This is a genomic window from Bacteroides sp. NSJ-39 (assembly GCF_014287315.1).
Lineage (GTDB): Bacteria > Bacteroidota > Bacteroidia > Bacteroidales > Bacteroidaceae > Bacteroides > Bacteroides finegoldii.
The window spans coordinates 57,672-104,493 of sequence record NZ_JACOOB010000017.1 but is presented as its reverse complement, the minus strand read 5'-3'; the positions used below and the strand labels follow the sequence as shown (position 1 = coordinate 104,493).

At 42.1% G+C, this 46,822-nt stretch carries 40 protein-coding genes, 1 rRNA gene and 4 pseudogenes; 28 read left to right on the top strand and 17 right to left on the bottom strand.

Features of this window, described 5'->3' with window-relative positions; genetic code table 11:
- Positions 1 to 6: 6 nt before the first annotated feature.
- The 10 genes from rrf to H8S63_RS16360 all read left to right on the top strand — a co-directional run bounded on the left by rrf (position 7) and on the right by H8S63_RS16360 (position 12,481).
- Positions 7 to 117 (top strand): 5S ribosomal RNA (gene rrf, locus H8S63_RS16405).
- A gap of 347 nt (positions 118 to 464) precedes the next feature.
- Positions 465 to 1,055 (top strand): V-type ATP synthase subunit E family protein, encoded by a 591-nt coding sequence (locus H8S63_RS16400; RefSeq protein ID WP_007751954.1) that lies wholly within the window; start codon positions 465 to 467, stop codon positions 1,053 to 1,055.
- A gap of 11 nt (positions 1,056 to 1,066) precedes the next feature.
- The gene (locus H8S63_RS16395; RefSeq protein WP_007751958.1) at positions 1,067 to 1,909 is read left to right on the top strand and encodes a DUF2764 domain-containing protein; all 843 of its coding nucleotides are present in this window, start codon (positions 1,067 to 1,069) and stop codon (positions 1,907 to 1,909) included.
- 17 nt (positions 1,910 to 1,926) lie between these two features.
- A complete protein-coding gene (locus tag H8S63_RS16390) occupies positions 1,927 to 3,687 on the top strand; it encodes a V-type ATP synthase subunit A (RefSeq protein WP_007751965.1) in 1,761 nt (586 codons plus the stop codon).
- Positions 3,688 to 3,717: 30 nt separating this feature from the next.
- Positions 3,718 to 5,043, top strand: a complete 1,326-nt coding sequence (locus H8S63_RS16385; protein WP_007751966.1) for a V-type ATP synthase subunit B — start codon at positions 3,718 to 3,720, stop codon at positions 5,041 to 5,043.
- Positions 5,044 to 5,086: 43 nt separating this feature from the next.
- On the top strand, positions 5,087 to 5,692 hold the full coding sequence (locus tag H8S63_RS16380; RefSeq protein WP_007751971.1) for a V-type ATP synthase subunit D: 606 nt from the start codon (positions 5,087 to 5,089) through the stop codon (positions 5,690 to 5,692).
- Positions 5,689 to 7,506, top strand: coding sequence for a V-type ATP synthase subunit I (locus tag H8S63_RS16375; RefSeq protein WP_055279796.1), 1,818 nt, complete (start codon positions 5,689 to 5,691; stop codon positions 7,504 to 7,506). Before H8S63_RS16380 ends, H8S63_RS16375 begins: the two co-directional genes overlap by 4 nt.
- A 44-nt stretch (positions 7,507 to 7,550) precedes the next feature.
- Positions 7,551 to 8,012 (top strand): V-type ATP synthase subunit K, encoded by a 462-nt coding sequence (locus H8S63_RS16370; RefSeq protein ID WP_005675599.1) that lies wholly within the window; start codon positions 7,551 to 7,553, stop codon positions 8,010 to 8,012.
- Positions 8,013 to 8,216: 204 nt separating this feature from the next.
- Entirely contained in the window at positions 8,217 to 9,878 is a 1,662-nt protein-coding gene (locus tag H8S63_RS16365; RefSeq protein WP_186927394.1) for a glycogen/starch synthase, read from the top strand.
- A gap of 38 nt (positions 9,879 to 9,916) precedes the next feature.
- Complete coding sequence (locus H8S63_RS16360) at positions 9,917 to 12,481, top strand: glycosyltransferase family 1 protein (protein WP_007751977.1); 2,565 nt, start codon at positions 9,917 to 9,919, stop codon at positions 12,479 to 12,481.
- Between the two features lie 153 nt (positions 12,482 to 12,634).
- Here H8S63_RS16360 and H8S63_RS16355 read toward each other — a convergent pair whose 3' ends face one another.
- The gene (locus tag H8S63_RS16355; protein WP_186927393.1) at positions 12,635 to 13,738 is read right to left on the bottom strand and encodes a TlpA disulfide reductase family protein; all 1,104 of its coding nucleotides are present in this window, start codon (positions 13,736 to 13,738) and stop codon (positions 12,635 to 12,637) included.
- 138 nt (positions 13,739 to 13,876) lie between these two features.
- Here H8S63_RS16355 and potA point away from each other — a divergent pair, with 138 nt between their 5' ends.
- From potA to H8S63_RS16335, 4 genes are read left to right on the top strand one after another with little or no spacing between them, the layout of a single operon-like run.
- Entirely contained in the window at positions 13,877 to 15,268 is a 1,392-nt protein-coding gene (gene potA, locus H8S63_RS16350) for a polyamine ABC transporter ATP-binding protein (protein ID WP_186927392.1), read from the top strand.
- A gap of 11 nt (positions 15,269 to 15,279) precedes the next feature.
- Positions 15,280 to 16,080, top strand: coding sequence for an ABC transporter permease (locus H8S63_RS16345; RefSeq protein WP_032839504.1), 801 nt, complete (start codon positions 15,280 to 15,282; stop codon positions 16,078 to 16,080).
- Complete coding sequence (locus tag H8S63_RS16340; RefSeq protein ID WP_007752003.1) at positions 16,074 to 16,868, top strand: ABC transporter permease; 795 nt, start codon at positions 16,074 to 16,076, stop codon at positions 16,866 to 16,868. Before H8S63_RS16345 ends, H8S63_RS16340 begins: the two co-directional genes overlap by 7 nt.
- Positions 16,869 to 16,900: 32 nt before the next feature.
- Complete coding sequence (locus tag H8S63_RS16335; RefSeq protein WP_186927391.1) at positions 16,901 to 18,232, top strand: ABC transporter substrate-binding protein; 1,332 nt, start codon at positions 16,901 to 16,903, stop codon at positions 18,230 to 18,232.
- Positions 18,233 to 18,250: 18 nt separating this feature from the next.
- Here H8S63_RS16335 and H8S63_RS16330 read toward each other — a convergent pair whose 3' ends face one another.
- The 8 genes and pseudogenes from H8S63_RS16330 to H8S63_RS16295 all read right to left on the bottom strand — a co-directional run bounded on the left by H8S63_RS16330 (position 18,251) and on the right by H8S63_RS16295 (position 27,460).
- Complete coding sequence (locus H8S63_RS16330) at positions 18,251 to 18,943, bottom strand: DNA alkylation repair protein (RefSeq protein WP_186927390.1); 693 nt, start codon at positions 18,941 to 18,943, stop codon at positions 18,251 to 18,253.
- Between the two features lie 110 nt (positions 18,944 to 19,053).
- Positions 19,054 to 20,370 (bottom strand): L-fucose:H+ symporter permease, encoded by a 1,317-nt coding sequence (gene fucP / locus H8S63_RS16325; protein ID WP_186927389.1) that lies wholly within the window; start codon positions 20,368 to 20,370, stop codon positions 19,054 to 19,056.
- A 13-nt stretch (positions 20,371 to 20,383) separates the two neighbouring features.
- Complete coding sequence (locus tag H8S63_RS16320) at positions 20,384 to 21,814, bottom strand: rhamnulokinase family protein (protein WP_186927388.1); 1,431 nt, start codon at positions 21,812 to 21,814, stop codon at positions 20,384 to 20,386.
- 18 nt (positions 21,815 to 21,832) lie between these two features.
- The gene (locus H8S63_RS16315) at positions 21,833 to 22,471 is read right to left on the bottom strand and encodes a class II aldolase/adducin family protein (RefSeq protein ID WP_022275243.1); all 639 of its coding nucleotides are present in this window, start codon (positions 22,469 to 22,471) and stop codon (positions 21,833 to 21,835) included.
- A 16-nt stretch (positions 22,472 to 22,487) separates the two neighbouring features.
- A pseudogene (fucI, locus tag H8S63_RS16310) lies at positions 22,488 to 24,263 on the bottom strand (L-fucose isomerase).
- Positions 24,264 to 24,328: 65 nt separating this feature from the next.
- Positions 24,329 to 25,324, bottom strand: coding sequence for a GntR family transcriptional regulator (locus H8S63_RS16305; protein ID WP_186927387.1), 996 nt, complete (start codon positions 25,322 to 25,324; stop codon positions 24,329 to 24,331).
- 176 nt (positions 25,325 to 25,500) lie between these two features.
- Positions 25,501 to 26,052 carry a 30S ribosomal protein S16 gene (locus tag H8S63_RS16300; RefSeq protein WP_007752017.1) on the bottom strand — a complete coding sequence of 184 codons (552 nt, stop codon included), beginning with the start codon at positions 26,050 to 26,052 and terminating at the stop codon, positions 25,501 to 25,503.
- Positions 26,053 to 26,158: 106 nt separating this feature from the next.
- Complete coding sequence (locus H8S63_RS16295; protein ID WP_186927386.1) at positions 26,159 to 27,460, bottom strand: Na+/H+ antiporter NhaC family protein; 1,302 nt, start codon at positions 27,458 to 27,460, stop codon at positions 26,159 to 26,161.
- 196 nt (positions 27,461 to 27,656) lie between these two features.
- Here H8S63_RS16295 and H8S63_RS16290 point away from each other — a divergent pair, with 196 nt between their 5' ends.
- Genes H8S63_RS16290 through H8S63_RS16270 form a run of 5 tightly spaced genes read left to right on the top strand, consistent with a single transcriptional unit; the run spans position 27,657 to position 34,938 of the window.
- The gene (locus H8S63_RS16290; protein WP_186927385.1) at positions 27,657 to 28,721 is read left to right on the top strand and encodes an efflux RND transporter periplasmic adaptor subunit; all 1,065 of its coding nucleotides are present in this window, start codon (positions 27,657 to 27,659) and stop codon (positions 28,719 to 28,721) included.
- Positions 28,722 to 28,730: 9 nt separating this feature from the next.
- Positions 28,731 to 31,763, top strand: a complete 3,033-nt coding sequence (locus H8S63_RS16285; protein ID WP_186927384.1) for an efflux RND transporter permease subunit — start codon at positions 28,731 to 28,733, stop codon at positions 31,761 to 31,763.
- A 2-nt stretch (positions 31,764 to 31,765) separates the two neighbouring features.
- Positions 31,766 to 33,070 (top strand): TolC family protein, encoded by a 1,305-nt coding sequence (locus H8S63_RS16280; protein WP_032839505.1) that lies wholly within the window; start codon positions 31,766 to 31,768, stop codon positions 33,068 to 33,070.
- Positions 33,071 to 33,086: 16 nt separating this feature from the next.
- Positions 33,087 to 34,145, top strand: coding sequence for a sensor histidine kinase (locus tag H8S63_RS16275; RefSeq protein WP_186927383.1), 1,059 nt, complete (start codon positions 33,087 to 33,089; stop codon positions 34,143 to 34,145).
- Positions 34,138 to 34,938: a LytTR family DNA-binding domain-containing protein gene (locus H8S63_RS16270; protein WP_007752037.1), complete on the top strand. Its 801-nt coding sequence runs from the start codon at positions 34,138 to 34,140 to the stop codon at positions 34,936 to 34,938. Before H8S63_RS16275 ends, H8S63_RS16270 begins: the two co-directional genes overlap by 8 nt.
- A gap of 9 nt (positions 34,939 to 34,947) precedes the next feature.
- Here the strand turns inward: H8S63_RS16270 and H8S63_RS16265 are convergent.
- Positions 34,948 to 36,334 (bottom strand): annotated as a pseudogene (locus tag H8S63_RS16265) (histidine kinase dimerization/phospho-acceptor domain-containing protein); the annotation flags it as partial.
- A 77-nt stretch (positions 36,335 to 36,411) separates the two neighbouring features.
- Here H8S63_RS16265 and H8S63_RS16260 point away from each other — a divergent pair.
- From H8S63_RS16260 to H8S63_RS16245, 4 genes and pseudogenes are all read left to right on the top strand, one after another.
- Positions 36,412 to 36,728, top strand: a pseudogene (locus tag H8S63_RS16260) (Arm DNA-binding domain-containing protein); the annotation flags it as partial.
- Between the two features lie 111 nt (positions 36,729 to 36,839).
- Positions 36,840 to 37,682 (top strand): AraC family transcriptional regulator, encoded by an 843-nt coding sequence (locus H8S63_RS16255; protein WP_186927382.1) that lies wholly within the window; start codon positions 36,840 to 36,842, stop codon positions 37,680 to 37,682.
- 115 nt (positions 37,683 to 37,797) lie between these two features.
- Positions 37,798 to 38,364 (top strand): DapH/DapD/GlmU-related protein, encoded by a 567-nt coding sequence (locus H8S63_RS16250; protein ID WP_186927381.1) that lies wholly within the window; start codon positions 37,798 to 37,800, stop codon positions 38,362 to 38,364.
- A gap of 75 nt (positions 38,365 to 38,439) precedes the next feature.
- Positions 38,440 to 38,746 (top strand): annotated as a pseudogene (locus tag H8S63_RS16245) (mobilization protein); the annotation flags it as partial.
- Positions 38,747 to 38,808: 62 nt separating this feature from the next.
- Here the strand turns inward: H8S63_RS16245 and H8S63_RS16240 are convergent.
- Positions 38,809 to 39,525, bottom strand: a complete 717-nt coding sequence (locus H8S63_RS16240) for a DUF169 domain-containing protein (protein ID WP_186927380.1) — start codon at positions 39,523 to 39,525, stop codon at positions 38,809 to 38,811.
- A 73-nt stretch (positions 39,526 to 39,598) separates the two neighbouring features.
- Between H8S63_RS16240 and H8S63_RS16235 the strand changes: the two genes are divergently transcribed.
- Positions 39,599 to 40,045: a MarR family winged helix-turn-helix transcriptional regulator gene (locus H8S63_RS16235; RefSeq protein ID WP_186927379.1), complete on the top strand. Its 447-nt coding sequence runs from the start codon at positions 39,599 to 39,601 to the stop codon at positions 40,043 to 40,045.
- 572 nt (positions 40,046 to 40,617) lie between these two features.
- On the opposite strand, the gene H8S63_RS16230 is transcribed toward H8S63_RS16235, so the two are convergent.
- Complete coding sequence (locus H8S63_RS16230; protein WP_186927378.1) at positions 40,618 to 41,145, bottom strand: DJ-1/PfpI family protein; 528 nt, start codon at positions 41,143 to 41,145, stop codon at positions 40,618 to 40,620.
- A gap of 166 nt (positions 41,146 to 41,311) precedes the next feature.
- On the opposite strand from H8S63_RS16230, the gene H8S63_RS16225 reads away from it, so the two are divergent.
- Positions 41,312 to 41,662 carry a helix-turn-helix domain-containing protein gene (locus H8S63_RS16225; RefSeq protein ID WP_186927377.1) on the top strand — a complete coding sequence of 117 codons (351 nt, stop codon included), beginning with the start codon at positions 41,312 to 41,314 and terminating at the stop codon, positions 41,660 to 41,662.
- Positions 41,663 to 41,670: 8 nt separating this feature from the next.
- Here H8S63_RS16225 and H8S63_RS16220 read toward each other — a convergent pair whose 3' ends face one another.
- Both H8S63_RS16220 and H8S63_RS16215 read right to left on the bottom strand, forming a co-directional pair.
- The gene (locus H8S63_RS16220; RefSeq protein WP_007752050.1) at positions 41,671 to 42,093 is read right to left on the bottom strand and encodes a type II toxin-antitoxin system VapC family toxin; all 423 of its coding nucleotides are present in this window, start codon (positions 42,091 to 42,093) and stop codon (positions 41,671 to 41,673) included.
- Positions 42,094 to 42,240 (bottom strand): hypothetical protein, encoded by a 147-nt coding sequence (locus H8S63_RS16215; RefSeq protein WP_007752051.1) that lies wholly within the window; start codon positions 42,238 to 42,240, stop codon positions 42,094 to 42,096.
- Between the two features lie 130 nt (positions 42,241 to 42,370).
- On the opposite strand from H8S63_RS16215, the gene H8S63_RS16210 reads away from it, so the two are divergent.
- From H8S63_RS16210 to H8S63_RS16200, 3 genes are read left to right on the top strand one after another with little or no spacing between them, the layout of a single operon-like run.
- A complete protein-coding gene (locus H8S63_RS16210; protein ID WP_186927376.1) occupies positions 42,371 to 42,814 on the top strand; it encodes a GNAT family N-acetyltransferase in 444 nt (147 codons plus the stop codon).
- 9 nt (positions 42,815 to 42,823) lie between these two features.
- Entirely contained in the window at positions 42,824 to 43,504 is a 681-nt protein-coding gene (locus tag H8S63_RS16205) for an RNA polymerase sigma factor (protein WP_186927375.1), read from the top strand.
- Between the two features lie 60 nt (positions 43,505 to 43,564).
- The gene (locus H8S63_RS16200; protein WP_186927374.1) at positions 43,565 to 44,086 is read left to right on the top strand and encodes a DinB family protein; all 522 of its coding nucleotides are present in this window, start codon (positions 43,565 to 43,567) and stop codon (positions 44,084 to 44,086) included.
- A gap of 415 nt (positions 44,087 to 44,501) precedes the next feature.
- Here the strand turns inward: H8S63_RS16200 and creD are convergent, their stop codons facing one another.
- Genes creD through H8S63_RS16185 form a run of 3 tightly spaced genes read right to left on the bottom strand, consistent with a single transcriptional unit; the run spans position 44,502 to position 46,777 of the window.
- Positions 44,502 to 45,854 (bottom strand): cell envelope integrity protein CreD, encoded by a 1,353-nt coding sequence (gene creD / locus H8S63_RS16195; protein WP_186927373.1) that lies wholly within the window; start codon positions 45,852 to 45,854, stop codon positions 44,502 to 44,504.
- A 26-nt stretch (positions 45,855 to 45,880) separates the two neighbouring features.
- Positions 45,881 to 46,177: a transcriptional regulator gene (locus H8S63_RS16190; protein ID WP_004313179.1), complete on the bottom strand. Its 297-nt coding sequence runs from the start codon at positions 46,175 to 46,177 to the stop codon at positions 45,881 to 45,883.
- Positions 46,178 to 46,777 (bottom strand): hypothetical protein, encoded by a 600-nt coding sequence (locus H8S63_RS16185; RefSeq protein WP_186927372.1) that lies wholly within the window; start codon positions 46,775 to 46,777, stop codon positions 46,178 to 46,180.
- Positions 46,778 to 46,822 lie beyond the last annotated feature (45 nt).

Genomic DNA, 46,822 nt, shown 5'->3' with positions numbered 1-46,822 from the left:
ATTTATTCAGGTGGTTATAGCACGAGGGTTCCACCTCTTCCCATTCCGAACAGAGAAGTTAAGCCTCGTCACGCCGATGGTACTGCGTAACAGTGGGAGAGTAGGTAGCCGCCGTTTTTTAAGAAGCCCCTTGATTCAGCAACGAATCAAGGGGCTTTCTGTGTTTTTTAATCTTTGATATATCCGTTTGAGTGTCCCGTTTGTCCGTTTCGGTATTTGTTTGTTTTCATCTCTCTTTTAGATTCACTATATTTGCTTTCTCGTTTGAGTAATATAAATGTCATTTTGTTATACGAAAAGGGAAAAAATGGAATAAAATTGGTATATAACTGTGATTTTTTTGCAAGGTTACCTTTTTTCTTTCCATCTTTCTCTTTTTTATCAAATTGATTTTTGTAAATTTGGCGAGAATCTAAGAAAGGTACACAATTAATATAGTAATAATACTAAATACTCCTGTTGATATGGAAAACAAAATTCAAGAGTTGACCGATAAGATTTATCGTGAAGGCGTGGAAAAAGGAAACGAAGAAGCGCAGAGACTTATCGCGAATGCTCAGGAAGAAGCAAAAAAAATTATTGAGGATGCACGCAAAGAGGCAGAATCAATCGTTAATTCCTCTCGTAAATCTGCTGACGAATTGGTGGAAAATACAAAATCAGAGTTAAAACTGTTTGCCGGTCAGGCTGTAAATGCACTCAAATCTGAGGTTGCTACTATGGTAACTGACAAGTTAGTAACTGCTTCTGTGAAGGACTTCGCTCAGGATAAAGATTATCTGAATGCGTTTATCGTTGCATTGGCTTCAAAATGGAGTGTGGATGAACCCATTGTTATTTCCACTGCCGATGCGGAATCACTGAAAAAGTATTTTGCAGCTCACGCAAAAGCATTGTTGGATAAGGGAGTGACTATACAGCAGGTGAACGGTATCAAGACTTTATTCACTGTTTCTCCGGCGGACGGTTCTTATAAAGTGAACTTCGGAGAAGAAGAATTCATGAATTACTTCAAAGCTTTCTTGCGTCCCCAGTTAGTAGAAATGCTATTTTAAAAAAAGCGACTATGAGTAGTAAGTACTATTACTTAGTAGCAGGTTTGCCGGAGCTTTCGCTGGAAGACAGTAAACTGAGCTACACAGTAGCTGATTTTAAAACTGAAATCTACAACGGATTGTCTGCTTCAGACCGGAGGTTGATCGACTTGTTTTATCTGAAGTTTGATAATGCTAATGTGTTGAAACTTCTCAAAGATAAAGAAGCGGAAATAGACAAACGGGGAAACTACTCTGCCGGAGAACTTATCGAATATATTTCTATTCTAAGGGAAGGCGGAGAAATCAGTCCGAAAGATTTCCCGGCTTATCTTTCTACATTTATCGTTGATTATTTGAATACACCGGCTGAAAGTACGGTATTGCAGGAAGATTATTTGGCTGCATTGTATTACGAATATGCTATGAGATGTGGAAATAAATTTGTTTCCGCCTGGTTTGAATTCAACCTCAACATCAATAATATTCTTGTTGCATTTACCTGTCGTAAATTCAAGTGGGATATTGCCTCCAATATTGTAGGAAATACGGAGGTATGCGAGGCATTACGTACATCGAGCGCCCGTGATTTCGGACTGTCCGGTGAGGTGGATGTTTTTGAGTCGTTGGTGAAAATCAGTGAGATTACAGAATTGGTGGAACGTGAGAAGAAGCTCGACACTTTGCGGTGGAACTGGATGGAAGATGCTACCTTCTTCGATTATTTCACCATTGAACGTATTTTCGCTTTCTTGTTAAAGCTGGAAATGATTGAACGGTGGATTTCATTGGATAAGGAAAGAGGAAATCAATTGTTCAGGAGTATCATCGAATCACTAAAGAACGAAGTGCAGATTCCTGCAGAATTCAGATAATAAATTATTAAAAATATATGGCAACAAAAGGAACTGTTAGTGGCGTTATTGCCAACATGGTGACCCTCGTCGTTGACGGACCGGTAGCTCAGAATGAGATTTGTTATATCTCGACCGGCGGCGATAAGTTGATGGCGGAGGTGATTAAGGTTGTAGGTTCACATGTATATGTCCAGGTGTTTGAAAGTACACGTGGATTGAAAGTGGGTGCTGAAGCCGAATTTACAGGACACATGCTCGAAGTGACGTTAGGTCCGGGTATGTTATCGAAAAACTACGACGGTCTGCAAAATGACCTTGACAAAATGGATGGCGTTTTCCTGAAAAGAGGACAATATACATATCCATTGGATAAAGAGCGTGTATGGCACTTCGTACCGTTGGTAAATGCAGGTGATAAAGTGCAGGCTTCCGCATGGCTGGGGCAGGTGGACGAGAACTTTCAGCCGTTGAAGATGATGGCTCCGTTCACGATGAAAGGAACGGCTACCGTGAAAACAATCATGCCGGAAGGTGATTATAAGATAGAAGATACGATTGCAGTCTTGACAGATGAGGAAGGAAACGATATTCCTGTTACTATGATTCAGAGATGGCCGGTGAAACGTGCCATGACGAACTATAAGGAAAAGCCGCGTCCTTTCAAATTGTTGGAGACGGGGGTACGTGTAATCGATACATTGAATCCGATTGTGGAAGGTGGTACCGGCTTTATTCCCGGACCCTTCGGTACAGGTAAGACCGTACTTCAGCATGCCATTTCCAAACAGGCGGAAGCGGATATCGTAATTATTGCAGCTTGTGGTGAACGTGCCAATGAGGTGGTGGAAATCTTTACGGAGTTCCCGGAACTGGTTGACCCGCATACCGGACGTAAGTTGATGGAACGTACCATTATCATAGCTAATACTTCCAATATGCCGGTGGCTGCCCGCGAGGCTTCCGTATATACAGCAATGACACTGGCGGAATATTATCGTTCAATGGGACTGAAGGTTCTGTTGATGGCTGACTCAACTTCCCGTTGGGCGCAGGCTCTGCGTGAGATGTCCAACCGTATGGAGGAGTTGCCTGGTCCGGATGCTTTCCCGATGGATATTTCGGCTATCATCTCCAACTTCTACGGTCGTGCGGGATATGTGAAACTGAACAATGACGAAACAGGTTCGATTACTTTCATCGGTACGGTATCTCCTGCCGGTGGTAACTTGAAAGAGCCTGTGACTGAAAATACGAAGAAAGTAGCACGTTGTTTCTATGCTTTGGAACAGGACCGTGCCGATAAGAAACGTTATCCGGCTGTGAATCCGATCGATTCTTATTCTAAATATATCGAATATCCGGAATTTGAAGCATACATCAAAGAGCACATCAACGGTGAATGGATTGGTAAGGTCAATGAACTGAAAACACGTTTGCAGCGTGGTAAAGAAATTGCCGAGCAGATCAATATTCTTGGTGACGATGGTGTACCGGTAGAATATCACGTTATTTTCTGGAAATCGGAATTGATCGACTTTGTTATTCTGCAGCAGGATGCATTCGACGAAATTGATGCGGTAACTCCGATGGAACGTCAGGAAGATATTCTGAACATGGTAATTGACATTTGTCATACGGAGTTTGAATTTGATAACTTCAACGAAGTAATGGATTACTTCAAGAAGATGATTAATATCTGTAAGCAGATGAACTATTCTAAGTTCAAGTCTGAGCAGTATGAAGGATTCCGGCAACAACTGAAAGAACTGATTGCCGAAAGAAGTATCAATTCATAATCTTAAATTTATAATTTTTAATTATCAAAGATGGCAACAAAAGCTTTTCAAAAGATATATACCAAGATTACTCAGATTACCAAAGCTACCTGTTCGCTGAAAGCGACGGGAGTAGGGTATGACGAGCTTGCCACTGTGGATGGTAAACTGGCGCAGGTGGTTAAGATTGCCGGTGACGATGTCACTTTGCAGGTATTTGAGGGTACGGAAGGTATTCCGACCAATGCCGAAGTAGTGTTTCTCGGAAAATCACCGACATTGAAAGTAAGTGAGCAGTTGGCAGGACGTTTCTTCAATGCTTTCGGTGATCCGATCGACGGAGGTCCGGAAATTGAAGGCCAGGAAGTGGAGATTGGCGGACCTTCTGTGAATCCGGTTCGACGTAAACAGCCGTCGGAACTGATTGCAACAGGTATTGCCGGCATCGATTTGAACAATACGTTGGTGTCCGGTCAGAAGATTCCGTTCTTCGCCGACCCGGACCAGCCTTTCAACCAGGTTATGGCAAACGTGGCGTTGCGTGCCGAAACGGATAAGATTATTCTCGGCGGTATGGGTATGACGAATGATGACTACCTGTACTTTAAGAATGTGTTCTCTAATGCCGGTGCGCTCGATCGTATCGTGAGTTTTATGAATACGACCGAGAATCCTCCGGTGGAACGTCTGTTGATTCCGGATATGGCATTGACTGCAGCCGAGTATTTCGCTGTAAACAATAATGAGAAAGTCTTGGTACTGTTGACGGATATGACCAGTTACGCCGATGCGTTGGCTATCGTATCCAACCGTATGGATCAGATTCCTTCGAAAGACTCTATGCCGGGTTCGCTTTATTCGGATTTGGCAAAGATTTACGAAAAAGCGGTGCAGTTCCCTTCCGGTGGTTCAATTACTATTATCGCAGTGACTACGTTGTCCGGTGGAGATATTACACACGCTGTACCTGATAATACGGGTTACATCACCGAAGGTCAGTTGTTCTTGCGTCGTGACAGTGATATCGGTAAGGTTATTGTTGACCCGTTCCGTTCATTGTCTCGTTTGAAACAGTTGGTTACCGGAAAAAAGACGCGTAAAGACCATCCACAGGTGATGAATGCCGCTGTACGTCTGTATGCCGACGCTGCTAACGCCAAGACAAAGATGGAAAACGGTTTCGACTTGACGAACTACGACGAGCGTACGCTGGCTTTTGCAAAAGATTATTCCAATCAGTTGTTGGCTATCGATGTCAATCTGGATACTACTGAAATGCTGGATGTGGCTTGGGGCTTGTTCGGCAAGTACTTCCGTCCGGAAGAAGTAAATATCAAGAAAGACTTGGTGGATCAATACTGGCCAAAAGGCGAATAATAATAAACTTGTAATTAATAATTTATAATTAGTAATTGACAACGTGGCTATAAAGTTTCAATATAACAAGACCTCTCTTCAGCAGCTCGAAAAGCAACTGAAAGTGCGGGTGCGCACGCTTCCTATCATCAAGAATAAGGAAAGCGCCCTCCGCATGGAAGTGAAACGCTGTAAAACGGAAGCTGCCGATCTGGAGGATAGGCTCGAAGAACAGATTCAAGCCTATGAAGCCATGTTCGCCCTTTGGAATGAGTTTGATGCTTCATTAATAAAGGTGAATGATGTTCATCTTGGCGTGAAGAAAATTGCGGGTGTGCGCGTGCCGTTGCTCGAAAATGTAGAGTTCGAGATACGTCCGTACAGTATGTTTAACGCTCCCAAATGGTATGCCGACGGTATACACTTGTTGGAAGAGCTTGCACATACGGCCATTGAACGTGAATTTATGCTCGCCAAGCTGAATTTGTTAGAACATGCAAGGAAAAAGACCACTCAGAAAGTGAATCTTTTTGAGAAGGTACAGATACCGGGCTATCAGGATGCATTGCGAAAGATCAAGCGATTTATGGAAGATGAAGAGAATCTGTCGAAGTCTTCGCAAAAGATCATGAAGTCCCATCAGGAAAAAAGGAAGGAGGTAGAGGCATGATTACGAAAATGAAGAAACTCACATTCCTGGTTTATCACAAGGAGTACGAAGATTTTCTGAACAGTCTGCGTGAACTTGGTGTAGTCCACATTGTGGAAAAACAGCAAGGGGTTGCCGATAACACGGAACTGCAGGAGAATATCCGTCTTTCCAACCGCCTGGCAGCTACAATGAAGTTGCTCCAGAATCAGAAGCATGAGAAGAATGCCGTGATTGCAACGGAAGGTGGAACAGCCGGACGCGGGATGCAAGTGTTGGATGAAGTGGATACTTTGCAAACGGAACACGGGAAGTTGTCTCAACAGCTACAAAGCTATGCGAAAGAAAAAGAAGCGTTGGAAGCGTGGGGAAACTTTGAGCCGACAGATATTCAGAAATTGAAAGATGCTGGTTATGTGATCGGTTTTTATAGCTGCTCGGAAGGAAACTACAAAGAAGAGTGGGAGACGGAATACAATGCGATGATTGTGAACCGTATTTCTTCCAAAGTATTCTTTGTCACGGTAACGAAAGCCGGACAGGAGGTGGACTTGGATGTGGAGCAGGCAAAACTTCCAGCATACTCTTTGGCACGCCTTGAAACGATGTATGATACGACGGAACAGGCGATCGAAGAGAATGAGAAGAAGCTCGTTGCATTGTCTGAGACGGAAATTCCTTCTTTGAAGGCTGCCTTGAAAGAATTGCAGGGACAGATTGAATTCTCTAAAGTCGTGCTGAGTTCCGAACAGGCCGCCGGTGATAAACTGATGTTGATTGAAGGATGGGCTCCTGCATTCAGTCAAGTGGAAATCGAGGCTTACCTGAATGACGCACATGTGTATTATGAAATTACTGATCCGGTTCCGGGCGATAATGTTCCTATCCGATTGAACAACAAAGGATTCTTTGCCTGGTTTGAACCGATTTGTAAATTGTATATGCTTCCGAAATATAATGAGCTGGACTTGACACCGTTCTTTGCTCCGTTCTTTATGATTTTCTTTGGACTTTGTCTAGGAGATTCGGGATATGGTTTATTTCTGTTCTTGGGAGCTACGGCATATCGGTTGATAGCGAAGAAACTGACTCCGTCTACAAAATCAATCTTGTCATTGATACAAGTATTGGCTGTTTCGACCTTCTTCTGCGGTTTGCTGACGGGTACGTTCTTCGGAGCGAATATTTACGATCTGGACTGGCCTATCGTTCAACGTTTGAAACACGCTGTTCTGATGGATAACAATGATATGTTCCAGTTGTCGTTGATTTTGGGTGCTGTCCAGATTTTGTTCGGCATGGTGCTGAAAGCGGTAAATCAGACGATTCAGTTTGGCTTCAAATATGCGGTGGCGACAATAGGATGGATTATTTTGTTGGTTTCGATGGCTGTTTCGGCTCTGTTACCGGAAGTAATGCCGATGGGAGGCACAGTGCACCTTATCATTCTGGGAATTTCGGCTGCTATGATCTTCCTTTACAACAGTCCGGGAAAGAACATTTTCCTGAATATCGGACTGGGGTTGTGGGATTCGTACAATATGGCTACCGGTTTGTTGGGTGATGTCCTGTCATACGTCCGTCTGTTTGCTCTCGGACTTTCCGGAGGTATTCTGGCAGGAGTGTTCAACAGTCTGGCAGTAGGTATGAGTCCGGATAATGTAATAGCAGGTCCTATCGTGATGGTACTGATATTCGTTATCGGTCATGCCATCAATATCTTTATGAATGTACTCGGTGCAATGGTTCACCCGATGCGTCTGACGTTTGTCGAGTTTTTCAAGAATTCCGGATACGAAGGAGGCGGTAAAGAGTACAAACCTTTTAAAAATTAAAAATTAATATTTTAAGAATTAAACAATAAAAATAGAATAAGATTATGGAAATGAATTTGTTTATTGCCTATATTGGCATCGCGGTTATGGTTGGTTTGTCGGGCATTGGTAGTGCTTACGGAGTAACTATTGCAGGTAACGCTGCTATCGGAGCATTGAAAAAGAACGACAGTGCATTCGGTAACTTCCTTGTATTGACAGCCCTTCCGGGTACACAGGGACTTTACGGTTTTGCCGGTTATTTTATGTTCCAAACTATTTTTGGTATTTTAACTCCTGAGATTACAGCTATTCAGGCGTCTGCCGTTTTGGGTGCAGGTATTGCTTTAGGCTTGGTGGCTTTGTTCTCGGCTATCCGTCAAGGACAGGTTTGTGCAAACGGTATCGCTGCTATCGGTCAGGGACACAATGTATTTAGCAACACATTGATTCTTGCTGTATTCCCGGAACTTTATGCTATCGTTGCTCTAGCTGCAACCTTCTTGATCGGTAGTGCATTAGCATAATTTTTTCTGCAGGAATATTCCTAATAAAAAACATTCAATCCCCCTGTATATGGAGCTTTGCATATGCAGGGGGATATTCTTTTTTTACTGGATGAGGTTCTTTCTTTCTTCTTCTTAACTCATCTTTTTTGCATAAAGTATTATTTTTCAAAGAATAATGTGTACTTTTGCACCCGCATACTAAAAAGAGTTTTAATATATTATATGGTAAAAGATTTATTAACCCCCGATTATATCTTCGAGTCCAGCTGGGAAGTATGTAATAAAGTAGGAGGGATATATACGGTCTTGTCGACCCGGGCAAATACATTGCAGGAAAAGTTTCGTGACAGAATTTTTTTCATAGGTCCCGATGTGTGGCAAGGAAAGGAAAACCCTCTGTTCATCGAGTCGGATAATCTGTGTGCTGCTTGGAAGAAGCATGCGCTTGAGAAAGATGAACTTTCTGTTCGTGTCGGACGATGGAATATCCCCGGTGAACCCATAGTCATTCTTGTTGATTTCCAACCTTTTTTTGAGAAAAAGAACGATATATACACTGAAATGTGGAATCGTTATCAAGTAGATTCGTTGCACGCTTATGGCGATTACGACGAAGCTTCCATGTTTTCGTACGCTGCGGGAAAAGTGGTAGAGAGTTTCTATCGTTATAACTTGACAGAGACGGATAAGGTGGTATACCAGGCTCACGAATGGATGACCGGAATGGGAGCGCTTTATGTACAGGAAGCTGTGCCTGAGGTGGCTACTATTTTTACAACCCACGCTACTTCTATCGGCCGTTCAATTGCTGGTAACAACAAACCGTTGTATGATTATCTATTTGCTTACAATGGTGACCAGATGGCTCAGGAACTGAATATGCAGTCGAAGCATTCGATTGAAAAGCAGACAGCGCATTATGTGGATTGCTTTACGACAGTAAGCGAAATTACCAACAACGAATGTAAGGAATTGCTGGATAAACCGGCAGATGTAATCCTTATGAACGGTTTCGAGGATGACTTTGTGCCGAAAGGAGGTACATTCACCGGAAAGCGTAAACGTGCGCGTACCTTGATGTTGAATGTAGCGAACAAATTGTTGGGAACAAATCTGGGCGATGATACGTTAATTGTGGGAACCAGTGGAAGATATGAGTTTAAGAATAAGGGAATCGACGTATTTCTGGAATCGTTGAACCGCCTGAACAGGGATAAGAACTTGCATAAGAATGTGCTGGCGTTTATCAATGTCCCCGGTTGGGTAGGTGATCCGCGTGAAGATTTGCAGGAACGTCTGAAAAGTAAGAAGAGTTTTGATACTCCGCTTGAAGTGCCGTTCATTACCCATTGGCTGCATAACATGACGCATGACCAGGTGTTGGATATGCTGAAATATCTTGGAATGGGCAACCGTCCGGAGGATAAAGTGAAGGTGGTATTCGTTCCTTGCTACTTGGATGGTCGTGACGGTATCATGAATAAGGATTATTATGATATATTGCTCGGACAGGATTTGAGCGTATATGCTTCTTATTATGAACCGTGGGGGTATACTCCGTTGGAAAGCGTTGCATTCCATGTGCCGACAATCACTACAGATCTGGCCGGATTCGGACTTTGGGTAAATAGCCTGAAGAACCAACGAGGCATTAACGATGGAGTGGAGGTGCTGCGCCGTTCGGACTATAATTATTCGGAAGTGGCGGATGGTATTAAAGATACAATTACACTATTTGCCGATAAGACAGAAAAAGAAGTGAAGGAAATCCGCAAGCGTGCCGCAGAAGTAGCGGAACAGGCTTTGTGGAAACACTTTATACAATATTATTATGAGGCTTATGACATTGCTTTGCGCAATGCAATGAAGCGTCAACTTAGTTAAGAGAAAATTTATTATCAATAAGTTAATTAAAAAACATTATGAAAATCAAAGTTAGTAATGTGAATATTCCCAACTGGAAAGAGGTTACTGTGAAATCACGTATACCGGTAGAGTTGGAGAAGTTGTCTGAAATTGCACGCAACATTTGGTGGGCATGGAATTTTGAAGCGACAGAACTGTTTAGAGATCTAGATCCGGAACTTTGGAAAGAATGTGGACAGAACCCTGTGCTGTTGTTGGAACGCATGAGCTATGAAAAGCTGGAAGCTTTGACAAAAGACAAGGTGATTCTGAGAAGGATGAATGAAGTTTATACGAAATTTAGAGACTACATGGATGTGAAGCCGGATAGCCAGCGTCCTTCTGTTGCCTATTTCAGTATGGAATATGGTCTGAGCAGTGTCCTGAAAATATATTCCGGTGGTCTGGGTGTATTGGCCGGTGACTATCTGAAAGAAGCTTCCGACAGCAATGTTGATTTGTGTGCGGTAGGTTTCTTGTATCGCTACGGTTACTTTACGCAAACTTTGTCTATGGATGGACAGCAGATTGCTAATTATGAAGCACAGAACTTCGGACAGCTTCCTATCGACCGTGTGCTCGATGCAGACGGCAAGCCATTGGTAGTAGACGTTCCTTATCTGGATTATTATGTTCATGCTAACGTGTGGCGTGTAAATGTAGGACGTATCTCTCTGTATCTGCTGGATACGGATAATGAAATGAACAGCGAGTTCGACCGTCCTATCACTCACCAGCTCTATGGTGGGGATTGGGAAAACCGTTTGAAACAGGAAATCCTGTTGGGTATCGGTGGTATCCTGACTTTGAAAGCACTAGGTATCAAGAAAGATATTTATCATTGTAACGAGGGACACGCTGCACTGATCAATGTTCAACGCATCTGTGATTATGTAGCTACCGGATTGACTTTCAATCAAGCTATCGAGTTGGTTCGTGCTTCTTCTCTTTATACGGTTCACACTCCGGTTCCTGCCGGTCACGACTATTTCGATGAAGGTCTGTTTGGCAAATATATGGGTGGTTATCCTGCTAAAATGGGTATCACTTGGGACGACCTGATGGATTTGGGACGTAACAATGCCGGTGACAAGGGCGAACGTTTCTGTATGTCTGTTTTTGCTTGCAATACTTCTCAGGAGGTGAACGGTGTAAGCTGGCTGCACGGCAAAGTGTCTCAGGAAATGTTCTCTTCTATCTGGAAAGGTTACTTCCCGGAAGAAAGCCATGTGGGATATGTGACGAATGGTGTTCACTTCCCGACTTGGAGCGCAACGGAATGGAAGAAATTGTACTTTAAATATTTCAATGAAAACTTCTGGTTCGACCAGTCTAATCCTAAGATTTGGGAAGCTATCTACAATGTGCCTGATGAGGAGATCTGGCAGACTCGTATGACCATGAAGAATAAGTTGGTTGACTACATCCGTAAGTCATTCCGCGATACTTGGCTGAAGAATCAGGGAGATCCTTCGCGTATCGTTTCATTGATGGATAAAATCAATCCAAATGCATTGCTGATCGGTTTCGGTCGTCGTTTTGCTACTTACAAGCGTGCGCATCTGTTGTTCACCGACTTGGAACGTCTTTCTAAGATTGTGAACAATCCTGACTATCCGGTTCAGTTCCTGTTTACAGGTAAGGCTCATCCGCACGATGGAGCAGGACAGGGTTTGATTAAGCGTATTATCGAGATCTCTCGCCGTCCGGAATTTTTGGGTAAGATTATCTTCCTCGAAAACTACGATATGCAGTTGGCTCGTCGTTTGGTTTCCGGAGTTGATATCTGGTTGAATACTCCGACTCGTCCGTTGGAAGCATCCGGTACATCCGGTGAAAAAGCTTTGATGAATGGTGTTGTTAACTTCTCTGTATTAGACGGATGGTGGCTGGAAGGTTACCGTGAAGGTGCAGGTTGGGCGTTGACTGAAAAACGTACTTACCAGAATCAGGAACATCAAGACCAGTTGGATGCTGCTACTATTTACAGTATCCTTGAAACGGAAATCCTGCCGTTGTATTATGCTCGTAACAAGAAGGGATATTCTGAAGGCTGGATTAAAGTTGTGAAGAATTCTATCGCACAAATCGCTCCTCATTATACAATGAAGCGTCAATTGGATGACTATTATAGCAAATTCTATTGCAAGCAAGCAAAACGTTTCCACGCTTTGGCTGCCAATGACAATGCGAAAGCGAAAGAAATCGCAGCATGGAAAGAGGAAGTGGTTGCTAAATGGGATTCTATCGAAATCGTATCTTGCGATAAGGTAGAAGAACTGAAGAAAGGCGATATCGAAAGCGGAAAAGAATATACAATCACTTATGTAATCGATGAAAAAGGTCTGAATGATGCAGTAGGACTGGAATTGGTTACTACTTATACGACTGCAGACGGTAAACAACATGTTTACTCGGTAGAGCCGTTTAATGTGATAAAGAAAGAAGGCGACTTGTATACATTCCAGGTTAAACATAGCCTGTCGAATGCAGGTAGCTTCAAGGTGTCTTACCGTATGTTCCCAAAAAATCCAGAACTTCCACATCGTCAGGACTTCTGCTATGTTCGCTGGTTCGTTTAATTGAAAATGTAAGGTAGGGGGGAGGATTCTCCCTGCTACTTTAGATATAAAAATTAGCCCCTGCAATCTCTGAGGATGCAGGGGCTAAATTTTTTCTGTTTGCTACAAAGAGCTTCAACACAGTCTGTTCCACCACAGATTAATAGCGGTGACTTATTTTACAACTTCTGCTATTTTGGCTTGTAGTTCTTCTCCATGGAGACCACGTGCGATAATAGTACCTTCGCCGTCAATCAAAACAGTGTGAGGAATACTGTTTACAGCATAAAGTTGTGCACCTTCACTCTGCCAGAATTTAAGGTCGGACATTTGCGGCCAAGTCATGTTCAGCTTTTTGATGGCATCTTTCCATGCAGCGTCATCCTGGTCGAGAGATACACCTACGATTTCGAAGTTTTTACCTTTATATTTGGCATAAGTCTCTACCAGGTTAGGTATTTCACGACGGCAAGGACCGCACCAGCTTGCCCAGAAGTCAACCAATACCACTTTACCTTTACCTACGTAATCCGATAGTTTTACAGGTTTTCCATCTGGAGTCTTCATCTCGAAATCAATGAATTTCGTACCAACGGCAGTTTTTTTCTGCTTGTCAGTCAGCTCTTTTATTCTCACGATTGCTTCATCGTTCTGAAAATTAGCCGGGATTTGTTCCAGCAATTCTGTATTTTCGGCAGTGGAATTGTTGTAGAAAGTCTGTTTGAACAAGAATACTCCTACTGGGTTAGTAATATTCTTTTTTACAGCTTCTTTGATAGCATTGTCATATTGTTCCTCCAATTGAGCGCCTTCTTTCTGTTTCGCTTCTTTTTGTTCGTCACTTAATGTAGTGTCACCCATTGCTTCATAGATGGCATTCATCTTTTTGCTGATATCATTGATCTGTCCTCTGAGTTCCTGGTAAGCGTCATTGTTGGCTGTACCGGTAGCAGAGTCATCTTTTTTGCTTAAGGCAATATTGATCTTTCCGTTTTCGAGGAAGAAATCAATCATCAACGGTTCTCCGTTTACTTCGCAAGTGACATAACGGCTTACTACCGAATCTTGTGTTCCTTCGAAAGTAAACGTACCCTTAGAGATCACAGCTGTATCGAGTTTGATCAGATTTCTACCATTAGCTTCTTGAAGATAAACGGTGTCACCATCGGCTGCACCTTCTACTGTACCTGTAACAACATAGCCGGCTTTGTTTCCACCGGTACAAGCTACCATACCTAAAGCTGCCGTTGCAATGACTAAATAACTTAATTTTTTCATGCTTTTGTAAGATTAGTGAATAAATATTTATGCAAAGATAGATTATTTTTCTATCTGGCCTCGAAAAACACTGTTATATTAGATTAACACGTAGGTGAAAACCGCAGAAATGTGTACCTTTGCAACCCAAACTTTAGTATGAATATGCAAGAAGATAAATCCATCATTGAGGTGAGCCATGTATCGAAGTATTTTGGCGAGAAAACGGCATTGGATGATGTGAGTCTGAACGTGAAGAAGGGCGAGTTTGTCACGATACTTGGACCTTCCGGTTGCGGAAAAACCACATTGTTACGTCTCATAGCCGGTTTCCAGACAGCTTCAGAGGGCGAGATCCGAATTTCGGGTAAGGAAATAACACAAACTCCTCCCCATAAGCGTCCGGTGAACACGGTGTTTCAGAAATATGCCCTGTTTCCGCATTTGAATGTATATGACAATATTGCTTTCGGCTTGAAGCTGAAGAAAACACCGAAACAGACCATTCAGAAGAAAGTGAAAGCAGCTTTGAAGATGGTAGGGATGACGGATTATGAATATCGTGATGTTGATTCTCTTTCCGGTGGCCAGCAACAACGTGTCGCTATTGCCCGTGCCATTGTCAATGAGCCGGAAGTATTACTTTTGGATGAACCTTTGGCGGCACTTGACCTGAAAATGCGTAAGGATATGCAAATGGAGCTCAAGGAAATGCATAAATCTTTAGGAATTACGTTTGTGTACGTCACTCACGACCAGGAAGAAGCGCTTACGCTGAGCGACACGATTGTTGTGATGAGCGAAGGAAAGATTCAGCAGATAGGTACGCCGATCGATATTTATAATGAGCCTATCAACTCGTTTGTGGCGGATTTTATCGGAGAAAGTAACATCTTGAATGGTACAATGATTCATGATAAACTCGTTCGTTTCTGTGGCACGGAGTTCGAATGTGTAGACGAGGGGTTTGGTGAGAATGTTCCGGTAGATGTCGTGATCCGTCCCGAAGACTTGTATATTTTCCCAGTATCCGACATGGCACAATTGACCGGAGTGGTGGAGACTTCCATATTCAAAGGTGTACATTATGAAATGACGGTACTTTGTGGTGGTTATGAATTCCTTGTGCAGGATTATCATCATTTTGAAGTAGGAGTGGAAGTGGGGCTGCTGGTAAAACCGTTTGATATTCATATCATGAAGAAAGAGCGTGTATGCAATACTTTCGAAGGGAAAATGCTGGATGCTACTCATGTGGAATTTCTTGGCTGTAGCTTTGAATGTACTCCGGTGGAAAACATAGAACCTGACACAAACGTTAAGGTGGAAGTAGACTTTGATAAAGTGATTCTTCAGGATAACGAGGAAGACGGGGCGTTGACAGGTGAGGTGAAGTTTATCCTTTATAAGGGAGATCATTATCATTTGACTGTGTTGTCCGACTGGGACGAGAATGTGTTTGTAGATACGAATGATGTATGGGACGATGGCGACCGCGTAGGTATCACTATCCCCCCGGATGCCATTCGTGTAGTTAAAATAACCGATTAACAGGAAAGGAAGTGAATAAGAGGTTTTTAGTGTTTTTGTCATCACGTAAGAGTTGGACTCTCCCTTACATTATTTTTTCAGCGATCTTTGTGGTCATACCGTTGTTCTTAATTGTTGTGTATGCATTTACTGATGATAACGGTCATTTGACGCTCGCCAACTTTCAGAAATTCTTCGAACATCCCGAAGCTATCAATACCTTTGTCTACTCTATCGGTATTGCTATTATCACTACTATTGTTTGTATTTTGTTAGGGTATCCCGCAGCTTGGATATTGAGTAACAGTAAACTGAACCGTTCTAAAACGATGGTGGTTCTGTTTATCCTGCCGATGTGGGTAAATATCCTGGTGCGTACGTTAGCTACTGTTGCCTTATTCGACTTTTTCAGTGTGCCGCTGGGTGAGGGGGCATTGATATTCGGTATGGTCTACAATTTTATCCCTTTCATGATTTATCCTATCTACAACACTTTGCAGAAGATGGATCATAGTTATATTGAGGCTGCGCAAGATTTGGGAGCCAATCCTCTGCAAGTCTTTCTGAAAGCGGTTCTTCCACTTTCTATGCCGGGAGTCATGAGTGGTATCATGATGGTGTTTATGCCGACGATTTCGACTTTTGCCATTGCCGAACTGTTGACAATGAACAATATCAAACTTTTCGGTACAACGATTCAGGAGAATATCAATAATAGTATGTGGAACTACGGGGCGGCGCTTTCGCTTATCATGCTGTTGCTGATTGCAGCTACTTCCTTGTTCAGTACGGATGATAAAGATAACGCTAACGAAGGAGGAGGATTATGGTAAAGAAGATACTGGCTCAGGCTTATTTATGGATATTGCTGTTGTTGCTTTATTCTCCTATTGTGATTATTGTCATCTATTCATTTACCGAAGCAAAAGTACTGGGCAACTGGACGGGCTTTTCCACTAAGCTTTATACCTCGCTTTTCACTACGGGCACACATCACTCTTTGATGAATGCCTTGATTAATACGATCACTATCGCTCTGCTTGCTGCAACCGCCTCTACGTTGTTGGGGAGTGTGGCCGCTATCGGCATCTTTAACATGAAATCCCGTTCGCGTAAGGCGATTGGTTTTGTGAATAGTATTCCTATTCTGAATGGAGATATTATTACCGGTATTTCGCTTTTCCTTTTGTTCGTTTCAGTGGGGATCACGCAAGGATATACTACCGTAGTGCTTGCTCATATCACTTTTTGTACACCATACGTTGTGTTGAGCGTTTTACCTCGTCTGAAACAGATGAACCCGAATATTTATGAGGCTGCCCTCGATTTGGGAGCTACTCCTATGCAAGCCCTGTGGAAAGTGATTGTTCCTGAGATTCGTCCGGGGATGATTAGTGGATTCATGCTGGCATTGACTCTGTCTATTGATGATTTTGCCGTGACTGTATTTACCATCGGCAATCAAGGATTGGAGACGCTTTCTACCTATATTTATGCCGATGCCCGTAAAGGAGGGCTGACACCGGAACTTCGCCCGCTTTCAGCCATTATTTTTGTTGTAGTGCTGGCATTGCTTATTGCGATTAATTACCGGGCAGGGAAAGCGAAGAAAAAAGATTAACGGATTACTAAATGTACTACTACGTAAATAAGATGAAAAAGATAATTCCTGTTATCCTGTTAGTGTTGAGTTTGGCCGGGTGTTACAACTCCGGCGAGCCCCGTGAGCGGATTCTCAAGATTTATAATTGGGCGGATTATATCGGAGATAGTGTACTCGAAGATTTTCAAGCGTATTATAAGGAGCAGACGGGGGAGAATATCCGTATCGTTTATCAGACATTCGACATCAACGAAATCATGTTGACAAAGATAGAGAAAGGCCATGAGGACTTCGATGTGGTATGCCCTTCGGAATATATTATTGAGCGTATGTTGAAGAAACATTTGCTTTTGCCCATTGATACGAATTTTGCCCATTCTCCTAATTATATGCAGAATGTAGCTCCATTTATCCGTGAGCAAATCAATAAGCTGAGCCAACCGGGAGAGGAAGCGAGCCGTTATGCGGTATGTTATATGTGGGGAACAGCAGGAATCCTGTATAACCGTGCATATATTCCCGATTCGGTCGCAACCTCATGGGAGTGTCTTTGGAATAGGAAGTATGCCGGAAAAATACTGATGAAAGATAGTTATCGTGATGCATACGGTACTGCTATCATTTATGCCCATGCGAAAGAGTTGGAAGAAGGAACGGTGACGGTGGAGGAACTGATGAACGATTACTCTCCGCGTGCGATGGAGTTGGCGGAGAAATATCTGAAAGAGTTGAAACCGAATATTGCCGGCTGGGAAGCGGACTTTGGCAAGGAAATGATGACAAAAAACAAAGCCTGGCTGAATATGACGTGGAGTGGTGATGCGATATGGGCAATTGAGGAAGCCAATGCGGTAGGAGTGGACTTGGATTATGTGGTTCCTGAAGAGGGGAGTAATATATGGTACGATGGTTGGGTGATTCCTAAATATGCGAAGAATCCGAAAGCAGCCAGTTATTTTATTAACTTCATGTGCCGTCCGGACATTGCTTTGCGCAATATGGATTTCTGCGGCTATGTAAGTTCGGTTGCTACTCCTGAGATTTTGGAAGAAAAGCAAGACACCACTCTCACATATTTTTCCGACTTGAGTTATTTCTTTGGGCTGGATGCCGATAGTATACAGATTGATAAGATACAATATCCGGATCGCAAAGTAGTGGAACGTTGTGCCATGATTCGTGATTTTGGTGATAAGACAAAAGAAGTTCTTGATATTTGGTCGCGTATCAAAGGAGATAATCTGGGAGTCGGTATCACTATCCTTATTTTTGTTGTCGTTGCCTTGATGAGTGGTTGGATGATTTATAAGAGATGGCAACGTTACAGTCGCCGTAAGCAGCAGAGACGCAGAAGTAGAAGGAAAAAGATAAAGAGGTCATAATGAATAACAAAACGCAGATTAACGCCTTTTCATACTTCGAAGAACATCTTTAGTTCTTTTATCTACGCGGAGAGATTCGATCGTTTTCTGTAATGATTTATTGTAGGTCCAGTTATCCAGCTTACTATGTTTCAGATGTTCCATTGTCTTTTCGGGGAACTTAACGAAACAGATTGATATCATCCAAGCTATAGCCATACGTGCATAATAAGCGTCATGGCAGAATGAGTCGGCGTATTTCAACAGTAGGTCAATATGTTCTTCATCTATATAATGGAAAAGCATTACAATTCCGAAACGTAACTCGAATTCTTGGGGGGATTTTAAATAAGGCTGTATAAATTGCCATACTGTTTCTTTTCCTTTTTTTACGGCAGTCTTCAGCTCGCCGCAAAATATGTCACAAACTGCCCAATTATCGATGCGGGGAACAAATCTCTTTACGTATTTCATTTGTTCGTCAAGTGCCGTTTTAGATCGTCCGATAACCATTCCTTGAAGCATAGCTTCTTCATAAAACTTGGTATCGGTTGCCTCGATGAATATACGCCAATCATCTCTTTTGGCTATTTCTTTAGCCATTACTCTCAGTTGTGGAATGCGTACACCTAGAATATTTTCCGTCCCGGGAACTAGGGCAGAATGGAACTCCTGATACTTGGAATCTACTAAAGTCTGTAACTCTTTTCGAATGTTTTCCGTTATAGTCATTTTTACATAACATGGTTATTTCACAAAAGTATAAAAAAAGAGTATGTCTTCCGAAAGAGGCATACTCTTTTTTTTGCTTTCAAAGTAAAAGGTCGATATTTATCTTTATTTTACCAGTTTCTTTTCACTGTGCGATATCCGTATCCGATAATCACAAGGAAACAGATAAATGGCAGAATGAATGAAACATTGACAGCCGGAAGCCAACCGATTTCCTTCATGTCAATAATGCATGCCTGTAACGGAGGCAGGACGGAACCTCCCAAAATAGCCATGATAAGACCGGCTGCCCCGAATTTGGCGTCGTCTCCCATACCTTTCAAGGCAATACCGTAAATGGTTGGGAACATCAGTGACATACAGGCGGAAACTGCTACCAGACAGTAGAGTCCGAAAATGTTTTGAAGGAAGATGGTGCCCAATGTGAAAAGACCTCCGAAGATAGCAAGAATCATCAATAATTTTCCGGCATTGAGATAACGCAGGATAAAAGTGCAGATAAAACGGCTGACACAGAAAATGACCATTGCTATGATGTTGTATTGCTGGGAAAGTACTTCTGCGCTTTTTTCATCCATGCCGAAATCCGGTGACATGAACAGATGTGTTCCGTATTGAATGATAAATGTCCAACACATAATCTGTGCGCCTACATAGAAGAACTGTGCAATTACACCTTCATGATAACGTGTTTCCATGAAAATACGTTTGAGGGTAGGGAAGAAGTCTATTTTGTGGTTTTGATCTCCATTCTTAGGCATTTTAACAAGCCGTATGACGATGAGCATAGCCAAGATAATCAGACCGATAATAAGGTAGGGGGCAATCAAAACAGTAAGGTCGCTTTCTTTGATAGCTTGAAACTCACTATCATTGAGCAGTGCCCGTTCTTCGGTACACATCGGGTGTAATTTTGCCTGGATAAACTGCATTGCTACGTACATTCCCAAAAGGGATCCCATCGGATTAAAAGACTGGGCAAGATTCAAACGTCGTGTAGCTGTTTCTTCAGTTCCCATAGAAAGGATGTAAGGATTACAACTTGTTTCCAGGAAAGAAAGTCCGCAAGTCAGAATGAAGTAGGCGATTAGGAACGGATAATATTCCCCTGTCATTTTAGCGGGGAAAAATAAGAATGCTCCGAAAGCGTACATTCCGAGCCCTAGCAATACACCTGCTTTGTAGGAGTATTTGCGGATAAATATTGCGGCAGGAAAAGCCATTGCGAAATATCCTCCATAAAAAGCTACTTGTACAAGTGCACCATCAGTAGCGCTCATTCGGAAGATTTTGGAGAATGCCTTTACCATCGGATTGGTAATGTCGTTTGCGAATCCCCATAACGCAAAACACGAGGTAATGAGAATAAAGGGAATAAGATAACTGACGCCATCTTTTGAGATGATGGACTGTTTAGTGTGTTTCATGGTCATTATAATTCTATTTTTTAGGATGATAAACTTGTGGTGTTATGCTATGTCTTACAATCTCTCGCAGTTCGTGAAGATCGGATATCTCTCCTTTTGCCATTGCTTGCGTCAGGATATTTCCTATTGCGGTAGCTTCTACCGGACCAGCATATACGGGAATGCCAAGTGCATCGGCTGTCAACTGATTGAGTAATTTATTTTGTGATCCTCCACCGATAATGTTGAGTTGGCGAATTGGAGAAGGAAGACAACGGTTGAGTTTTTCCACCGCTTGCTTATATTTGAAAGCTAAGGATTGGAGCACGCATTTCACCATTTCCGCTTTGTTCTGTGGAACCGGAAGGTCGTGTTGTCGGCAGTAATCCATAAGAGCGTTTTCCATATTTACCGGATTCATGAATAGTGCATCATCTACAGGGATGATGGAAGCAATCGTTGCTTCGGCAGCTTGTGGAATGAGCGTGTCATAGCTCTGTTCTTCTCCACGTGTTTTCCATTCACTCATCAGACGTTGCAGAATCCATAAACCTGTGATATTTTGCAGAAACCGGATACGGCCTCCCACGCCACCTTCATTCGTAAACTGAGCCAGCCGCGCTTCCTCTGTAAGTATCGGTTCGTCTACTTCTACTCCCAACAGCGACCAAGTGCCGGAACTTAGAAATGCGATAGGAGATTCCGTAGCGGGAACTGCGGCAACAGCGCTAGCCGTATCGTGTGAACCTACTGCAATTACGTCTACAGATCCTAAGCCTGTTTCTTGGGCAATATCCTCTTTTAAAGTTCCTCTGATAGTACCCGGATAGATGATTTCGCCGAACAAGTGTTCGGGAAGTCCGAGTGTACGAATGGTAGATAAAGACCATGTTCGTTGCCGTGCATCGAGTAGTTCGGATGTAGAGGCAATGCAATATTCATTGTTGGCTATTCCTGTCAGAAAGTAGCTGAAAAGGTCGGGCATGAATAAAAGCCGTTGGGCTGCGTCTAATTGCGCATCCTTACTTTTTTTCATGCTGTAAAGCTGGAATAACGTATTGATCGCCATTACTTGTATACCGGTATCGGCATAGTGTTGCTGTTCGTTTAAGAACTTGAACACTTCTGTCGGCATTCTATCCGTTCGTGCATCCCGGTAACAAACTGGGTTTCCTAGTAGATTACCATCCTTGTCAATAAGCCCGAAGTCGACTCCCCAAGTATCGATCCCGATTCCTTTAACGTCATACCCTCTTTGTGCGGCCTGTTTTAATCCGGTCTTCATATCCTCAAACAAGGCGGGAAAATCCCAATAAACATGATTACCGAGTTTAACCTGACGATTGGGGAAGCGGTGAACTTCCTCCAATTCCAGCTTACCGTGGAGAAGAGAGCCGGCGATAATACGCCCGCTTCCTCCTCCAAAGTCTGCTGCTAAATAAGTGTTTCTATGCGTATCTTTCATGGTATGTGCTTCCGGATACTATTTTGTTTTCTTTCCCAATACGTAGATTTCCAGATCTTCTATCTCCGCCGGAGTCAGTACTGAGTAGTCTCCACCGGATTGGACAATGATACGGCAAGCCATTTCAAAGAAAGTAGCCCGTTCATATACCTGATCGAAATCTTTTCCGCATACTACTTGCCCGTGATTGGTCAACAACACGGAATTATGATTCAACATGGCTTCTACCACTGCTTTGGCCAGTTCCGGCGAACCGGGACGGTAATAGGGAATCACCGGTATTTCCGAACCTACATGGCAAGGAATTTCTGCCGTTACATTGAAGTTGGTCGGCTTGTTTTTCATGCAGGAAACGGCCGTTGCATATTCCGACTGAAAATGGAGGACTACATTTACATCCGGGCGTTCGCGAAGAATGCCCAGATGGAAGGTACTTTCCATTGACGGTTTTACTCCATTGGTAGGAGTGCCACTGGCAATATTGCAGATGGAAACTTTCTCCTTATATAAAGTCGGTACCCAAGACCCCGTACCTGAAATCAATGCTTCTTCACCAATTCGCCAAGAGAGATTGCCGCTACTGCATAACATCAGCTTGGCAGCTCCATAGCGATGTGCCTGTGATAGAAACTGTTCAATATGTTCGTTGGTAATCATAATCTGCGTTTTAATCTTATTTATAAATAGGACCGTAAGTTGTACAAGCTCTGTAGTCTGCACCCTCTTTGTCCATACCGAAAGCGTTCCATGCGGCTGGGCGGAAGATCTGGTCTTCTTCTACGTTGTGCATACATACAGGGATGCGGAGCATAGAGGCAAGAGTGATTAAGTCCTGTCCGATGTGTCCGTAACTGATAGCTCCGTGATTGGCTCCCCAATTGTTCATTACTGAATATACATCTTTGAAAGCCGGTTTATCGCACAGGCGGGGAACAAACCAAGTAGTAGGCCATGTGGGGTCGGTACGCATATTGAGTTTCTGGTGAATTTCCGGGTCAATCTCAACTGTCCATCCTTCTGCGATTTGCAGGACAGGACCAAGACCTTTGACCAGGTTCAGACGCATCATAGTGACAGGCATTCCACCTTTTGACAGGAAGTTGGATGAGAAACCGCCTCCACGGAAATAGTCACGGTCCGCCGGATACCAAGTTGTTGCCTTCAGGCAGTTTTCTACATCTGCATCAGTCAGGTTCCACGGCTCTTTCATCACCGGATTGCCTTCCGCGTCTACCGATTGACCGGAACCGTCGAGCGTAGTGGCACCGGAATTGATAAGATGGATAATACCGTTTGCTGCCAGACCACTCAATTCTTTGCCGGTCACACGTTTCACGGCTTCGGGACTCCAATAAGTACGCACATCTGAGAATATTTGAGCGCGATTAGTCAGCAAGTGACCGAACAGCATAGCTACACCGTTGCAGGCATCATTTTCAGTAGCTACTACAAATGCTTCACGGATACCGTTCCAATCGAAGGAAGTATTGAGTAAGGCTTCCGGATAGTCACCGTTCGGATAGAAGTCAGTCCATTGGCGTTATCCCTGGAAGCCGGCTGCGATAGCGTTATGTCCCAAAGCTTCTTCCTTGAATCCCATCTCTTTAAGTTTCAGGTTTCCGGTCATCAAGTCACGCATGATAATCATCATCTTTACGATAAATTCCCAGTCTGCGTCTTTCTGCTCGCGGGTTTTACGTTTTTCGGGACGGTTCTTGAAGTCATCACCTTCGTTTACCTTGCAATACTTTTCAGTCCATGCCATTGCTTTGGCGTATTCTTCGTGGTCGTAGATACCCTCTTCCATGCGGCGGATAATCTCTGTCAGGTCGATAGATTCATTGCGCATACCCAAATATTCCTGGAAGAAATCAGGATTGACGATAGAGCCGGCAATACCCATAGATACGCTCCCCATTGACAGATAAGACTTGCCTCTCATGGTGGCTACTGCCTGTGCGGCGCGTGCAAAGCGAAGAATCTTTTCCGCTACATCTTCGGGAATTGTGTTGTCGTCCAGATCTTGAACATCATGTCCGTAGATTCCGAATGCGGGAAGTCCTTTTTGTGCATGTCCTGCCAATACTGCTGCCAGATATACAGCACCCGGACGTTCTGTTCCATTGAATCCCCAGACTGCTTTCGGGTAATACGGGTTCATATCCATTGTTTCCGCACCATAACACCAACAGGAGGTTACAGTGATAGTGGAACCTACACCTTCTCTTTCGAACTTCTCTGCACAAGCTGCACTTTCGGCTACGCGGCCGATGGTACTGTCGGCAATCACGCATTCTACGGGACTTCCGTCACCGTTTTTCAAATTGCTGCTGATTAATTCGGCTACGGCTTTAGCCAAACTCATTGTCTTTTCTTCAAGGCTTTCACGAACGCCACCCTGGCGACCGTCGATGGTGGGACGAATCCCGATTTTCGGATACTTTTTCATGTTTTTTATATTATATGGTTAATTGAATTCTGTGCTGAACTGTGCTGAATGTGCGGCAAAAAAAATTAGAGGGATTTTCGAAGCCTGACTCCGGTAGGGAGGTACTTCTGTACAGAGGCGTCATTGAGAACGAAGTTTGCCGCTTCGTTCCCCATCATTTCCCAGTCAATAGTCAATGAGGTAATTCCTTCGTCAATCACTTCGTAAGAAGGAATATCATTGTATGCCAGCAGGCCGAAATCTTTTCCACATTTCAGTCCCTCCAATCTTCCTTGTTTGACCACCTTTACTACGTCTTGTTGCTTGATGGCTATATAGGCTGCCCCTTTCTGTACTACCAGATTTTCAATGTCTTCCTGTATCTCGTATGAAAATCCTTGTTCTTCGCAGAAACGGATAAAATATTCTTTGCTGCTTTGCGGATGTTTTAATCCTTTAGAGAACAGGAATACGATATGACGGTATTTGTGCATTTTGTCTTCCAACGTCAGTAATGCCTGGTAGAAAGATTCGTCAAAATCCTGACAGATATAGAAATACTTGCTTTTCTCGAATTTGCCGAAGTCCAGAAGAAGCAGTCGTGCAGGATTAATTTTGTTAAGGGCTGTGCTGAATTTCTCGTTGTCGAAATTCATCACTATATATTTGTTGTATTTTCCTACGGATTCGCGAATGATGGTATTGAACAATCGCTCGTTGTATTGGTGAAACAACAGGTCGACCTTATAATTAATAGGCAGTCGTTTGACGAAACTGTTGTATAAAGCTTCTTTGAAAGGGGTATACTGGTCGAGTAACAATAAGACATTAGTCACCTGGCTGGTCACATAGTAACCTTTGCCGGGAGTGGAGTCAATCAGTCCCCGTTCACGTAAATCAAGAAAAGCCTTGAACACCGTATCGCGCGATACTCCATAATGTGCACTCAACTGATTGATGGAAGGCAAAGAATCTCCTTCAAGAAATTCTTTCCTGGAAATAGCCTGACTAAGTGTGTCTGCCAATTGTGTGACCTTAGTTGCCTGTTGTCCGAATATTGCTTTCTTATCAGTTCGTTTCATGCTAATATTATAAGAGTTAACCGTGCTGAACTATGCTGATGCAAAGAAAGGCATTTTATTTTGAAAGAGACTAATTATTTACTATGTTTTATAGCAGAAAATAAAAAAATCCCCTTCGGCGAACCGAAGAGGATTTATTGCTTTTTCCTAATTTTTTATTCGGAACCTGCTGAAAATTATTCAGCAGCAGCTTCTGTTGCAGGAGCTTCTTCAGCCGGAGCAGCAGCTTCTTCTGCGGGTGCTTCAGCAGCAGCTTTTTCAGCAGCCTCAGCAGCTTTCTTTTCAGCGAGTGCTTTTGCTTTCACTTCGTTGATTTTCTTTTCTGCTTCCAGACGCGCTTTAGCTTCAGCTTTCTTAGCTTCGTCTTGTTTAGCTTTCAAAGCAGCCAAACCTGACTGTTTGTTGTTTTTCCAAGCTTCGAATTTAGCTTCTGCTTCTGCTTCTCCGAATGCGCCTTTCGCTACACCGCCCATAAGATGTTTCTTCATGTAAACTCCTTCACGAGAGAGGATATTACGTACAGTGTCGCTTGGTTGTGCACCTTTCAGTACCCATGCCAATGCAGCGTCGAAATTCAAATCTACTGTAGCAGGATTGGTGTTAGGGTTGTAAGTACCAATCTTCTCAATAAATTTACCATCACGTGGTGCTCTGCTGTCTGCAATTACAATTGAATAGAACGCGTAACTTTTACGTCCGTGTCTCTGCAATCTGATTCTAGTTGCCATTTTTAATAATTGTTTTTAATGATTGATTTGAATTATGCCATTATCTCGTAATAGCGGGCACAAAGATACGGCTTTTCTTTTGATTGACAAACATTTCGCTATTTTTTTACGAATATCGTTTAGGGTAGCGGAATAGGATGGCTAGCAATGCGCAGGCTCCCATTGTAAAAGGATAATAGAGATTACCGATGATACTGATAGGGGAAATATTGGCAAGTCCTGCAGCTATCAACATTTGAGCACCGTATGGAATAATGCCCTGTATCAGGCAGGAGAAGGTGTCGAGAATACTGGCGGTCTTCCTCCGGTCGAGATGGAATTTCCGGGCGATATCTCTTGCTATCGGTCCTGTTGTTATGATGGCAATAGTATTGTTGGCGGTACACAGATTGGCGATACTTACCAAAGCGGCAATGCTTAGTTCCGCACCCCGCTTGCCGTTGACGTGGCGGGTAAGTTTCCGGATAATAAAATCAATGCCTCCATTGTAGCGGATTGTTTCCAACATTCCTCCTGCCAGTAGGGTGATGATGATTAATTCTCCCATTCCCGTTATTCCTGTTCCCATAGCTCCGAACCAGTCGAATATTCCGAAACTTCCGGTGGCAATGCCGATAATGCCACTTGTCAGGATACCTATAATTAATACAAGCATCACATTCATTCCGGCAACGGCTGTTCCTAGTACTATTATATAAGGTATCACTTTTATCCATTCGATCGTTTGGATCTGAGTGGGGGCGGTGATGGATAATCCTTGAAAGATATAAATGCCCAATACGATGATGGCTGCCGGGACAACGATCATGGAGTTTATCCGGAACTTGTCACGCATGACGCATTCCTGTGTTTTCGTAGATGCGATAGTAGTGTCGGATATAAATGATAGGTTATCTCCGAAGAAAGAACCGCCGACTACCACTGCCACCATGAAAGGAAGCGCTATTTCCGTTTTTTCTGCTAGCCCCACAGCCACAGGGGTGAGGGCTACGATAGTACCCACGCTGGTTCCGATAGACAGGGAGATAAAACAAGCTGCAATAAATATACCGGCTAGCAGCAGGTTGTCCGGAAGAATATGTAATGTCAGATTGACGGTGGCGTCAATCGCTCCCATCTGTTTGGCACTGTGTGCAAAGGCTCCGGCAAGAATAAATATCCATATCATCAGTAGGATATTCTTGTTAGCGGCTCCTACGGAAAACTGGTAAATACGTTGATCGAGCTTCAATCCTTTGGTGATAGCGATTGCATAGCAGGAGGAGACCAGAAAGGCCACTGTAATAGGCACTTTATAAAAGTCGTTGACCAGGATAGATGTTACCAAATAGAGGCATAAGAATACGAGCAAAGGACTTAATGCCCACCAACTTCCCGTCCGGTCTTTATGTATTTTTTCTTCAGTCATAAATTAATATTGCAGTATTTATTTGAGCTGCAAAGATAGTAATGAAACACATAAGTACGATAAAAGGCTCAATATTTCATCTCTTCTTTTTCTGTTTCATCCCTGCCTTTTCCGTCTCAGAAACTTTAAAACGGCTGCTTTTTCTTTTTTCGTCTATTTTCGTGTCGTTGATAACATAATTTATTTTTTAGAACAAATGACAACGACTAGATTCTCATTATGTATTTTTTGCCTTTGCCTGTTTGCTTCCTGTGGAAGAGGAGAACAAAAGGCGGATGAACCGATACGGGTGAAAGTGGCAGAGGCGGAAACTTTGGTTCCTTCTTCGGAACGCGAGTTTTCGTTTATTTCAAAACCTTTTAAAGAGACGGAGCTTTCTTTCAGAGTTGGCGGACCGATTGACCGTTTTGAAGTATATGCCGGGAATTTTTATCATCGTGGAGATATCATTGCAGAAATAGATTCCCGTGATTTCCGTATCCGAAAAGAACGCGCGGAAGCTGTTTACAATCAGGCGAAAGCAGAGTTTGAACGGGTAAAGATGCTGTATGAAAAAGATAACCTATCGGCCAGTGCTTATGAAAAAGCGCGTGCTGACTACACTTCAGCCAAGACAGCTTTTGAGACGGCGACGAATGAATTGGACGATACCCGGTTGATTGCTCCTTTCGATGGATATGTAGGAGAAGTCTATATCGAGAAGTTTCAGGATGTAAAAGCTACTCAGCCGGTGGTGTCTTTTATTGATATTACCCAACTGAAAATAGAAGCCTATGTCACACAGGACATAGCGCTTCAGGCAGAAAAAATAAAGGAAGTGGGTGTCCGTTTTGATGTCTGTACAGAGGAAGTATATTCGGCAAAAGTAGTGGAGGTTTCCAAAAGCACTACCCGGAATAATCTGTCTTTCTTGCTGACGGCATTGCTACCGAATAAACAGGGAAAATGGCCTGCCGGTATTTCGGGAAAGATGTTGTTGGACTTTCTGGCTTCTTCATCTGTCGCAATGGTGACTGTACCTCAAACTGCCCTTAGTTACCGGCCTACTGAAGGGAATTATGTCTGGACAGTGGACAATGCTACGAGAAAAGTATCAAAGAAGAAGGTAATATTGGGTGAGTTACTTCCGAATGGAAAAGTCGAAGTAAAAGGTGGATTGCAGGCGGGAGAAACGGTGGCTGTCAGCAAACTGCGTTTCCTGTCGGAAGGGACTTCGGTAGAAATAATGAATCGGGAAATGCCGGTAACTGCTCAAAAGTAAGAGGAAAGTATGAAACTCGTTAAATATTTCTTGCAGAAGAAGTCGGTGACTATTCTGCTATTGCTACTGGTATTGGGGGGTGGACTGTTCTCCTATGTTAAGATGGGAAAGCTGGAAGATGCTCCGTTTACTATCAAACAAGCATTGGTGCTGACGCCTTATCCGGGTGCTTCGCCTTCCGAAGTTCAATCACAGGTGACGGATGTATTGGAGGAATCTATACAGTCATTGGGGGAACTGTATTATCTTAAAACTGAAAATCGTGCGGGACTTTCTAAAATAACAGTCTATGTAAAGAAAGAAATCCGTGCGGACGAGATGCAACAACTTTGGGACAAACTGCGCCGAAAAGTCAATGATGTGCAATCTAAATTGCCTGCCGGTGCAGGTCCGTCGGTGGTAAACGATGATTTTGGCGATGTGCTGGGAGTCTTTTACGGACTGACCGGAGAAGGATACTCATATCGGGAACTCGAAGATCAGGCGAAACTGATTAAAAATGAGGTGCTGAAGGTGAAAGACGTTGCAAAAGTGGAAATCTACGGCGTGCAATCTCCTACGATTGATGTAATCCTCAGTCCCTCCGTCATGGCGAGAAGTGGTATTACTACGGCTGATATTTCCCGTGCCTTTGAAGCTCAGAACCGGGTGGTGGATGCCGGAGGTATCGACACGGAAGTCAACAGAATACGTATCGAGTCTACCGGAAACTTCTATTCGTTGGATGATATTCGGAATTTGACTATTGTATCCCGTACAGGAGAACATTTCCGATTGGCGGATATTGCTGAAATAAAAGAAAGTTATCAGACTCCGCCTAGCAATAAAATGCGGATTGACGGAAAACCGGCGATAGGAATTGCTATTTCCACTGTACCCACAGGCAATGTAGTCGATATGGCAGATGCGGTCAAAGTGGAGATAAAACAATTTTCGGAGACAATGCCCGAAGGTTTTGAGTTGCAGTCAATTTATGATCAAGGATATGAATCCGCTGTAGCGAATAAGGGATTTATCTTGAATCTGATTGTTTCCGTAGTGACGGTCGTTGCTATCCTGTTGTTCTTTATAGGGGTCAAAAATGGTATTCTGATTGGTAGCGGATTAGTGTTTTCTATCTTTGCCACATTGATAGTCATGCTGGTGCAAGGAATAGCTTTGCAGCGTATGTCATTGGCGGCTATCATCATTGCTATGGGAATGTTGGTGGACAATGCTATCGTAGTTTCCGATTCGGCATTGGTCAATATGCAGCGTGGAATGCGTAAACGGATAGCTATATTGAGAGCCTGTTCTTCGACTGCATTGCCGCTACTGGCAGCTACTGTGATTGCGATTCTGACTTTTTTACCAATATATTATTCGCCGCATATTACCGGCGAGTTATTGTCATCCTTAGTTGTAGTTATCGGCGTTTCGCTGATGTTCAGTTGGGTCTTTGCGCTGACACAAACACCTTTCTTTATTCAGGAGTTTGTTCGTCGGCCAAGACCCGACGAACTAAAGACGGCACTTTTTTCAGGTAAATATTACGATAAGTTCCGCTCTTCTTTGGGATGGGTAATTCATCACAGGTATGCTACTGTAGGATGTATGGTTATATTGTTGGTGTTGTCCGCCTGGAGTTTTAAATTTATCCCGAAAGTATTTGTGCCGGCATTGGATAAACAATATTTCACGCTTGATATGTGGTTGCCCGAAGGGACACAGATAGAAGAAACGGATAAAATGGCGACAGAGATGGCGGACTTTATTCGCGGACAAGAAGAAGCGGAAATGGTATCTACCTATATAGGGAGGACACCTCCGCGTTATTACTTGTCTAATGTGGCTTTCGGACCTCAATCCAATTATGCGCAGATATTAGTGAAGTGCAAGACTTCGAAACTTTCCCGCCAATTACACGCACGCTTACAAGATTCAATTTCGATCAAGTATCCCGAACCTCTGATTAAAGTGAATAATTTTGAATTGAGTCCATTGACGGAAGCGGTTATTGAAGCTCGTTTTCTCGGACCAGACCCGGCCGTACTCGATTCGCTGGTAGGTCAGGCGATAGAGGTGATGCGACGGAATCCTAAAGTAGCGGATGCGCGAAATGAGTGGGGAAATATGGCAATGGTTATCCGTCCGGTTTATGATCCGGTGAAAGCCGGAGCTTTGGGGATTACGAAAGCGGCTATGATGGAGTCAGTGAAATCTATTAATGACGGCTTGCCTGTAGGCATTTATCGGGATGATGAGAAGAAAGTTCCCGTACTTCTGAAATCGGGTAATGTGAACATCACCGATGTACATTCCTTAGGCGACTTCTCTATCTGGAACGGTGAAAGGTCGGCTCCGCTTTCACAAGTGACGGAACGTATAGAAACGACTTGGGAATTTCCACAGATACGGACTTACAACCGTCAGCTTTCGATGGCTGCCATGTGTGGCGTGAAGCCGGGACATACAATGGCGGAAGTACACGGAGAAATCAGGGAAGAGATTGAGAAAATGCAACTCCCTGAGGGATATACTTTCTTCTGGGATGCGCAATATAAGGACCAGGGAGAAGCGATGCAGGCCATTGCTAAATATTTCCCGTTGGCATTCCTTGCACTGGTGCTTATTCTGGTTGCTTTGTTCGGCAATTTCCGTGAACCGATTATTATCATCTGCATCTTGCCGCTGTCGCTCATTGGTATTGCTGTGGGGATGTTGCTGACGGGATTTGACTTCGGTTTCTTTCCGATAGCCGGCTGGCTGGGACTTCTCGGAATGATTATAAAGAATGTGATTGTACTGATTGACGAAATAAATGTGCAACATCGGAGTGGTATTGATCTATATACTTCTATTGTTGAGGCTACGGTTTCCCGAACCCGTCCGGTATTGATGGCGGCTACGACGACGATTTTTGGTATGGTACCGCTGTTGTTTGATGTCGCATTCGGCGGTATGGCTGCCACTATTATCTTCGGACTTACATTTGCTACGGGACTGACTTTGTTTGTCACCCCTGCATTGTATGCTATGTTCTACAAAGTAAAAGGAAAATAAAAATGAAAAAGAGAATATTTTATCCGTTATTCTGCTGTTGCGCTTTTCTGTCTTTACCTCTTATGGCGCAACAAAGTCCCTTGTTGGAGAAATACCGGATGATGGCATTGGATTATAATCATGATTTGAAAGCGGCTGAAAAGAATATTGCCGCTAGTGTGGAGATAGAGAAATCGGCAAAAGCGGATTTGAAACCCAAACTTTCGGGAGCTGCGAACTTTCAATATACAGGCAACCCGTTGGAGTTGACTTTGGATGCCCCTTCTATCGGATTGTCGAAGACGGTGGAAGGAAAGCAATTGAATTATGGAGGCTCTCTTTCTCTTTTGCAACCGATTTATACGGGCGGACGTGTATTGGAGTCTATCCGTATGGCGAAACATCAACAATCATTGGCAAGCAATCAGGCGGAGGTACTGAATGACGCAGTCTGTTATCAGACGGATATGCAATATTGGAGTGCTGTAGCGCGACAGGAGGTTGTATCTGTTGCCGAAGATTTTCGTAATTCGATAGCAGCTTTGGTAAAGACCATCAAAGAAAGGGTGGAAGTGGGGCTTGTAGATCCGCAGGATTTATTAATGGCGGAGGTGAAACTGAATGAAGCGGAGTATCAATTGCTACAGGCGCAAAGTAACTTCGAGACAGGTAGAATGGCACTGAACTCTATGATCGGAGTCCGATTGGAAAATGCGACGGAACTGGATGATCAGATACCGATGGTCGTTATTGAAGATTCTGTCTGGTTGTCTACAGGTGCGGAACGTCCTGAAATCCGGATGGCCTATGACCGGATCCGTATAGCGGAGAGTACGAAGAAACTGAATGATTCACAGTTTAAGCCGCAGTTTTATGTGGGAATAGATGGTAGCTATTCTTCTCCCGGCTATAATTTCAAGAAAGATTTAGACCCCAATTACGCTGTTTATGCTAAAGTGTCCGTCCCTATCTTCGAATGGGGAAAGCGGAAAAGTGAGAAGCGTGCGTCGTCCTTTCGTGTCGGTATGGCAGAAGATAATCTGAATAAGGTGATGGATCAGGTTGAACTGGAGATAGGTGTAGCACGGAAAGCTTTGTCGCAAGCTATCGAGCGTGTTCGCTTGAGTGAAAGTTCATTGGCAAAAGCAGAGGAAAATGAAGCGAAAGCTGTGGAACGCTATAATGAGGGTAAGGTGTCTGTGGTGGAAGTAATTGATGCGCAGACTTACCGGCAAACCTCGCAGGTAAACTATGTGCAGGCCAAAGCTGCCGCTCAGGGACATTATTCGGAATTAATAAAAGCTCTTCATGGCTATGATTATCGGTAAAAAACAGTAACTTTGTATGAAAAGAACTGCCAATATTATGAATGTGAAGTTTAATACCTTATTCTATACCGCATTATTTTCAGGATTGGGAGTGTTCTCTTTTCTGTTGCTGATCAATTATGCCGCCTTTCCCGATAAGGTTGCCGATATTTTTCATTCTGTCGGTACATTGGCTTTCTTTGTGCTGGCATTCAACGTGTTGGGATATGCGACGATGCGGTTGAGTACGTGGGTGGATAATCAGTATGCACTGAATCTGCATCGTCGCTGGAAATTGATATCTGTCTATGTCGTTGTGATGGGGATGTTCTTCCTGTTGAATTACGGTTTGCTGGTAACAGCCAAACTGCTGGCCGGAGCTTCCCATCCGTTCATGTTTCCCAATGGAGGGTGGCGGATTCTGATTACGGTATGGCTGGTGGAACTGGTCATTCTAGGTTTGCTGTTGGCCAACCGTTCCATACGGAATGCCTTGAAACTGCAACAGGAAGCGGCTGCCTTACAAAAAGAAAATAATACGGCACGTTACACAGCCTTACAGAATCAGTTGAATCCTCATTTTCTGTTTAACAGTCTGAATACATTGATTTCTGAAATTCGTTACAATCCCGCTAATGCGGAATTGTTCACCCAACATCTTTCCGACGTATACCGTTATACGCTCCAATGCCAAAACCAACGGCTGACAACCTTACGGGAGGAGTTGGACTTTTTGAATTCTTATGTCTTTCTACATCGGGTGCGGTTGGGGGATTGTATTTATATTGATAATCGTATTCCGGAGTCTTGTCTGGGATGCCAACTTCCACCACTGACTATACAGCTGCTCGCTGAAAATGTGATAAAACATAATGTTATCCACATGGGAAAGCCGATGACGATTAAACTTATCTATATGGAAAAGGAAAAAGAGCTGGTTGTTAGAAACCGGATACAGGCGAAAAAAAGTGCAACAGCTTTTGGTACGGGATTGAAGAATCTTTCTGTCCGGTATAAATTGTTGTGCGGTCGTGATATTGTGATAGAAAATGATTCGCAAGAGTTTACTGTAAAAATACCTTTGCTCTATGAATAAGATTAAAGCTGCTATAATAGAGGATGAAATTCCGGCTGCCCGTCTGCTTCGCGACACTTTATTGTCTCTGCGTCCTGGTTGGGACGTACAGTTACTTCCGGGTAATATAGAGGAAGCGGTAGAGTGGTTTGCCCAGCATCCCCATCCGGACATTCTTTTTCTGGATATTCAGTTGACGGATGGCAACTCGTTTCTCTTTATTGAACAAGCCCATCCGGAAAGCATGATTGTGTTTACTACTGCCTATGATGAATATGCCGTACGCGCTTTTACGGTCAACAGCATTGATTATCTTCTAAAACCAATTCATGAAGAACGTCTGTTGCAGGCCATCCGACGTTTTGAGGGACTGACTAAGAAAAATATTCATGATTTCAATTCGGAAAGCCGGATGATGGAAGTTTTGCAGCAGCTTTCTGTTGCACAGGAAGCTTTATCGTCGGCGCATAAAAAGTATCGTACGCGGTTTCTGATTTCTAGTGGAGAGAAACTTCTGACTTTGCAGGTTAGTGACATTGCTTATTTTTATTCGGAGAATAAGTATACCTTTGCGGTGACACATAAGAACCGGGAATTTCTTATTGATTTGGCTTTGGATAGATTGTGCGAGCAATTGGATCCCGACCGTTTTTTTCGTACGAATCGTCAGACTCTTGTCTGTATTGATGCAATTCAACGTATTGAATCCTATTTTTTAGGGAAAGCAATCGTACACGTATTGCCTCCCTTCAAAGATAAAATTATTGTCAGTAAGGATAAGATGGCTTCTTTCAGGATGTGGCTGAATTATTAGAAGTTTACCTTACAGTAAGACAATGCGTTTCTGCATGATGTCTTTTAGCTGCGTCTTCAATAAGTTGGCATTGATGGGTTTAGGCATATAACCGTCAAAGCCGTTTTCCATTACCCTCTGTTCATCTGAGGCAAAAGCAAAGGCAGTAATGGCGATGATAGGTACTTTGGCCGAATATTTGCGGATTGTACTCCTTGAATAGGTTTACAGCCTCTTGTCCATCCCATGCGTGTATCAAGCGGTCATCGTATTTCAAAATAGACTCAAACAGTTTATAATCGCTTTCGTTATCTTCGGCTACCAGGATAATCAGTTTGTCTTTTTCTATCTCAATGGTCTGGATTTCTTTTTGGGGAGCTTTTTCTATTATGTTACTCGCTTCTTTATAAGGTAATGTAAACCAGAATGTAGAACCCGAATCGGATGCTGCCTTCGGTTGTGAATTTGATTGCATTTGTTACAAAATTGATAATCAATTGGGATAGTCTGTTTTTCTCTATATATGCGCAACAAGGTTGTTCGGGAGCGATGAACTCCAGTTTTACCTTGTCCGATTTTAGTTTCAGTTGGCAGCTGTTTTTTAAATCACTCATTAAATCGTTAATCTCTACATTGGAATAATTAAAGTCCAATGTCCCGGCTTCTATTTTTGATAAGTCTAAAATATCACTTATAAGTTGTAATAACAAGGTGTTATTATTCTCAATGATACTTACATATTCTTGTTTTTCCTCTTCCTCCTCGGTAGAAGCCAATATGCCGGAGAAGCCGACAATGGCATTGAGTGGAGTATGTATCTCATGACTCATGTTTGCCAGAAAAGCAGATTTCAGACGATTTGATTCTTCGGCACGGTTTTTGCATTAACCAATTCCTACTCCATCTTTTTTCGTTCGGTGATGACTAATGAAGAACCTACTAAGGTCAATGGAGTGCTATTCTCATCTCTAGTCTCAACTGCCGCCTGAGCTTCTACCCAGTCTATTCTGTGAAGACCTTTGTGAGGGTTGACGATACGATATTCTTCTTTTACTTTGTCCGAACGACCTTCTATCAAATCTTTGTAAGCCTGCTCTACCCGTGTACGGTCTTCTTTGAATATTTTGGCGAAATATTGATTATAGGGCACTGCCAATTGTTCTTCAGCTACGTCTTTCCCGGATGCGTTAAGCTCTATCGGCTTATTTATATCGCATAAAATAGTGTGGCTCTGTAAGTTCCATTTCCATGGTACGATATTAGCCACTTCGATCGACATGGAAAGTTTATTGTTGATTGTACTTAATTTTTGTTGTGCCTTGTGCAGTTCTGTGCTGTCCAGACAGAATACGTCAATGATATTGTTATGCTGTGTTCCTTTAAGTATTACATCATAAAACGTATTGCTTTTCTTAAAAACACATAGCGAAAAAGTAAATTTGGGCAAAGCGTAGCGAATTGGCTGATAGAGCGTTCGTTACGCTTTGTTTTTCTATGGGGCAGAGCCAACGAAATACCACCTCGAAGCCAAACGGCAACCTGCCTCTGATGTGCCGTATCACGGTGGACGGTGAGATTAAACAGTTCAGTTGCAAGATGGACGTTTCCCCACGGCTGTGGGACGTGAAGAACAGCCGTGCTTCGGGCAAGAGCGTCGAAGCGCAGAGAATCAACCTTGCGGTAGATAAAATCCGTGTGGAGGTAAACCGCCGTTATCAAGAACTGATGCAGACGGACGGTTATGTACCGCCGCCAAACTCAAAGACGCCTATCTCGGTATCGGCATCAAGCAGGAAACATTGCTGAAGCTATGATATTATAAAAAGAAAAAGGCAAGACACTTTGAGCCATACAACAAAATAATTTCTTTTGAAAAGAGTTATCTTTGCAAAAGAAATCATTGTTATAATCAAATAGAAGAAATGACAGACGGAATCAATACACTACGTTATTCAGATATTTTTTTGGCGATGTATTTCGATGATGGAAAAAGTTGCTTGCATCGGAATCATTCCCATGTTTTAGTATATATGTACTCAGGTGAAATAGTCATAGAGGAGAAGGGTAAAACGACCCGATTGCATAAAGGAGAGTGTGCATTTATCCGCAAGGATTTCAGTGTACAGATGACCAAGCAAGCATGGAACGGAGAACAGTTCAAAGCTATTTTCTTGATGTTTTCCCCGAAATTTCTGCGTAGCTTTTATAATAGGTTAGATAAAAACACCCTGCCCAAAGATGCCAAACGGAATAAGATAAGTCTGTGTAAGTTGCCCTCCAACCGCCCCGACATCGTAAGCTTGTTCGAATCCATGACTCCTTATTTCAATTCAAACATTGAACCGACAGAAGAGTTACTGCAACTAAAAATGGTCGAGGGAATGTATGTGCTACTCAATACAAGTAAGAATCTGTATGCTTCGGTTTTCGATTTTACTGACCCGTGGAAAATCGACATATTGGATTTTCTGGAGAGTAATTACATGAATGACATATCGATGGAAGAGATTGCCAACTATACTGGGCGCAGTTTGTCCACGTTCAAGCGGGATTTCAAAAAGTGCAGTACGCTCTCCCCACGCGAATGGCTGATTCATCGCCGTCTCGAAGCCGCTCATGAGTTGATACGGAAGGGCGGACGCAAGGTGTCGGAAATTTGTTTGGAGGTTGGATTCAAGAATCTCTCACACTTCTCGAAGATTTATAAAGAAAGATACGGTATTTCTCCAAAAGGGTATTTACAGCATGAAACGGGTCTCGCATAGATTGCGGGACTTTTTTATTCCTGAACCTTGCAGCAAAGCATTTTGAACCATACAGCAAAGTCGTTGTGTGACATTTCCATTACCTTTGCATCAGAAACATAAAAACATGGAAAGTATGAAGAATATTTTTGAAAAAGATTTGTCGGGTGAAATGGTTTCGCCCAATGAGCAGGGTTACGAGGCATTGATTAACGATATTTTTGCAACTATCAAGACTGCGACTGAAATGAATACAGGTTATCGCACTCCTGAAGAGGTGCATGAGTATATGGGGCGGATTCTCGACAAGCCACTCGAAGAGAGTACGACTGTGCTGCCGCCGCTCTATATAGATTATGGTAAACCAATCACTATCGGCAAAGGGTGCTTTATACAACAGTGCTGTACGTTCTTTGGTCGTGGCGGTATCACGATAGGCAATGATGTATTTATCGGTCCTAAAGTCAATCTGATTACGATTAACCACGATCCGAATCCGGAAAATCGCAGTGCCACCTATGGTCGTCCGATTGTCATCGAGGACAAAGCATGGATTGGTATCAATTCGACTATACTACCGGGAGTGCGTATCGGTTACGGTGCAATTGTCGGAGCCGGCAGCGTGGTAACCAAAGATGTACCGCCTATGACAATTGTAGCTGGCAACCCTGCCAAATTTATTAAAAAAATCGAAGTTAAATGAGGAAATTACAAGTTCTTGTTCTCCTGCAGAGCACAACAAAGAGGTATCAAGGCTTACACAGCTTGTGGATAGTGCGCTTGGTTCCCGTTGGCGAAAGAAGTCCTGAGAATAGAGAACCTTTGCTGGATTATCGGCTTCGACGAGAGGCAGACAGCTATACTCGTTTGCGGCAGACTGTTGAAGTATGCAGGTGAGCTCTATTCGGAGGAACACAAACGCACGTTCACAACTGAAAAGGTAACTTTTCAAATGTTGAAAGGCCATACAGACAAAACAGGTGCTCAAAATTGACAGGAAACCTATTGCAGAATGGTTCAGAGAGCTGTTTGAGAAACTAAGGCAGAGCATACGGCAGCCAAGGAAAAGCAATCGGGGATTTAAGTCACAACATACGACAATATGCCCATCTTTAATTGTTCTGATAATTAAGGATGGGCCTACACTTCACTCCCGACAAATCCGTTCTCTAATTTTTCCCCATGCAGGTGTGTTCGGCAAACAACTATCTTGTATCGTATAATACATCTCCCGAAAACGTGATATTGGTATAGTAAAACTTAATATATTCTCATGGATATAGCGACGCACAGAGGGGTCAAACAGTCCAATAAATGTACGTTTCCCATTTTTGCTGTTTTCCAATGCTGCTTCTGAAAAAATAGAAGAACATCCTGAACCAAATTTTACAGTAATTGCATCATCCGAATTGTTATCGTAAAATGTCCATGAAGCAAGTCCTGAAAGCATATCAGGGGTAGCCAAAAAGAAAATTCCCACCACATTATTAAAGTTTTCAAGTTCAGTAATAGGTGAAATATTCAAATACCGCATTGTCGTCATCTGCACATTTGCCTTTTCCACGAAATCAAGAACCAATTCTGAAGACTTCTTATATTTTTCTTTGCTTGAAACAAACATAGGCATTTTTTCATTCATGGTCGAAAAACCAGTATAGAACTTACCACCCATACACCCGATTCTATCGGCACTCAAAGATATCGGTTCACCACCAATCAGCTTTTCAAACTCCTTAAAAAAACAACCGTTGATTTTTTTCAAATCATCATTAATCTGTTCATCGGAATACCAAAATGCAAAGGGTAATTGCACCTTTTCTCCGAAAGCCTTTTGGATATTTTCTATAAAAACGCTTACTTCCATTTGGTTACTAATTACATTATAACTATATTTGTTATGACAAATATATTTTTCAGCTTTTAACAAACCAAATAATATGGATATAGATAAAATGGTAAATCACAAAATAGCCAAACTTTCTGGTATAATCAAACGTCAAATATATCAAATCATATCAGAAGAGGGGCTGAACATAACACCGGAACAGTGGGTTATCTTAGTCTATTTATGGGAAAACGATGGTCAGACCATTGGTGATTTAGTCACGCAGTCGCAAAAAGACTTTGCTAATGTTACGAGAATAGTTGAAAAATTATCCAAAAACGGATATATCATCAAGCGGAAAAATCATAAAGATGGACGGAGTGTTCTTTTATATTGCACCGATAAAGTAAAAACAATTATGCCGCATATAAATAAATGTCAAATGCTATCTCTAAACATCTCATTAAAAGGTATATCACAAGAAGAACAAGATACATTTCTTCATATTTTAGACAAGATTGAAAAGAATTGTATCAATTATCTGAACCCAACCAAGTAAAATTATCGTGCCAATTGACAGATTGCATATAACACCGCAATTTCCGTCCGTTGTGCAGTTGCAAACAACAGAAAATATGGAAAGCGTAAAACAACGGTTGTTATCAGGGTAAAAAGTGCCGTGAAAGTTCGTTCTTTCGGAAAAAGAGATTATATTTGCAAATGAGGGAGTTATTTGACAGCATAGCACCGCAAACCGCTGAAAACCGTACGGTTGCCAATCCGTTACTGTTATTTCTCAAATACTCCGCTAAATGTTTATTCCTCAAATGGTTGTGTCAAACCGCTGAAAATCTAAAATATAATTCGGAATATATATAGTTTCTTTGTGCTTGGATGAATGGCGCAGATAGGAAACATAAAAAAAGAGCCATAAGCATTTTTTTATATTCATGGGAAATGTTTGTCCGTGATATTTTAATAGGTTGTTTCCTTTACAGTTACAAAATAATGAAAAAACGGATTAAAAAACTATTTCCATGATTAAATTTGCCGGAATACTTATATTATATGAATTCTCTGGCTCTTTTTTATGTTAAACTTGCTTTAAGTGGTATAGGACTTGATTAATGTCTATTTTAACGCCTTGATTACCTGTGGCATCATTGTCCAAATGGTATTTTCATCTTGAGCAGTGAAAAAGTTACCATCTATCTCTGATTTTTCATCAGTAGCTGTTCCGTTTTGAATGGCTGGTTTGGCTAATGGGTGAACTGCTACTTTCTTCCCTTTGGTAATTCCTGTAAAGTCAAACATCATTGCGCCGGCGCAATGTCCGATCATTATTTTTCCCTTATCTCCGAAAGTTTTAATGACTTGCATTAAATCTACATTGTAGGTTTTATCAGCATTCTGCTGAAATACAGGCACTGCATCGCCACATGAGAAAACGAGTGCGTCGAATTCATCTTCGTGTCCCTTCAAATTAGCGATCACGTCATCTACTGTCAGGCTGATTCCTGAATTTGTTTTAATATCCTTCGTATCCGATACGGCAAATACTTTATATGAAATGCCATTTTCGAAAAATGCTTCCAAATATTGGAATAATCCACAACCATTTACCGGATTCACTGCTAAAACTGCAACTTTCTTTGCCATAATCATAATTATTTAAATGAAACAATAGTTATTATTAGTAAGTTTATTACTTTTGTGATGCAAATGTATCTTTCTTGTTTGAGAAATGCAATAACGTACTTGAAAATAAGGAAGTTACATAGAAGTAACTATTGCTGGAATTCAATAAAATACAAAACGTTAAAGAATGAAAAACTTTCATCCGACGGGGAATTGTCCGATAAGAGATGTGCTTAGCCGCTTGGGAGATAAGTGGTCGATGCTGGTGCTTATTACGCTGAACGCAAATGGAACTATGCGTTTTAGTGATATTCATAAAACGATAGAAGATGTCTCTCAAAGAATGTTGACTGTTACATTGCGTACTTTGGAATCAGATGGATTAGTTGAACGGAAAGTGTATGCTGAAGTACCTCCCCGTGTGGAGTATTGCTTGACAGATACAGGAGGTACATTGATTCCTCATATTGAAGGACTGGTGGGATGGGCCTTGGAGAATATGAGTACTATTTTAGAACATAGACAAATACATGTATAGCGTGTGCTTTATTTTTTATTGAATATCAAATCAAGTCCTTGAGTGCGATAAAACTCAAAACGGGTGTCGCTTGAGATAAGTGGCAAATGTTCGGTAATGGCATGGGCGATGATAACGTGGTCGGAAGGGTCTTTATGTCCTTGTGCTTCATTAATTTCTAATCGTGCATAAGTCTGCATGTGCTCTTTTTTCAGGGGAAGTATTTTGATGTAAAACTCTTTTTCGATTGAAGTGACCATTGCTTCTACTGACTTCCAGCGTTTGGAACATAAACCTTTATTTCGATATCCTACAATCAATTCACGAACAGATTCTGCACTCATATAAAGTACAGTATCAGGCTCTTGTAGTATAGCTGTTACATCACGATCTAACGAGTCTCTGTCGATCACTGCATAAACAAAGATATTAGTATCTATCAAATATCTCATTTATAGTAAGAATTTAGGATCGTTCACTATAAGGCTTCCCTTTAGTTTACCAAATGCTTCCCATGTCTTATTTACTTTCTTTTTTTTCGGTTTCTGCGCTTTGGCTTTGACTTCTTTTTCTTCTGATATTTTTTTTTCTTTTTCCATGATTCCTATTATTGTATATTCCTATTTTCCTAGACAAAGATAATCTATTTATTCCAAATATCAGGATAAGTTTCGTTAAAGTAGAGTATGGTATTTTAGTTTTTTATATCTTTATGGCAAACTAGATAATATGGAGATAAAAAAAGTTATTTCAGATAAAAAAGAATTCCTTGATTTATTGCTCTTGGCTGATGAACAAGAAAGTATGATTGACCGATATCTGGAACGCGGTGATATGTTTGTTCTTTATGATGACGGGCTGAAAGCTCTTTGTGTGGTGACACGTGAGGGGGAAGGTGTTTATGAAATCAAGAATATTGCTACTGTTCCTTTCTTCCAACGACAGGGGTACGGAAAACGTTTAATAGAGTTTTTATTTGAATATTATCAGGGGAGGTGCTCTGAGATGTTGGTGGGCACAGGAGATGTACCTTCTTCCAGGTCTTTCTATGAACATTGTGGTTTTGCGATTTCTCACCGGATAAAGAATTTCTTTACTGACAACTACGATCATCCGATGTATGAGGATGGTGTGCAGTTGGTGGATATGATATATTTGAAGAAAACATTTTAGTGTGTAACGATGGAAATAGATATCAATCATTTGGTGAAAGAATATGGAAATATGATTTCCATGATTGCTCACCGGATGATTCAGAATAAAGAAATCGCCCGCGAAGCAGCACAGGAAGTGTGGTATGAACTTTGCAAAAGTATCAGTAGCTTTAAAGGCGATTCGGAGATTTCTACATGGATATACACTATCGCTCGTCGCACTATTGGTAGATATGCAGCATGTGAAAAGCATGTGAAAATGTCGGAAATCGAATATTTCCGTTCGTTGCCGGAAATTGAATATTCCGGTGGGGAAGAAGCGAAGCGGGAATGGATAAAAGAAAGGTGCGATTGGTGTATCACCGCTTTAAATCATTGTCTGAATAATGATGCTCGTCTGATTTTTATCTTTAGAGAAAATATCGGGTTGCCTTATCGACAGATTGGCGAAATCATGGAACTGAAAGAAAGTAATGTGCGGCAAATCTATAATCGTTCCATTCAGAAAATCACAGCTTTTATGAATGATACTTGCCCGTTATATAATCCCGATGGTGCTTGTAAATGTCGCATTTGCAAACCGGTATATTCTATTGATATGGATAAAGAATATACAATGGTGCAACGAATGATGAGGCTTGCCGATTTATATAGGAAGTTTGAAAAAGAACTACCGAGGAAAAATTATTGGGAGAAATTCTTGCAGTAAGTTGTCACAAAGCTCATTTGCTTTTCCACTAACTATATGTATAATTAAAAACATATAGTTATGAGTAAAATTGACTTTTTAAAGGAGCAGATTATAGAAGCTCGCACATTTGTGAATCGTTTGATGTCTGAATTGCCGGAAGATTTGTGGTATGTTATTCCTGAAGGAACAGATTCTAACTTTATTTGGCAAGTGGGACATTTGCTTGTTTCACAGAATTTTCATACACTGACAGCTGTTACCGGGGTGAACGAAAAGGTGGGGCGGTTAGTGCCTATCCAAAAATATAATAGAATATTCAATGGTATGGGAACATTGCATCGTTCCATAGAAGAGGGCTTGATTCCAGTTGCTGAATTGAGAGAACAAGCGGAAATAATTCATCAAATCTGTATTGAGAATCTGGAAACTCTGAATGATGATGTTTTGGCAGAGTGCTTGCAGCCTCTCCCGTTTAAACATCCTGTTGCGGAAACTAAATATGAAGCATTGTCGTGGAGCTTTAAACATGAAATGTGGCACAGTGCAGAAATGGAAGCAATCAAAAGAGAGTTGGGGTATCCAATCGTTTGGATGAAATAATGATTATGTCCATTTCTATTACTGTGTGAATAAATAGACTTATTAATGACCTGCTATTGTATGCAAACGTGTTTCTCAATTTTTACAATTAAGGACTACGCTCTTAATAAACGTACTTTCTGTTTATAATAAACTTTTTGATAGTTTATTATAAACGGTATCAGATTTTATTAAAAACTATTTTGATCGTTTTTAGAGATTCGATAGAATGAATTAAGTAAAAATATAAACAAAATAGGGCAATGATCGTTAGATCATTGCCCTATGATATATCTGTACTAATACTGAAATGTATCAGTTTAAAGGCTTTTTATGTCTCTATTTTTCTTATATTTTTCATTCCTCTTATTGCTTTTGTTTCCTCAAAGATACAAAATAAAAAGCCATTTGTCAAGTGTTTCAGAAGAAAAGCCGATTATTCATTAAACCAGTCTATTTTCTTTGAAAAATACATCACTATTGCCAGAATGATAAACAGCCCTAAGCTACCTGCCAATAATGCGAAAGTCTCCAGTTGGATAAGCACAAAGATATAAATATAGAGTATAGCCAACAAACCGGACATGATTAATGACGGTTTCTTTTTCTTGGTGATTCCGAACATATATCCGCCTACCAGTATAATAGTCAGTGCAGAAGATAACAAATAGGCCGGGTTGAAGCCGACGTGTTCGGAGAAGGAGAGGAGTAGGCTGTAGAATAGACAGAGAGCCAGTCCTACCAATAAATACTGCAAGGCATGAATGCGGGTCTTGTTCATGATTTCAGTGAAGAAGATAACTCCGAAAGTCAGTAAGATAATCAGAATAGCATACTTTGCGGAACGCATAGACTGTTGGTACTGTTCCACCGGAATTTTGAAGTTCACACCGAAACTGGAACTCTCAATATCCTTGATATTTGAGGTGTTGAAGTCAACCATCACCTGTGAGTAATTCCGGTTCAAGTTTAAGACTTGCCATTGTGCGGAAAATTCCTTCTCCGTAATATTCCGGTTGTTAGGCAGATAGTTTCCGGTAAAGCTCGGTGTATTCCAGTTGGCTTTCAGATCTACACGGGTTGTTTTACCCAATGGAATAAAGTTGAGTGACTGTGAACCTTTCAGTTTGATTTTTATTTCATAAGGCAGTTTTTTATTCTGCTTCAATTCCGATAAATTAGCGATTGCATGAACTCCGGTGTTATCTATTCCTCTGTTGTCCATGCCAGGCTCGAATATATAAACAGAATCTCCCAGAGTGATGCTGATTTGTTCGCTGATACCCCGCATATCGGTCAGGTTCAAGCAAATAGCTGCCCTGTCAAACTGCAACTGGTCCATGTCTATTCTGCTCTTTTTCAATTCTTCCGAACTGAATGACCCTTTCAATGTCAGTTCCGATTGATATACATTGACCTCATAGATACTTCTTTTCAGGATTTCAGTCTTCAGTTGTCCGTTGACCATAAGCTCGTCAGGAAAAAGTATCAGGTCTTTGATGGAAATCTTCTTCTCACCGTTGTTTTCAGTGACAACCGGATACTGGAGATTCAGGTAAGGGCCAGTGATGGTCTGTGCAAGACTCCATTTTTCGCTTACCTCGTCGATAGCTTCTTCCTGGGTTCGTCCCCGTTCGGAAATAAGATTCTCAATCATAAACATGGGGATCATCAGGAGAAGGATTAATAATCCGATGATGACAACCTTGATTGTTTTGGAGAAACGGTGGAGGCACCCCATAGGTTGCTGCGCCTGTTGCTCATTTGAGTTTTCATTGAAAGCGTCCATAAGCCAGTAGTGTTTTGATGAATTATTTATTTTGATTTTAGAAATTTCTCTAAGGCTTCAATATGCGATTTGAAAGCTTCTCTGCCTTGCGGGGTTGCCTGAAAAACAGTCCGTGGCTTTCGTCCGACAAAACTTTTGTTGCATACGATATATCCCAGTTCTTCCAGGGCACGGGTATGGCTGGCAAGATTGCCGTCGGTCAGAGAGAGCTGTTCTTTCAGAAAATTGAAATCAGCTTCCTCATTTACCATCAGAATAGCCATGATGCCCAGTCGGACCTTGCTTTCGAATGCTTTATTAATATATTGGAATGCTTCTATCATTTATGATCTCTTTCTTTCGTAGTGTAAATAGAACAATATACCATAGAGGATATGGAAACCGCCGAAACCGATGGTCCAGAACAGTAGTGAATGACCTTCCCAAAAACAGTCTACGATGCCCAAACAGATGAAAGCATAACCTAACCATACGATGCTGGAATAAGTAAACTTGGAAACGTTGACTAGTGCCAGCCCATAAAATAGAAGCATGACAGAAGCCAAAATGTCGTAATACTCGTGCATAAGGATGGAAATACATAAAACACCTCCGGTCAGCATTGGAAGAGAGAAATTCCACAATGCCCGGTAAGTGAGGCGGCTGAAAAATTTTTGCCCTGTCTTCTTGGATTTGTAATAGGACAGGATGCAAGCAGTGACCGCAGCAGCTACCAATACGAGCGAGGCTATTATAGCCATCAATTCAAGGGCAACCATTAAATGAGTGCCCGTTGTAATAACTTGTGTGGCGATATATGCGCCAACTAATGCGTAAATGCCCGCCATGATTGCAGCGAGACCACTTAGAGAGATAAACTTTGAGGACTTTTCCATCAACTCTTTTATCTCATTTACCGATTCTAATGCTTTATCTTTATTCATATAAAAAGTACTTTGTATTGCAAAGTAAAATAAAAGATTTCAGAT

Excerpts from the sequence above, each read along its gene's own strand:
- H8S63_RS16400 (WP_007751954.1), top strand. The coding sequence starts at position 465 with ATGGAAAACAAAATTCAAGAGTTGACCGATAAGATTTATCGTGAAGGC.
- H8S63_RS16395 (WP_007751958.1), top strand. The coding sequence starts at position 1,067 with ATGAGTAGTAAGTACTATTACTTAGTAGCAGGTTTGCCGGAGCTTTCG.
- H8S63_RS16390 (WP_007751965.1), top strand. The coding sequence starts at position 1,927 with ATGGCAACAAAAGGAACTGTTAGTGGCGTTATTGCCAACATGGTGACC.
- H8S63_RS16385 (WP_007751966.1), top strand. The coding sequence starts at position 3,718 with ATGGCAACAAAAGCTTTTCAAAAGATATATACCAAGATTACTCAGATT.
- H8S63_RS16375 (WP_055279796.1), top strand. The coding sequence starts at position 5,689 with ATGATTACGAAAATGAAGAAACTCACATTCCTGGTTTATCACAAGGAG.
- H8S63_RS16370 (WP_005675599.1), top strand. The coding sequence starts at position 7,551 with ATGGAAATGAATTTGTTTATTGCCTATATTGGCATCGCGGTTATGGTT.
- H8S63_RS16365 (WP_186927394.1), top strand. The coding sequence starts at position 8,217 with ATGGTAAAAGATTTATTAACCCCCGATTATATCTTCGAGTCCAGCTGG.
- H8S63_RS16360 (WP_007751977.1), top strand. The coding sequence starts at position 9,917 with ATGAAAATCAAAGTTAGTAATGTGAATATTCCCAACTGGAAAGAGGTT.
- H8S63_RS16355 (WP_186927393.1), bottom strand. The coding sequence starts at position 13,738 with ATGAAAAAATTAAGTTATTTAGTCATTGCAACGGCAGCTTTAGGTATG.
- potA (WP_186927392.1), top strand. The coding sequence starts at position 13,877 with ATGAATATGCAAGAAGATAAATCCATCATTGAGGTGAGCCATGTATCG.
- H8S63_RS16340 (WP_007752003.1), top strand. The coding sequence starts at position 16,074 with ATGGTAAAGAAGATACTGGCTCAGGCTTATTTATGGATATTGCTGTTG.
- H8S63_RS16335 (WP_186927391.1), top strand. The coding sequence starts at position 16,901 with ATGAAAAAGATAATTCCTGTTATCCTGTTAGTGTTGAGTTTGGCCGGG.
- H8S63_RS16330 (WP_186927390.1), bottom strand. The coding sequence starts at position 18,943 with ATGACTATAACGGAAAACATTCGAAAAGAGTTACAGACTTTAGTAGAT.
- fucP (WP_186927389.1), bottom strand. The coding sequence starts at position 20,370 with ATGAAACACACTAAACAGTCCATCATCTCAAAAGATGGCGTCAGTTAT.
- H8S63_RS16320 (WP_186927388.1), bottom strand. The coding sequence starts at position 21,814 with ATGAAAGATACGCATAGAAACACTTATTTAGCAGCAGACTTTGGAGGA.
- H8S63_RS16315 (WP_022275243.1), bottom strand. The coding sequence starts at position 22,471 with ATGATTACCAACGAACATATTGAACAGTTTCTATCACAGGCACATCGC.
- H8S63_RS16305 (WP_186927387.1), bottom strand. The coding sequence starts at position 25,324 with ATGAAACGAACTGATAAGAAAGCAATATTCGGACAACAGGCAACTAAG.
- H8S63_RS16300 (WP_007752017.1), bottom strand. The coding sequence starts at position 26,052 with ATGGCAACTAGAATCAGATTGCAGAGACACGGACGTAAAAGTTACGCG.
- H8S63_RS16295 (WP_186927386.1), bottom strand. The coding sequence starts at position 27,460 with ATGACTGAAGAAAAAATACATAAAGACCGGACGGGAAGTTGGTGGGCA.
- H8S63_RS16290 (WP_186927385.1), top strand. The coding sequence starts at position 27,657 with ATGACAACGACTAGATTCTCATTATGTATTTTTTGCCTTTGCCTGTTT.
- H8S63_RS16285 (WP_186927384.1), top strand. The coding sequence starts at position 28,731 with ATGAAACTCGTTAAATATTTCTTGCAGAAGAAGTCGGTGACTATTCTG.
- H8S63_RS16280 (WP_032839505.1), top strand. The coding sequence starts at position 31,766 with ATGAAAAAGAGAATATTTTATCCGTTATTCTGCTGTTGCGCTTTTCTG.
- H8S63_RS16275 (WP_186927383.1), top strand. The coding sequence starts at position 33,087 with ATGAAAAGAACTGCCAATATTATGAATGTGAAGTTTAATACCTTATTC.
- H8S63_RS16270 (WP_007752037.1), top strand. The coding sequence starts at position 34,138 with ATGAATAAGATTAAAGCTGCTATAATAGAGGATGAAATTCCGGCTGCC.
- H8S63_RS16255 (WP_186927382.1), top strand. The coding sequence starts at position 36,840 with ATGACAGACGGAATCAATACACTACGTTATTCAGATATTTTTTTGGCG.
- H8S63_RS16250 (WP_186927381.1), top strand. The coding sequence starts at position 37,798 with ATGAAGAATATTTTTGAAAAAGATTTGTCGGGTGAAATGGTTTCGCCC.
- H8S63_RS16240 (WP_186927380.1), bottom strand. The coding sequence starts at position 39,525 with ATGGAAGTAAGCGTTTTTATAGAAAATATCCAAAAGGCTTTCGGAGAA.
- H8S63_RS16235 (WP_186927379.1), top strand. The coding sequence starts at position 39,599 with ATGGATATAGATAAAATGGTAAATCACAAAATAGCCAAACTTTCTGGT.
- H8S63_RS16230 (WP_186927378.1), bottom strand. The coding sequence starts at position 41,145 with ATGGCAAAGAAAGTTGCAGTTTTAGCAGTGAATCCGGTAAATGGTTGT.
- H8S63_RS16225 (WP_186927377.1), top strand. The coding sequence starts at position 41,312 with ATGAAAAACTTTCATCCGACGGGGAATTGTCCGATAAGAGATGTGCTT.
- H8S63_RS16220 (WP_007752050.1), bottom strand. The coding sequence starts at position 42,093 with ATGAGATATTTGATAGATACTAATATCTTTGTTTATGCAGTGATCGAC.
- H8S63_RS16215 (WP_007752051.1), bottom strand. The coding sequence starts at position 42,240 with ATGGAAAAAGAAAAAAAAATATCAGAAGAAAAAGAAGTCAAAGCCAAA.
- H8S63_RS16210 (WP_186927376.1), top strand. The coding sequence starts at position 42,371 with ATGGAGATAAAAAAAGTTATTTCAGATAAAAAAGAATTCCTTGATTTA.
- H8S63_RS16205 (WP_186927375.1), top strand. The coding sequence starts at position 42,824 with ATGGAAATAGATATCAATCATTTGGTGAAAGAATATGGAAATATGATT.
- H8S63_RS16200 (WP_186927374.1), top strand. The coding sequence starts at position 43,565 with ATGAGTAAAATTGACTTTTTAAAGGAGCAGATTATAGAAGCTCGCACA.
- creD (WP_186927373.1), bottom strand. The coding sequence starts at position 45,854 with ATGGACGCTTTCAATGAAAACTCAAATGAGCAACAGGCGCAGCAACCT.
- H8S63_RS16190 (WP_004313179.1), bottom strand. The coding sequence starts at position 46,177 with ATGATAGAAGCATTCCAATATATTAATAAAGCATTCGAAAGCAAGGTC.
- H8S63_RS16185 (WP_186927372.1), bottom strand. The coding sequence starts at position 46,777 with ATGAATAAAGATAAAGCATTAGAATCGGTAAATGAGATAAAAGAGTTG.